The sequence below is a fragment of the Pyxidicoccus fallax genome (assembly GCF_012933655.1).
GTDB lineage: Bacteria > Myxococcota > Myxococcia > Myxococcales > Myxococcaceae > Myxococcus > Myxococcus fallax.
In genome coordinates this window covers 1-55,690 of record NZ_JABBJJ010000034.1, presented here as the reverse complement: position 1 = coordinate 55,690, position 55,690 = coordinate 1, and the positions used below count along the sequence as shown (strand labels likewise).

The 55,690-nt window shown below is 69.2% G+C and carries 52 protein-coding genes (1 of these 52 cut by a window edge); 30 read left to right on the top strand and 22 right to left on the bottom strand.

Going from position 1 to position 55,690, the window contains the following annotated elements:
- Positions 1 to 69, top strand: partial view of a KamA family radical SAM protein gene (locus HG543_RS10255; protein ID WP_169344528.1) — the end only. The gene continues 1,179 nt to the left of window position 1, outside the view; the window shows 69 of its 1,248 coding nt (coding positions 1,180-1,248); the start codon falls outside the window, past its left edge; the stop codon is at positions 67 to 69.
- Between the two features lie 25 nt (positions 70 to 94).
- On the opposite strand, the gene HG543_RS10250 is transcribed toward HG543_RS10255, so the two are convergent.
- The 3 genes from HG543_RS10250 to HG543_RS10240 all read right to left on the bottom strand — a co-directional run bounded on the left by HG543_RS10250 (position 95) and on the right by HG543_RS10240 (position 1,774).
- Complete coding sequence (locus HG543_RS10250; protein WP_246356893.1) at positions 95 to 760, bottom strand: hypothetical protein; 666 nt, start codon at positions 758 to 760, stop codon at positions 95 to 97.
- A gap of 75 nt (positions 761 to 835) precedes the next feature.
- On the bottom strand, positions 836 to 1,168 hold the full coding sequence (locus HG543_RS10245; RefSeq protein WP_246356892.1) for a hypothetical protein: 333 nt from the start codon (positions 1,166 to 1,168) through the stop codon (positions 836 to 838).
- Between the two features lie 54 nt (positions 1,169 to 1,222).
- Positions 1,223 to 1,774, bottom strand: a complete 552-nt coding sequence (locus tag HG543_RS10240) for a hypothetical protein (protein WP_343073313.1) — start codon at positions 1,772 to 1,774, stop codon at positions 1,223 to 1,225.
- A gap of 72 nt (positions 1,775 to 1,846) precedes the next feature.
- Here HG543_RS10240 and HG543_RS10235 point away from each other — a divergent pair, with 72 nt between their 5' ends.
- The 6 genes from HG543_RS10235 to secF all read left to right on the top strand — a co-directional run bounded on the left by HG543_RS10235 (position 1,847) and on the right by secF (position 8,768).
- Positions 1,847 to 2,956, top strand: a complete 1,110-nt coding sequence (locus HG543_RS10235; protein ID WP_169344526.1) for a SpoIID/LytB domain-containing protein — start codon at positions 1,847 to 1,849, stop codon at positions 2,954 to 2,956.
- Positions 2,957 to 3,016: 60 nt separating this feature from the next.
- Entirely contained in the window at positions 3,017 to 4,102 is a 1,086-nt protein-coding gene (gene queA, locus HG543_RS10230) for a tRNA preQ1(34) S-adenosylmethionine ribosyltransferase-isomerase QueA (RefSeq protein WP_169344525.1), read from the top strand.
- A gap of 5 nt (positions 4,103 to 4,107) precedes the next feature.
- Positions 4,108 to 5,304, top strand: coding sequence for a tRNA guanosine(34) transglycosylase Tgt (gene tgt / locus HG543_RS10225; RefSeq protein WP_169344524.1), 1,197 nt, complete (start codon positions 4,108 to 4,110; stop codon positions 5,302 to 5,304).
- A gap of 141 nt (positions 5,305 to 5,445) precedes the next feature.
- Entirely contained in the window at positions 5,446 to 5,802 is a 357-nt protein-coding gene (yajC, locus tag HG543_RS10220) for a preprotein translocase subunit YajC (RefSeq protein WP_169344523.1), read from the top strand.
- Positions 5,803 to 7,575, top strand: coding sequence for a protein translocase subunit SecD (secD, locus tag HG543_RS10215; RefSeq protein WP_169344522.1), 1,773 nt, complete (start codon positions 5,803 to 5,805; stop codon positions 7,573 to 7,575).
- A gap of 26 nt (positions 7,576 to 7,601) precedes the next feature.
- Positions 7,602 to 8,768, top strand: coding sequence for a protein translocase subunit SecF (gene secF, locus HG543_RS10210; protein ID WP_169344521.1), 1,167 nt, complete (start codon positions 7,602 to 7,604; stop codon positions 8,766 to 8,768).
- Between the two features lie 92 nt (positions 8,769 to 8,860).
- On the opposite strand, the gene HG543_RS10205 is transcribed toward secF, so the two are convergent.
- Positions 8,861 to 9,457: an outer membrane beta-barrel protein gene (locus tag HG543_RS10205; RefSeq protein ID WP_169344520.1), complete on the bottom strand. Its 597-nt coding sequence runs from the start codon at positions 9,455 to 9,457 to the stop codon at positions 8,861 to 8,863.
- 227 nt (positions 9,458 to 9,684) lie between these two features.
- On the opposite strand from HG543_RS10205, the gene recJ reads away from it, so the two are divergent.
- Positions 9,685 to 11,397 (top strand): single-stranded-DNA-specific exonuclease RecJ, encoded by a 1,713-nt coding sequence (gene recJ, locus HG543_RS10200; RefSeq protein ID WP_169344519.1) that lies wholly within the window; start codon positions 9,685 to 9,687, stop codon positions 11,395 to 11,397.
- A gap of 24 nt (positions 11,398 to 11,421) precedes the next feature.
- Here recJ and HG543_RS10195 read toward each other — a convergent pair whose 3' ends face one another.
- The 3 genes from HG543_RS10195 to HG543_RS10185 form a co-directional block, all read right to left on the bottom strand.
- Positions 11,422 to 11,652: a YHS domain-containing protein gene (locus tag HG543_RS10195; RefSeq protein WP_169344531.1), complete on the bottom strand. Its 231-nt coding sequence runs from the start codon at positions 11,650 to 11,652 to the stop codon at positions 11,422 to 11,424.
- Between the two features lie 182 nt (positions 11,653 to 11,834).
- Entirely contained in the window at positions 11,835 to 12,596 is a 762-nt protein-coding gene (locus tag HG543_RS10190; protein WP_171817742.1) for a hypothetical protein, read from the bottom strand.
- A gap of 11 nt (positions 12,597 to 12,607) precedes the next feature.
- Positions 12,608 to 13,900, bottom strand: a complete 1,293-nt coding sequence (locus tag HG543_RS10185) for a hypothetical protein (RefSeq protein ID WP_169344517.1) — start codon at positions 13,898 to 13,900, stop codon at positions 12,608 to 12,610.
- A 313-nt stretch (positions 13,901 to 14,213) separates the two neighbouring features.
- On the opposite strand from HG543_RS10185, the gene aspS reads away from it, so the two are divergent.
- Complete coding sequence (gene aspS, locus HG543_RS10180) at positions 14,214 to 16,031, top strand: aspartate--tRNA ligase (protein ID WP_169344516.1); 1,818 nt, start codon at positions 14,214 to 14,216, stop codon at positions 16,029 to 16,031.
- A gap of 6 nt (positions 16,032 to 16,037) precedes the next feature.
- Here the strand turns inward: aspS and HG543_RS10175 are convergent, their stop codons facing one another.
- Positions 16,038 to 17,441 carry an aminotransferase-like domain-containing protein gene (locus tag HG543_RS10175; RefSeq protein ID WP_169344515.1) on the bottom strand — a complete coding sequence of 468 codons (1,404 nt, stop codon included), beginning with the start codon at positions 17,439 to 17,441 and terminating at the stop codon, positions 16,038 to 16,040.
- Positions 17,442 to 17,544: 103 nt separating this feature from the next.
- Between HG543_RS10175 and HG543_RS10170 the strand changes: the two genes are divergently transcribed.
- The 4 genes from HG543_RS10170 to HG543_RS10155 all read left to right on the top strand — a co-directional run bounded on the left by HG543_RS10170 (position 17,545) and on the right by HG543_RS10155 (position 21,647).
- The gene (locus tag HG543_RS10170) at positions 17,545 to 18,429 is read left to right on the top strand and encodes a PhzF family phenazine biosynthesis protein (RefSeq protein ID WP_169344514.1); all 885 of its coding nucleotides are present in this window, start codon (positions 17,545 to 17,547) and stop codon (positions 18,427 to 18,429) included.
- 261 nt (positions 18,430 to 18,690) lie between these two features.
- Positions 18,691 to 19,536 (top strand): hypothetical protein, encoded by an 846-nt coding sequence (locus tag HG543_RS10165; protein ID WP_169344513.1) that lies wholly within the window; start codon positions 18,691 to 18,693, stop codon positions 19,534 to 19,536.
- 15 nt (positions 19,537 to 19,551) lie between these two features.
- Entirely contained in the window at positions 19,552 to 20,088 is a 537-nt protein-coding gene (locus tag HG543_RS10160; protein ID WP_169344512.1) for a hypothetical protein, read from the top strand.
- Between the two features lie 77 nt (positions 20,089 to 20,165).
- Positions 20,166 to 21,647: a zinc metalloprotease gene (locus HG543_RS10155; protein ID WP_343073312.1), complete on the top strand. Its 1,482-nt coding sequence runs from the start codon at positions 20,166 to 20,168 to the stop codon at positions 21,645 to 21,647.
- Between the two features lie 87 nt (positions 21,648 to 21,734).
- Here HG543_RS10155 and HG543_RS10150 read toward each other — a convergent pair whose 3' ends face one another.
- Both HG543_RS10150 and HG543_RS10145 read right to left on the bottom strand, forming a co-directional pair.
- Positions 21,735 to 23,111 (bottom strand): di-heme oxidoreductase family protein, encoded by a 1,377-nt coding sequence (locus tag HG543_RS10150; protein ID WP_169344510.1) that lies wholly within the window; start codon positions 23,109 to 23,111, stop codon positions 21,735 to 21,737.
- Between the two features lie 108 nt (positions 23,112 to 23,219).
- Positions 23,220 to 24,038 (bottom strand): hypothetical protein, encoded by an 819-nt coding sequence (locus HG543_RS10145; RefSeq protein ID WP_169344509.1) that lies wholly within the window; start codon positions 24,036 to 24,038, stop codon positions 23,220 to 23,222.
- Positions 24,039 to 24,581: 543 nt separating this feature from the next.
- Between HG543_RS10145 and HG543_RS10140 the strand changes: the two genes are divergently transcribed.
- The 3 genes from HG543_RS10140 (at position 24,582) to HG543_RS10130 (ending at position 28,140) form a co-directional block, all read left to right on the top strand.
- Positions 24,582 to 25,838 (top strand): peptidase associated/transthyretin-like domain-containing protein, encoded by a 1,257-nt coding sequence (locus tag HG543_RS10140; RefSeq protein ID WP_169344508.1) that lies wholly within the window; start codon positions 24,582 to 24,584, stop codon positions 25,836 to 25,838.
- 258 nt (positions 25,839 to 26,096) lie between these two features.
- Entirely contained in the window at positions 26,097 to 26,882 is a 786-nt protein-coding gene (locus HG543_RS10135) for a hypothetical protein (RefSeq protein ID WP_169344507.1), read from the top strand.
- A gap of 670 nt (positions 26,883 to 27,552) precedes the next feature.
- A complete protein-coding gene (locus HG543_RS10130) occupies positions 27,553 to 28,140 on the top strand; it encodes a LysE family translocator (protein ID WP_169344506.1) in 588 nt (195 codons plus the stop codon).
- Here HG543_RS10130 and HG543_RS10125 read toward each other — a convergent pair.
- On the bottom strand, positions 28,122 to 28,943 hold the full coding sequence (locus tag HG543_RS10125) for an AraC family transcriptional regulator (RefSeq protein ID WP_169344505.1): 822 nt from the start codon (positions 28,941 to 28,943) through the stop codon (positions 28,122 to 28,124). The two genes, HG543_RS10130 and HG543_RS10125, sit on opposite strands and share 19 nt — an antisense overlap.
- A gap of 191 nt (positions 28,944 to 29,134) precedes the next feature.
- Here HG543_RS10125 and HG543_RS10120 point away from each other — a divergent pair, with 191 nt between their 5' ends.
- Positions 29,135 to 30,433: a hypothetical protein gene (locus tag HG543_RS10120; RefSeq protein WP_169344504.1), complete on the top strand. Its 1,299-nt coding sequence runs from the start codon at positions 29,135 to 29,137 to the stop codon at positions 30,431 to 30,433.
- Positions 30,434 to 30,480: 47 nt separating this feature from the next.
- Here HG543_RS10120 and HG543_RS10115 read toward each other — a convergent pair whose 3' ends face one another.
- On the bottom strand, positions 30,481 to 31,257 hold the full coding sequence (locus HG543_RS10115) for a zinc-dependent metalloprotease (protein WP_169344503.1): 777 nt from the start codon (positions 31,255 to 31,257) through the stop codon (positions 30,481 to 30,483).
- Between the two features lie 198 nt (positions 31,258 to 31,455).
- On the opposite strand from HG543_RS10115, the gene HG543_RS10110 reads away from it, so the two are divergent.
- The 3 genes from HG543_RS10110 (at position 31,456) to HG543_RS10100 (ending at position 35,704) form a co-directional block, all read left to right on the top strand.
- Positions 31,456 to 32,790: a M23 family metallopeptidase gene (locus HG543_RS10110; RefSeq protein WP_169344502.1), complete on the top strand. Its 1,335-nt coding sequence runs from the start codon at positions 31,456 to 31,458 to the stop codon at positions 32,788 to 32,790.
- Between the two features lie 148 nt (positions 32,791 to 32,938).
- A complete protein-coding gene (locus HG543_RS10105) occupies positions 32,939 to 34,510 on the top strand; it encodes a CocE/NonD family hydrolase (protein WP_169344501.1) in 1,572 nt (523 codons plus the stop codon).
- A gap of 111 nt (positions 34,511 to 34,621) precedes the next feature.
- Positions 34,622 to 35,704: a hypothetical protein gene (locus HG543_RS10100; RefSeq protein ID WP_169344500.1), complete on the top strand. Its 1,083-nt coding sequence runs from the start codon at positions 34,622 to 34,624 to the stop codon at positions 35,702 to 35,704.
- A gap of 8 nt (positions 35,705 to 35,712) precedes the next feature.
- Here the strand turns inward: HG543_RS10100 and HG543_RS10095 are convergent, their stop codons facing one another.
- Positions 35,713 to 36,624, bottom strand: a complete 912-nt coding sequence (locus HG543_RS10095; protein ID WP_169344499.1) for a LysR substrate-binding domain-containing protein — start codon at positions 36,622 to 36,624, stop codon at positions 35,713 to 35,715.
- Positions 36,625 to 36,778: 154 nt separating this feature from the next.
- Between HG543_RS10095 and HG543_RS10090 the strand changes: the two genes are divergently transcribed.
- Positions 36,779 to 37,639 (top strand): haloalkane dehalogenase, encoded by an 861-nt coding sequence (locus HG543_RS10090; protein ID WP_169344498.1) that lies wholly within the window; start codon positions 36,779 to 36,781, stop codon positions 37,637 to 37,639.
- 10 nt (positions 37,640 to 37,649) lie between these two features.
- Here HG543_RS10090 and HG543_RS10085 read toward each other — a convergent pair whose 3' ends face one another.
- Positions 37,650 to 38,531, bottom strand: coding sequence for an NAD(P)-dependent oxidoreductase (locus tag HG543_RS10085; RefSeq protein WP_169344497.1), 882 nt, complete (start codon positions 38,529 to 38,531; stop codon positions 37,650 to 37,652).
- Between the two features lie 95 nt (positions 38,532 to 38,626).
- On the opposite strand from HG543_RS10085, the gene HG543_RS10080 reads away from it, so the two are divergent.
- The 3 genes from HG543_RS10080 (at position 38,627) to HG543_RS10070 (ending at position 41,940) form a co-directional block, all read left to right on the top strand.
- Positions 38,627 to 39,406 (top strand): TolB-like translocation protein, encoded by a 780-nt coding sequence (locus HG543_RS10080; RefSeq protein WP_169344496.1) that lies wholly within the window; start codon positions 38,627 to 38,629, stop codon positions 39,404 to 39,406.
- A gap of 239 nt (positions 39,407 to 39,645) precedes the next feature.
- The gene (locus HG543_RS10075; protein ID WP_169344495.1) at positions 39,646 to 41,298 is read left to right on the top strand and encodes a trypsin-like serine peptidase; all 1,653 of its coding nucleotides are present in this window, start codon (positions 39,646 to 39,648) and stop codon (positions 41,296 to 41,298) included.
- Positions 41,299 to 41,517: 219 nt separating this feature from the next.
- Complete coding sequence (locus HG543_RS10070) at positions 41,518 to 41,940, top strand: EF-hand domain-containing protein (protein ID WP_169344494.1); 423 nt, start codon at positions 41,518 to 41,520, stop codon at positions 41,938 to 41,940.
- A 71-nt stretch (positions 41,941 to 42,011) separates the two neighbouring features.
- Here HG543_RS10070 and HG543_RS56245 read toward each other — a convergent pair whose 3' ends face one another.
- Positions 42,012 to 43,199 (bottom strand): zinc-dependent metalloprotease, encoded by a 1,188-nt coding sequence (locus tag HG543_RS56245; RefSeq protein ID WP_281404381.1) that lies wholly within the window; start codon positions 43,197 to 43,199, stop codon positions 42,012 to 42,014.
- A 404-nt stretch (positions 43,200 to 43,603) separates the two neighbouring features.
- Here HG543_RS56245 and HG543_RS10060 point away from each other — a divergent pair, with 404 nt between their 5' ends.
- Both HG543_RS10060 and HG543_RS10055 read left to right on the top strand, forming a co-directional pair.
- Positions 43,604 to 44,089: a hypothetical protein gene (locus tag HG543_RS10060; RefSeq protein ID WP_169344493.1), complete on the top strand. Its 486-nt coding sequence runs from the start codon at positions 43,604 to 43,606 to the stop codon at positions 44,087 to 44,089.
- Positions 44,090 to 44,332: 243 nt separating this feature from the next.
- Positions 44,333 to 45,241, top strand: a complete 909-nt coding sequence (locus tag HG543_RS10055; protein WP_169344492.1) for an alpha/beta hydrolase family protein — start codon at positions 44,333 to 44,335, stop codon at positions 45,239 to 45,241.
- An 84-nt stretch (positions 45,242 to 45,325) separates the two neighbouring features.
- Here the strand turns inward: HG543_RS10055 and HG543_RS10050 are convergent, their stop codons facing one another.
- Positions 45,326 to 45,715, bottom strand: coding sequence for a hypothetical protein (locus HG543_RS10050; RefSeq protein WP_169344491.1), 390 nt, complete (start codon positions 45,713 to 45,715; stop codon positions 45,326 to 45,328).
- Positions 45,716 to 46,009: 294 nt separating this feature from the next.
- Between HG543_RS10050 and HG543_RS10045 the strand changes: the two genes are divergently transcribed.
- From HG543_RS10045 to HG543_RS10035, 3 genes are all read left to right on the top strand, one after another.
- A complete protein-coding gene (locus tag HG543_RS10045; protein WP_169344490.1) occupies positions 46,010 to 47,434 on the top strand; it encodes a WS/DGAT/MGAT family O-acyltransferase in 1,425 nt (474 codons plus the stop codon).
- 111 nt (positions 47,435 to 47,545) lie between these two features.
- Positions 47,546 to 48,796: a hypothetical protein gene (locus HG543_RS10040; RefSeq protein ID WP_169344489.1), complete on the top strand. Its 1,251-nt coding sequence runs from the start codon at positions 47,546 to 47,548 to the stop codon at positions 48,794 to 48,796.
- A gap of 184 nt (positions 48,797 to 48,980) precedes the next feature.
- A complete protein-coding gene (locus HG543_RS10035) occupies positions 48,981 to 50,141 on the top strand; it encodes an RICIN domain-containing protein (protein ID WP_169344488.1) in 1,161 nt (386 codons plus the stop codon).
- A 78-nt stretch (positions 50,142 to 50,219) separates the two neighbouring features.
- On the opposite strand, the gene HG543_RS10030 is transcribed toward HG543_RS10035, so the two are convergent.
- From HG543_RS10030 to HG543_RS10015, 4 genes are all read right to left on the bottom strand, one after another.
- Positions 50,220 to 51,359: a hypothetical protein gene (locus HG543_RS10030; RefSeq protein ID WP_169344487.1), complete on the bottom strand. Its 1,140-nt coding sequence runs from the start codon at positions 51,357 to 51,359 to the stop codon at positions 50,220 to 50,222.
- Between the two features lie 66 nt (positions 51,360 to 51,425).
- Positions 51,426 to 51,728, bottom strand: a complete 303-nt coding sequence (locus HG543_RS10025) for a TlpA family protein disulfide reductase (RefSeq protein ID WP_169344486.1) — start codon at positions 51,726 to 51,728, stop codon at positions 51,426 to 51,428.
- An 18-nt stretch (positions 51,729 to 51,746) separates the two neighbouring features.
- Positions 51,747 to 51,920 carry a hypothetical protein gene (locus HG543_RS10020; protein ID WP_169344485.1) on the bottom strand — a complete coding sequence of 58 codons (174 nt, stop codon included), beginning with the start codon at positions 51,918 to 51,920 and terminating at the stop codon, positions 51,747 to 51,749.
- A gap of 103 nt (positions 51,921 to 52,023) precedes the next feature.
- Complete coding sequence (locus tag HG543_RS10015; protein ID WP_169344484.1) at positions 52,024 to 52,728, bottom strand: thiaminase II/PqqC family protein; 705 nt, start codon at positions 52,726 to 52,728, stop codon at positions 52,024 to 52,026.
- A gap of 124 nt (positions 52,729 to 52,852) precedes the next feature.
- Between HG543_RS10015 and HG543_RS10010 the strand changes: the two genes are divergently transcribed.
- Positions 52,853 to 53,305, top strand: a complete 453-nt coding sequence (locus tag HG543_RS10010) for a nuclear transport factor 2 family protein (protein ID WP_169344483.1) — start codon at positions 52,853 to 52,855, stop codon at positions 53,303 to 53,305.
- A gap of 16 nt (positions 53,306 to 53,321) precedes the next feature.
- On the opposite strand, the gene HG543_RS10005 is transcribed toward HG543_RS10010, so the two are convergent.
- Positions 53,322 to 54,557 (bottom strand): hypothetical protein, encoded by a 1,236-nt coding sequence (locus HG543_RS10005; RefSeq protein ID WP_169344482.1) that lies wholly within the window; start codon positions 54,555 to 54,557, stop codon positions 53,322 to 53,324.
- Between the two features lie 164 nt (positions 54,558 to 54,721).
- A complete protein-coding gene (locus tag HG543_RS10000; RefSeq protein WP_169344481.1) occupies positions 54,722 to 55,297 on the bottom strand; it encodes an outer membrane beta-barrel protein in 576 nt (191 codons plus the stop codon).
- Positions 55,298 to 55,690 lie beyond the last annotated feature (393 nt).

Genomic DNA, 55,690 nt, shown 5'->3' with positions numbered 1-55,690 from the left:
GACTGCGCGTGCCCGTACGAGGACGTGTGGCAGGCCCGGGCCCGCGAGTACGGCTACCGCAAGGGCTGAAGGGCAGGGCGGCGACTCCGGCGTCTCAGGAGTCGTCGCCCGAGCTGCGCCGCCGCTTCACCACGCGCTTCTTCTTCACGGCGCCCTCGCCGGAGCTGGCGCGCGCCGTCGGCCGCTTCGCGGGCTTCGGCTGCCCCATCAGCGCATTGTACTCCTGCATCACGGCGTCGACCTCGGCCTCTTCGCTGGCGGGCGCCGCCGCACCCGGGACGCCCACGTCGACGACGGGCTCGGCGCCCTCGGCGACCTCCAGCTCCACGGGCTCTTCGTCGCTGATGCCCAGCTGGACGGGGACGTCCTCGGGGGCCTTCTCACCCGCCGGCGCGGGCGCCTTCGCGGCGGCCTGGGCCCGCTCCTCCAGCCGCTTCTCCTCGGCCTTGGCGCGGACGTTGTCCTCGGGACGCATCCGCGCCTCGTAGCGCGCGTACTCCTTGGCCGACACGCCGTGCTTCTCCAGCACCGCCGCCGTCGCGGACTGCTGCTTGTCGATGGCCTGCGCGCGCTCCTCGCTGCTCATCTCCGAGGGCTTGCGGTTGCCGAACTCCTCGTTCACCTTCGCCACCGCCTGCGTCTCGTCGTGGCGGATCTGCGCCACCTTCTCCGGCGTCAGCTCGGCGCCTTCTTGCGCGCGGGCCATGCTCGGCAGGACGAGCCACGAAGCGGCCAGCAGCAACGGGATACGGGTGGACATGGGGGAACCTCGGTCGGTACGGTGACTATCTAAGCACGGTGGCCCTGGGGGCGCACGATTGGGGGACAGGGCGACTCAGCCGCCGCACCGCGTGCAGCCGTCCTTCGAGCTGGAGCACTGCTCACGGCCCTGGGCGCAGCGCGGCGGCAGGTCGTCCCGGTCCGGGTGGCGCTCCACCAGCGAGCACAGCTCCTCCGCCACCGCGCAGGTCCGCGTGGCCACGTCGCACTCGTCCGCGCAGGACAGGCCTTCCTGCTGGGCGCGGGCGTTCAGCTCCTCCAGCCTCGCCGAGGCCGAGTCGATGGCCGCGTCGTCATCCCCGGCGACGCGGGTGTCCACGTTCTTCGCGCAGCCAGCCAGGGCGAGGCCGGCCAGGAGCAGCAGCAGGGCAGGGGAGGGAGCACGCATGGCCCCACCCATATGCGCCCCCGAGCCGTTCCGTCCAGCGCCAGCGCCCGGGCCTCAGCGCTCCGCGGGCGTGGTGTGCACCGGAGGGTTCGGACGCCGGGGAGGCTCGTCCGCCCGAGACAGATACAGGTACGCGGTGAGCGCCAGCAGCGCGGCCACCGCGAGCCGCCGCAGCAGGTCCTCCCGGCGCCGGCCCGGTGACGCCGCGTCCTCCCGCGCCGCCGCCTCCATGCCCGCGGCCACCTCGGCCCCGTCATCTCGCAGTCGCTGGCACAGCTCCACCACGGGCACCAGCGCCGTGGGGAACCGGGCGTCCTCCCGCCCCAGCGCCTTCGACAGCATCCGCGCCCAGGCCGCCTCTTCCTCCTCCCCGGCCGGCTCGCGCGCGGGCAGCCCCACCTCCCGTGCCAGCGAGAGGGCCGCGCGCAGCAGCAGCACCGAGAACGCCTCCTCCGAAACGCCGTAGAACGCCGCGCACTCCTTCAGGGGGCGGTCCTGCACCAGCCGGCGCACGAGCAGCGCGGACGGGCGGGGCTCCAGCGCTCGCAGGGCCGCGATGAGGGCACGAGGGGACAGGCGGGAGGCGTCGGGCACGGAGGACGTCACGGGTGCGGCATTCTCCTCCATCCGCCGGCCGTTTTCTTGAGGCGCGTACCCACGCACCTACACTTCCCGTCCATGTTGCGACCTGTTGCGCTCGTCCTGCTGCTGCTCGCCCCGCTGCGCGCGCTCGCCGTGGAGACCCTTCGCATCGCCATCGAGGACACCGGCGGTGAGGTGAAGGTGAGCGGCCGCGGGCTCGCCTTCGGCCCCGACAGCGAGGACGCCTCCTTCGTCCCCATTCCCTCCGGACAGGCCGTCATCCGGCGCCGGGGCGCGAAGCTGGAGGTCAATGGCGCGCCCGTCGTGGACGGCTCGGTACGCTTCCGCGCCGGTGCCGCCGCCTCCAGCGACGCCGGGGTCCCCGGCGATGAGCCCATCAAGGCCGGCGGCGCCCAGGTGCGCGGCGACGTCGTCGTCCGCCCCTACCGCGACGGACTCCAGCTCATCAACGTCATCCCCCTGGAGGACTACCTCGCCGCGGTGCTCGGCAGCGAGATGCCCGTGTCCTTCCCGCCCGAGGCCCTCAAGGCCCAGGCCGTGGCCGCCCGCACCTACGCCCTGCACAAGAAGCTGGAGGCCTACAGCAACGCCTTCCACCTCGGCAGCAGCGTGCTCCACCAGGTGTACGGCGGCGTCAACCGCGAGGACCCGCGCACCCTGGCCGCCGTGGAGGCCACCCGCGGCCAGGTGCTCACCTACGAGCTGGCCCCCATCGAGGCCTACTTCCACGCCTCCTGCGGTGGCCGCACCGAGTCCGGCCACGACGCACTCCAGCGCGACCTCCCGTACCTCCAGCCCGTCGACTGCCCCTGCGGCAAGCTGCCCGCCAGCCGGTGGAAGGCCTCCATGTCCGACGCCGAGGTGAAGTCCGCCCTCAAGCACCCCGCCCAGGGCCTGCGCGTGTCGGGCCGTACGCCCACCCGAAGGGTGCTGAGCGTCACCCTCGGCGATGGCGCCTCGATGGGCGGGGTGGAGCTGCGGCGGCGGCTCGGCTACACGCGCCTCAAGAGTCTGGACTTCGAGGTGGAGCGCACCGACCGGGGTTATGTGTTCTCCGGACGCGGTTATGGCCACGGGGCCGGTTTCTGCCAGTGGGGCGCGAAGGCGCTCGCCGACGATGGCTGGGACTACCAGGAGATTCTTTCCCACTACTACCCCGGAGCCGAGCTGCAGCAGCTCTACTGAGGTCCCCGTCACCGACGCGCTTTCCGCGGCGGCGCGGGGGCTGCTACAAGCGCCAACCCCGTGTCGTCCCGCCTCTCTGACTACGATTTCGAGCTGCCCGAGTCCCAGATCGCCCAGGCCCCCCTGGCCGAGCGGGACGCCTCGCGCCTGATGACCGTGAGCCGGTCCACGGGCGCCTGGTCCCACCGCCGCTTCACCGACCTGACGGAGCTGCTACGGCCGGGCGACCTGCTCGTCCTCAACGACGCCCGCGTCATCCCCGCGCGCCTGCTCGGCCAGAAGGCCGGCACCGGCGGCCGCGTGGAGCTGCTGGTGGTGCGCCCCGCCGCCTCCACGCTCACCTCGGCCGCGCTCTCCAGCGCCCCCGAGTCGCTCGAGTGGATCTGCCTGGGTCAGGCCTCCAAGGGGCTCAAGCCCTCGCAGCGCCTCTCCTTCGCGGGCGGCCTGGAGGCGGAGGTGCTGGAGTCGCTCGGCGGTGGCGAGTACCGCGTGCGCTTCCACGCGGCCCCGGGTGCCTCGCTGGCCTCGCTGCTGGAGGAGGCCGGGCGCCTGCCGCTGCCCCCGTACATCACCCGCGAGCCCGACGCCGCGGACGCCGAGCGCTACCAGACCGTGTACGCGCGCGCCGCTGGCGCCGTGGCCGCGCCCACCGCCGGCCTGCACTTCACGCCGGCCCTCTTCGACGCGCTGGAGGCCAAGGGGGTGGTGCGCGAGCTGGTGACGTTGGACGTCGGGCCGGGCACCTTCCTGCCGGTGCGCGAGGAAGAGCTGGACCGGCACCACATGCACCCGGAGCGCTACACCGTGCCCGAGGCCACCGCGAAGGCCGTCAACGCGGCCCGCGCCGAGGGCCGGCGCGTGGTGGCGGTGGGCACCACGGTGGTGCGCACGCTGGAGTCCGCCACGGACCCCCAGACGGGCCGGCTGCGCGAGGGCCCCGGCGAGACGCGGCTCTTCATCCGCCCCGGCTTCACCTTCCGCCAGGTGGACGTGCTCCTCACCAACTTCCACCTCCCGCGCTCCACGCTGGTGGTGCTGGTGAGCGCGCTGCTGGGCCGCGAGCGCACGCTGGCGGCCTACGCGGAGGCGGTGCGCGCGGGCTACCGGTTCTTCAGTTACGGCGACGCCATGCTGGTGTCGGAGTGAGCACCATGGACGCAGAGCGGCAGGCAGGGCAGCGGGGCGAGAAGGGTGACTCTCGGGTGGCACCGGGGCTGGTGCGCTTCGAGTTGCTCCACGAGGACAAGGGCACGAAGGCACGCCGCGGCCGGCTGCACACGCCGCACGGGCCCGTGGAGACGCCCATCTTCATGCCCGTGGGCACCGTGGGCAGCGTCAAGGGCGTGGGGCCGGATGACCTGCTCACGCTCGACGCGCAGATCATCCTCGGCAACACCTACCACCTGATGCTCCGCCCCGGCGAGGCGCTGGTGGGCGAGCTGGGCGGCCTGCACCAGTTCGTCTCCTGGAACCGGCCCATGCTCACCGACAGCGGCGGCTTCCAGGTCTTCAGCCTCTCCGAGAAGCGCAAAATCACGGAGGAGGGCGCCGCCTTCCAGTCGCACCTGGACGGCGCGCGGCACTTCCTGTCGCCCGAGCGCTCCATCGAAATCCAGGAGACGCTGGGCGCCGACATCATCATGGCCTTCGACGAGTGCCCGCCCTCCACGTCGGACCGGGCCTACCTGGAGCAGTCGCTGGCGCGCACCACCCGCTGGCTGCACCGCTGCGAGAAGGCCTGGAGCCGCGGGCGCTCGTCCCTCTTCGGCATCGTCCAGGGGGCCCTCCACGAGGACCTCCGCAAGCGCCACGCGGAGGAGGTGTGCGCGGTGGACCTGCCGGGCTACGCGCTGGGGGGCTACTCGGTGGGCGAGGCCCCCGAGGCCATGCACGCCAGCGTGGCGTACTCGGCGCCGCTGCTGCCGCGCGACAAGCCGCGCTACCTCATGGGGGTGGGCACGCCCATCGACCTGGTCACCTGCGTGGAGGCCGGCGTGGACATGTTCGATTGCGTGCTGCCCACCCGTTGCGCACGCAACGGCCTGCTCTTCACCTCGGAGGGCAAGCTCGTCATTCGCAACGCGTCATTCGCGAAGGACCCCCGGCCGGTGGACCCTGCGTGCAACTGCTACACCTGCCGCAATTTCAGCAGGGCCTACCTCCGGCACCTCTTCGCCGCGGGGGAAATCCTAGCCATGCGGCTCAACACGATTCACAACCTCCACTACTTCCTGGGGCTGATGGCGGAGGTCCGCCGTGCTGTGTCGGAAGACCGCTTCGCCGCCTTTGCCCGGGAATTCCGTGAGCGCTCCCGCGCTCAGGAGACCGAGCGGACCCGTGGCCGCTGAGCGGCCGGATGGATTGCCGGGCTTCCCGCGTTCACTTGCTCACATGGGGCCCCCTTGCTAAGAGGGCCCCCTTTCGGATGGGTTCCTCGGGCAGTGTGGGGGGCCCCCCATCCCAAGCCATCCTCAACCGACGAGGCAGTTGTGGCTGAGAGCTTTCTGATTCTGGCGCAGGCCGGGGCCGGCGGTAACCCGCTCGGCACCCTGGGCTTCCTGGTCGTGCTCGTGGCGATCATGTACTTCGTGATGATCCGCCCGCAGCAGAAGCAGTTGAAGGCGCACCGAGAGCTGTTGGGTGCGCTGAAGAAGGGCGATGAGGTCATCACCTCGGGCGGAATGCTCGGGCGGATCCACCTCGTCGACGAGCGGACCGTGACGCTGGAAGTCGCCAGCGGCGTGCGCATCCGCGTCCTCAAGACGGCCATCAGCGCGAAGGGCACTGTGGCGGAAGGCCCGCAGGCTGTGACGGCGGGCGACGAGAAGAAGAAGGAGGAGAAGTAAATGAACCGCGGCTGGTGGTGGAAGTTTGGACTGATTGTCGCGGTGACGCTGGGGACCATCTGGTTCCTCATTCCGACGTATTACTCGCTCGTGGTCATGGACCGCGACCAGCGCAACAACCTGGCACTGCTCGAGGAGCGGATGCCGTCGTGGGCGCCTCCCGCGAAGTACCGCCTCAATCTGGGGCTGGACCTTCAGGGCGGCATCCACATGGTGATGCGGGTCGACACCAAGACCGCGCTCCAGAAGCGCACCGAGCGCCGGGGTCAGCAGATCGCCAGCTATGTCAATGACAAGAAGCTGGGCGAGGTGACCTCGGATACGGACCCGGAGAAGCTCCAGCTCACCCTGACGGCCAAGGACCCTGCGACGATGGACGCCATCGAGAAGGAAGTCCTGGCCACCTTCACGGATTTCACCCGCGTGAGCCGCAGTGGCGGCACGCTGGTGCTCGCTCCGGACGAGGGCCAGACGAACTTCTTCCGCGAGGACGCGGTCAACCAGGCGATGCTCGTCATCCGCCGCCGCATCGACAAGTGGGGCGTGGCGGAAGTGGACGTGCGCAAGCTGGGCACCGACTCCATCCAGATTTCGCTGCCGGGCCGCAGCAACCCCGAGCAGGCCAAGGAGCTGGTGGGCACCACCGCGCAGCTCGAGTTCCGGATGGTGGACGACACCAACCCGCAGTTCTTCGCCCAGATGTTCCAGCAGAACCCGCCGCCGCAGGGCAGCAACATCACCCTGACGGAGGAGGGTGGTTTCCCGCAGCTGTCCTCGCCGTCGCGCGAGGCCCTGCTGGAGTACGTCAAGGGCAAGGTGCCGGACAACCGCGTGGTGCTCACCGAGTGCATCGCGGACCCGGTGCGCAAGAACGACTGCGCCGCGTACCGCAGCTACCTCGTGGAGGAGAACGTGCCGCTGACGGGCGAGAGCCTGGCGGGCGCGGACGCCTCGCTCAGCCAGCTCAACGAGCCGGAGGTGAACCTCGCCTTCGACCCGGCGGGCGCGCGCGAGTTCGAGAAGCTCACCGAGGCGGGCGTGGGCAGGCGCATGGCCATCGTGCTGGACGACAACGTCCACACCGCGCCGAACATCAACGAGAAGATTGGCGGCGGCCGGGCCCGCATCACCATGGGCCGCATGGGCGCGCGCACCTTCGAGGAGTGGCTGGGCGAGGCGCAGACGCTGGCGCTGGTGCTCAAGGCCGGCGCGCTGCCGGCGCCCGTGACGGTTGGCGAAATCCGTCAGGTGGGCGCCAGCCTGGGTGACGAGCTCATCAAGAAGGGCGGCATGGCCGCGCTGCTGGGCATGGGCCTCGTCCTCCTGTTCATGGCCGCCTACTACAAGAAGTCCGGTATCATCGCGAACCTGGCGCTCGTGCTGAACGGCCTGCTCATCCTGGCGGGGCTGGCGCTCTTCAACGCCACGTTGACGCTGCCCGGCATCGCCGGCTTCGTGCTGACGCTGGGCGTGGCGGTGGACGCCAACGTGCTCATCAACGAGCGCATCCGCGAGGAGCTGGGGCACGGCAAGACGGCCCGGGCGGCGGTGGACCAGGGCTATGACCGCGCGTTCTGGACCATCTTCGACTCGCACGTCACGGCGCTCATCGCCGCGTTCATCCTGTTCTTCACCGGCACCGGTCCCATCCGGGGCTTCGCCACGACGCTCATCATCGGCCTGCTGGCGTCGCTGTTCACGTCCATCGTGGTGACGCGTACCTTCATGACCTACTTCGTCCACGGCCGTAACGCGCAGACGGTGTCGGTCTGACCGGCTCCAGTACGGGAACCCCTGCCATGCAGATTCTCAAGAACAAGACGAACATCGACTTCATCGGCAAGCGCAAGCCGGCCGTGTTCCTCTCCACCATCATCAACCTGGCCATCATCGTGGGGATTGCCGCGTTCGGGTTCAACCTGGGCGTGGACTTCGCGGGCGGCACGGTGGTGGAGCTGAAGTTCAATCATTCCATCACCGCCGAGGAGGTTCGTCAGCGCGCGCAGAAGGGCGGGCTGGAGGACGTGAGCGTCCAGAACATCGGCGGGGCGGACGAGAACTCGTTCCTCCTGCGCATGGGCGGCGTCACGCAGCTCAACGAGGAGAGCGCCACCAAGGCCCGCGCGGCCATCGAGGGCCTGGGCAACGTCCGCAACGTGTACCCGGACCTGGCCAACGGCATCGTCAACTTCCGCTCGGCCACCGCGCTGACGCCCGACGCCATCAAGAAGGCGGTGGAGGGCACCGGCACCGGCGTGCAGGAGGTGCGCGAGCTGGGCGAGGCGCAGGGCGGCGGCTTCGACTACCAGGTGGTGGCCAGCGGAATGGCGGACAAGGTGTACTCCGCGCTGGGCCAGGGCCTGGAGAAGCCGGACTTCGAGCAGCGCCGCGTGGACTACGTGGGCCCGCAGGTGGGCAAGCAGCTGCGCAACCGCGGCATCATGGCGCTGCTGTACTCCATGGTGGCCATCCTCATCTACGTGGCGTTCCGGTTCGACTTCAAGTTCGGCCCGGGCGCGCTGCTGGCCATGGTGCACGACGTCATCATGGTGGCGGGCTACTACCTGGTGACCCGTCGCGAGTTCAACCTCACGTCCATCGCCGTGCTGCTGACCGTCGTCGGCTACTCGGTGAACGACACCATCGTCATCTACGACCGCATCCGCGAGGACATGGCCAAGTTCAAGGGCAAGCCCTTCGCCGAGGTCATCAACATCGCCATCAACGACACGGTGGGCCGCACCATCCTCACCTCGCTCACCACGGCGCTGTCGCTCATCGGTCTGCTCATCTTCGGCGTGGGCGAGATCTTCGACTTCGCCGCGGCCATGCTGGTGGGCATCGTCGTGGGCGTGTACTCGACCATCTACATCGCCAGCCCGCTGACCATCTGGCTGGACGAGCGCGCCGCGGCGAAGGAAGCCCGTCAGGCCGGCCCCATCGACCAGCAGCCGAAGGCGGCGTGAGCCACCCGCGCCCGTAGCTCCGGCGCGGTGACACGACGAGGGCCCTCCTCCCGGAGCATGGGAGGCAGGGCCCTCGGTGTTTTTCAGGGCCTCTAGAAGCGCGCGCCCAGCGTCAGCGAGGCGTCCAGCAGGCCGCCGTCGGTGTCGACGTCGGGGGTGTCCTGGGCCCAGTCCTCGCTCAGGAGCACGCGGTACGTGGTCCGGAAGCCCGCGGTGAGGGCGCCGCTGTTGAACTCGATGCCGGCCGCCAGGGGGACCTCCTGCATCGTGTCCGAGCCGTAGAAGTCCGCGCCCTGTCCCCGCACGTCCACGTAGGAAATGCCCAGGCCGGCGCCCACGAAGGGCCGCACGGCGGTGAGGAAGGGCGGAGACACCTTGAGCAGCGCGCTGCCGCCCTGGCGCACGAGCGAGGGGCCCTCCAGCAGGCGGGTATCCTCGATGCCGTTCTGCGAGCCCTCGTACCCGAGTTCGAAGCCGAGGAAGGTGGTGGGCTGCACGTTGAGCGTCACGCCCCACGCGGGGCCGGTATCGGTGAGGTCGCCCAGGCCGCCCGTGTAGTCGCCCACGCCGCCGCGCAGGAACACGTTGACGTCTCCGCGATTGCCCTCCCTGCGCTCCTGGGCGGACGCGGTGCCAGCGGCCGTCAGGGCCAGCGCCACCACACCCGCCGTGATTCCTCTTGGAAGCATTGCCGTTCTCCTGTCAGGTGGTGTGCGGCTCAAGCTGTGCACCGGCGGTTGCCCGTGTGCTCTCAAGCAGGCAGGACGGCAAGCGCACGCCTGTACGTCCGTTCAGGAAGGGAAAGGTCGTGCCCAAGGTTGACCTTCCCTCGTCAGACGTCTGAGGTACTGTCTGCATGTCAAGAATTCGTCCCGGTTACCTCCCCAGTGGGGCGGTCCGAGGAGGAGCACTTCGCGTGCGGTGGTTGCTTCCAGACGTGGTCGAGGAAGAGGTGGCGTCCCTGTCCGGGGAGCTGTCGCTGCATCCGCTCGCGGCGAAGGTGCTGCTGCATCGCGGGTACCGGACCCCGGAGTCCGCCGCCGCGTTCCTGTCCGACAAGCTGGCCGACCTGCCGGACCCGTTCCGGATGAAGGGGATGCCGGCGGCGGTGGAGCGCCTGACGCGCGCGCTGCGCAACCGCGAGAAGGTCACCCTCTACGGCGACTACGACGTGGACGGGGTGTGCTCCACGTCGCTGCTCTACCTGTTCCTCAAGGAGCTGGGCGCCCCACCGGCCACGTACATCCCCCACCGCCTGGACGAGGGCTACGGCCTCAACCTCGGCGCGGTGGAGCGCATCGCCGCGGACGGTACGCGGGTGCTGGTGACGCTGGACTGCGGCATCGCCTCGGTGGCGGAGATCACCCGCGCGAAGGAGCTGGGCCTGGACGTGGTGGTGGTGGACCACCACACGGTGCCGCCCACGCTGCCTCCGGCGGTGGCGGTGCTCAACCCGCACCAGCCCGGCTGTGAGTACCCCACCAAGGCGCTGTGCGCGGCGGGCGTGGCCTTCAACTTCTGCATGGGCATCCGCAAGCGGCTGCGCGAGGACGGCTTCTTCGCCACCCGCAAGGAGCCCAACCTCCGCACGATGATGGACCTGGTGGCGCTGGCCACCGTGGCGGACGTGGTGCCCCTCACCGGCGCCAACCGCATCCTCGTGTCCCACGGCCTCCAGGAGCTGAGCGCCGGCCGCCGTCCGGGCGTGCGCGCCCTCAAGGAGGTGGCGGGCATGGACCCCGATGCCTCCGTCACCGCGGGCCAGGTGGGCTTCCGCCTGGGGCCCCGCATCAACGCCGCGGGCCGGCTGCATGACGCGTCGCTGGGACTGCAGCTGCTCTGCTCGGAGTCGCTGGAGTCCGCGCGCTCGCTGGCGGCGGTGTTGGACAGGGCCAACGCGGAGCGCCAGGGCATCGAGAGCCACATCCTCACGCAGGCGCTGGCGCAGGCCGAGTCCCGCAAGGACGCGCGCGGCTTCGTGCTCTACGACGAGGGCTGGCACCCGGGCGTCATCGGCATCGTCGCCTCGCGCGTGGTGGAGCGCTACCACCGGCCCACCGTCATGGTGGGCGTGAAGGACGGGGTGGGGAAGGGCTCGGCGCGCAGCATCGAGGCCTTCCACCTGTACGACGCACTCAGCGGGTGCTCGGAATTGCTGACGCGCTTCGGCGGGCACAAGCACGCCGCCGGCCTCACCGTGGACGCGGAGCGGCTGCCCGCCTTCCGCGACGCCTTCGAGAAGATTGCCCTTCAGCGCCTCACGCCGGAGGACCTCATCCCCCGGTGCCGGGTGGACGCGGTGGTGAATCCGCGCGAGCTGGACGCCCATGCCGTGGAGTCGCTCCAGCGCCTCGGGCCCTTCGGCCAGGGCAACCCGGAGCCGGTGCTGGTGCTACGCCGTCAGCTCGCCCGCCCGCGCGTGCTGCAGCCCAAGTCCGGTACGGGCAGCGGCCACCTCAAGCTGGCCCTGGCGGAGGCGCCGGAACTGGACGCCATCGGCTTCAACATGGCGGACCGCGTGCAGCTCGTGGAGGGGCCGGTGGACCTGGCCTTCCAGGCCGGCTTCGACACCTTCCGCGGCCAGCGCAAGCTGTCGCTGCGGCTCAAGGACGTGCGCAAGGCGGCGTGAGCGCCGCTTCACCGCGCGGGGCCTCTAGGCCAGGCCCCAGCGCACCCGGCCCGGCGTCATCAGCGCGCCCACGCGGGCCAACTCGTTGAGGCGGAAGCGCTCCGCCTGGCGCTCGAAGGTGTGGCGGCACCGCTCCGAGCAGAAGAAGTACCGGCGCTTCTTGTACTCCGCCGTGGGGCGGCCCTCCGGTGTGTCCAGCTGCTTCCCACACACGGGATCCCAGTGCTGTCCCTGTCCCTGCTGCACGCTCTTCATCATCCGCCTCCCCGCCGCCCAGGGAGCCCACGGCCCCCGCCCGGTGGAAGGTAAGCACGGCACATGCCAGTGCCATCTCCTTGGCACGCCAAGGAGTTGAGGTGCGGGAGGGGCCGGAAGGGTGAAGATTTTTCCGCCGCCGCTCCCAACCTGCCAGAAGGGAGCGGCGACCGGAGTGTTCTTCAGAAGGCGGTGCCGAGACTGCCGCCAAGGAAGAAGTCGTTCATGTAGCCGCGGCGGAAGGCGAGCGCCTCCAGGCGGAAGGCGAGCCGGAGGTTGCCGGAGGACGTCAGGCGGGGACGACCGCGGAAGCCGACGCCGTACTGGAGCAGGGGCTTGATGCCGTTCACCTTCGTCACGTCCTCGCCCACGGTGAGCGAGGTGGCCTGGTAGGCGATGCCGCCGCCGGCCTGGGCGAAGAAGCCGAAGTCCGACTTGCCCAGCTTCAGCTCATACGCGGGGGCGATGGTGAAGTAGTGCAGCCGGGTATCGCCGGTGATGAAGCGGGTGCCCTCGCTGAGGCTGCCGTAGGTCCACCGCAGGTCCGCCCAGAGCGCCTCGCGCAGGGGCTCGCTGTCGAGGATGCGGCCGTACTCCCAGGTGGCGCGCACGCCGAGCCCCATGCGCGTGTCGGCGAAGTTGCCGCGGGTGCCGTCCACCAGCAGGGCGCCGGTGATGAACTCCACGGCCACGCCGAGGTTCGGGTCATCCAGGCCGGAGAGGGCCTTGAAGTCGCCGTCCTCGCCCTCCTGCTCGGAGACGCGGCGGAAGTCGTCCGTCTCGTCCACGTTCTTCCGGCGGCGTTCGTAGGAGTCCTCTTCCTCCTCGGAGGAGCGCGCGGGCTCCTCGTCCGGGTAGGCGTAGGGGTCATCATCATCCTGCGCGAGGGCAGGGGTGGACAGAACGAGGCCACCCAGGAGGCAGCGTACGAGCCAGGTCTTCACGGGGGAGGTCCTCATCCTCGGGTGTTCAGCACGGGGCAGGTGGTGCCCGGCGTGGCGCTGGCCGGGCAGAGGTGGGGGTTGCCGGTTCCGACGAGCGAATCCCTCGGAATCTGCAGGTGGTCCATCAGCTCGTTGCAGACGGCTTCCTTCAGCCGCAGGTCCGTGACGTGGGAGATGATGGCGCCGGCGGCCACGGCCAGGGTGAACTGGGACTGGTTGTTGAGGTACTGCTGGCTGAGCTGGAAGAGGCCCGGCTTCTGCGGGTCCGGGTCGTTGTACGCGGCGACGACCGCGCGCATGAGCACCTCGCGCTGCCCGGTGTTCTCTCCCGCCTGGTAGAGCGCGCTCGCGATGAGCGTGCCCACCTGGTACTCCTTGCCGCCCTGGCCGAACTCATCCAGCCCCTGGCCGTAGAGCTGGTTGTACAGGGTGGCCGTCATGCAGCGGTTCGTCACCGAGAGGTCCCGGGCGGCGGCGAGCTGCTCGTACGCGCCGTCGAAGGACGTGCCGAGGAAGCGCGTGTCACATCCCTTGGTGGAGCGGCAGGTGGTGCCGTAGGCGTGGTAGTCCGCGAGGCCCTCGTCGAAGGACTTGAGGATGTTGGCGCCCGGGCTGGGGTTGGTGGCGGACCAGAGCGACAGCGCCTGCGGGAAGGCCGCGCCGTTGTAGACCTTCAGGTTGAAGACGCGGTGCGAGTACTCGTGCGCGATGATGCCGGCGTTGATGGCCAGGGGCGCGCGCTGGAGCTGGTCGAACGGCAGCACCATGAACGCCTCCATCACCGAGAAGTACAGCGCGTTGTCGCGCATCGGGTTCTTGTCCACCTGCTTGAGGACGAACTCGGGGAAGTAGTACGTGGTGACGGGCTTCTTGAAGTCGGCCGCGGGGATGTTGCCGACGTTCTGGAAGTAGTCGAAGGCGCGCTCGAGGCTGTAGTACGTCGTCACCATGTTCCAGGTGTGGAAGTCCGCCGGCCACAGGACGCCGCCCTGGTCGATGTAGCTGGCCTTCACGTCATGGCCCTCCCCCTTGAGGAGGGCGGCGGCGAAGGACTCGGGCGTCTCCGCGGTGGCCAGGTCCTGGTCTTCCGGGTCGAGCACGATGCGGGCGCCGCCATGCAGGTCGGCCACCGTGCCCTTGAGGCCGACGATGTCGGTGATGGTCCGGAGCTCGACCTCCTGGGGCGCGTACTCGCCGTTGCTATTGAGCACCAGGGCGCTGACCTTGACGGGGGCGCTCGTATCGGGCGCGCAGCCTGCGGCCAGGCCCAGCGCGGCGGTGGCGGTGATGACTGTTCGGAGCATGACGCCGTTTTACTCCGGACAGGTCAGAACGTGTATTCCCCCCTCCGTGACGAGCCCGGAACGGACCCGGGAATGCCCCCCGGCCCCGGGACGGGCCGGAAGCCCCCGGCGCGGGCATCCATGGCGGGCAGGTTCAGCCCTGGCCGCTCGGGGGGCAGCGGGCTGGCGGGCAAGGCGTCAGGAATCGCCCCAGAATCCGACCGTTTGAGAGGAGTCAGGCTTGCGCGGATTCCTTGACGCATCGTTTCCGCGATCCGTATGGTGCCGCGCTTTCGCTCCTTTCAAAACTCGAACCCAGCAGGCGGTCTTGTCCATGGCGGTCCCGTTCATCTCCGAGGTCAAGCGTACCCACAACTGCGGTCAGCTCACTGGCGCCAATGTCGGCGAGCAGGTCGTCCTCTTCGGCTGGGTGCACAATCGCCGAGACCACGGCGGCGCGGTCTTCATCGACCTGCGGGACCGGGAGGGGCTGACCCAGGTGGTGTTCGAGCCGGACAGCGCGGAGGCCCACGCGCTCGCCGGCAGCTTGCGCCTGGAGTTCTGCATCGGCGTGCGCGGCAAGGTGGTGTCGCGCGGCAAGAACGTGAACCCGAAGATGAAGACGGGTGAAATCGAGGTCAAGGCGACGGACCTCACCATCTTCAACCGCTCGGAGCCGACGCCGTTCCCCATCGAGGACAACATCGACACCTCGGAGGAGAAGCGGCTGGCGCACCGGTTCCTGGACCTGCGCCGCGCGCCGCTGCAGAAGTCGCTGATGACGCGCTCGAAGATGAACGCGCTCACGCGGCAGTACATGGTGGAGAACGGCTTCCTGGAGCTGGAGACGCCGTTCATGGGCAAGTACACGCCCGGCGGCGCGCGCAACTTCCTCGTCCCCAGCCGGATGAATCCGGGCAAGTTCTACGCGCTCGCGGAGAGCCCGCAGCTGTACAAGCAGCTGTTCATGGTGGCCGGCTTCGACCGGTACTTCCAGATCGTCAAGTGCTTCCGTGACGAGGACCTGCGCGTGGACCGGCAGCCCGAGTTCACGCAGATCGACGTGGAGATGAGCTTCGTCCAGCAGGACGACATCTTCACCATCATCGAGGGGCTCTTGAAGAAGCTGTGGGGCGACGTGCTGGGCATCGACATCCCCACGCCCTTCATGTGCATGGACTTCTACGAGTCCATGGCGAAGTACGGCAACGACAAGCCGGACCTGCGCTTCGGGCTGGAGCACACGGTGCTCACGGACCTGGTGCGCGAGCACGGCGAGGCCGGCGGCGTGCCGATGATGTTCGAGGCGGTGCAGAACAAGGGCATCGTCAAGGCGATGGTCATCCCCGCGGAGAAGGCGATGAGCCGCGCGGAGAGCGACAAGCTGGAGGAGTTCGCGAAGCAGGCGGGCGCCAAGGGCCTTGCGCGCGCGAAGGTGGCCGAAGGGGGCGAGTGGACCCAGTCGCCGCTGTCGAAGACCATCAGCCCCGCGCTGCGGCAGGCCATCAACACGGCGGTGGGCGCGAAGACGGGCGACCTCCTCCTGTTCCAGTTCGGCAAGGAAGCGCTGGTGCACACGGTGATGGCGAACCTGCGCGTGCACGTGGCGAAGAAGCTGGGGCTGATTCCGGAGTACGGCAGCGGCGGCCAGTGGAAGTTCCTGTGGGTGGTGAACCCGCCGCTGTTCGAGCACGACGAGGAGACGAACACCTGGGTGGCGGCGCACCACGCCTTCACGCGGCCGCACGACGGGGACGTGGAGTACCTGCTGACGGACCCGGGCCGGGTGAAGTGCCACCGCTACGACGTGGTGCTCAACGGCTTCGAGATTGGCGGCGGCTCCATCCGCCTGCATGACCCGAAGGTGCAGGCGCAGGTGTTCAAGGCGCTGGGCATCAGCGACGAGGAGGCCCAGGTGAAGTTCGGCTTCCTGCTGGACGCGCTGAAGTACGGCGCGCCCCCGCACGGCGGCATCGCGCTGGGCATGGACCGGCTCGCCTTCCTGCTCACCAACGCCGAGTCCCTGCGCGACGTGATTCCGTTCCCGAAGACGAAGACGGGCACGGACCTGATGACCGGCGCTCCCGGCGACGTGGACGAGAAGCAGTTGCGCGAAATCCACGTGCGTGCGGTGCCGGTGCCGCAGAAGTGACGTGACTCAGACGATGGAGGCGAGTGGCTCCGGCCCTCCCTCCAGCGTCTCGCGCAGGCGCCGCAGCCCCTTCTCCAGCGAGGCGCGGGTGCGCGGCGCGCCCAGGCACACGCGCACCGCGGCGGGCGCGGTGGCCGGGCCCACGGTGAAGACCTCGGCGGGCGTGACGGAGACGCCCCGGCGCCGGGCCCGCGCGGTGAAGGGCTCCGCGCGCCAGCCTCCAGGCAGGGGCAGCCACAGGTGGTACGTGGGGCCGCGAGGCGCCTTCGGCAGGGCGTCTCCGAGCACCTCGCGCGCCAGCTCCAGCCGCTCCTGGGCCTCGCGGCGGCGGCGGGCCACCAGCTCGTCCGCGGTGCCATCCTCCACCCAGCGCGCCGCCACCTCCGCCATCAGCGGCGGCGTCATGCGCACGGCCAGGCCCGCCTCCTCCGCGAGCCGCGCCACGCCCGCGCCCGCCGGTGCCGCCAGGTAGCCGATGCGCAGCCCCGGCGCGAGCAGCTTGGACACGCCGCCGATGAACCAGCAGGACTCCGGCACCAGCGCCCACAGCGGAGGCGGACGCCTGTCGAGCAGCAGCCCGTAGGCATCGTCCTCCACCACGGTGAGGCCATGCTTGCGCACCACCGTGGCGATGCGGCGGCGGCGCTCCTCGGGCATCACCGCGCCAGTGGGGTTCTGGAGGTTGGGAAGGCAGAAGAGGACCTTCGCGCCGGTGCGGCACGCGGCCTCCAGCGCGTCCGGCTTGAGGCCCTGCTCGTCCATGGCCACGCCGTGGAGCCTCAGGTGCAGCCGGTTCGCGAGCACCTTGAGGCCCGGGTAGGTGAGGGCCTCGGCCAGCACCGTGTCACCGGGACGGGTGAGGGTGGTGAGCGCCACCTCCATGGCGTGCTGCCCTCCCGAGCACACCACGACCTGCTCCGGCGAGGCCTCCACGCCGAAGCGGGACAGCCAGGCGGCGCCGGCCTCGCGGTGCGCGAGCAGTCCCGCGTGGGGCTGGTAGTCGAGCAGCTCGGACAGGCGCGGCGAGCGCTGGAGCGCGTCCAGCGTCTTGCGCAGCGCCGTGCCCGCCGGGTCTCCGGGAGGCGTGGCCGGCCAGTTGAGCCCCAGCTCCACCAGCGCGTCGTCCCCCATGTCCGGCGCGGGCGTGGGCAGGTGGCGCGGCGTGTCCCGGTGGCGCACGAAGGTGCCTCGGCCCACCTCGCCGCCAATGAGGCCCCGTCGCTCGGCCTCCGCGTAGGCTCGCGTCACCGTGCCCACGGTGACGCCAACCTTCTCCGCCAGCTCGCGGTGCGTGGGCAGGCGCGTGCCCGGCGCGAGCCGTCCTTCTTCGATGTCCGCGGCCAGCTCATCCGCGATGACGCGGTAGAGCGGACCGTCCCGGCCCCGGAGTCGCGGTGCCCAGCTTGTCATGGTGACAATTCATACGGTTGACGCTGGGTCGCGCGCAATGCATCCATTGTCACCATTCGCGCCGGAAATTGTACCGATACAGCGCGGGGGAGAGGTGCACGCCATGAGGCTGACCCTTGTCGATGCCTTCACACAGACTCCGGGGGCCGGCAACCGCGCCGGCGTGGTGCTGGACGCGGCAGGGCTGGACGCCGAGGCCATGCAGCGCATCGCGCGGGTGATGGGCGCATCGGAGACGGCGTTCATGCTGTCCGCTCCGGCGGAGGGCACCGTGCGCCTGCGTTACTTCGCGCCCGCGGAGGAAATCCCCTTCTGCGGCCATGCCACCGTGGCCACGTTCCACCTGCTGGCCGAGCGCGGCGTGCTGAAGGCCCCGGGCACGTACCGGCTGGAGTGCAAGGCCGGCACGCTGGACGTGGAACTGGAGGCCACGACGCAGGGCGTCCGCGCGTGGATCGTCACGCCGAGGCTGCCGTGGGTGGAGAGCCCGGTGCCGCTGGAGGCGGTGATGTCGCTGGTGGGAGGGACGGTGGAGATGGTGGACCGCGCGCTGCCGGTGCTGCGCAACGGGCACCGGGTGATGGTGCCGCTGCGGCGCCGCGAGGACGTATGGGCCCTGGCGCCGCGCTCCGTGGCGCTGGCGGAGACACTGCGCCCGCATGGGCTGAGCGGCGTGTACGTGTTCAGCCGCGAGACGAAGGATGCGAGCAGCGTGGCGCACGCGCGCTACTTCGTGCCGGGCATCGGCGTGGCGGAGGACCCCGTCACCGGGTCGGCCGCCGGGCCGATCGGGATGTACCTGGCGACGCAGGGAGTGCTGGTGCTGCCCGGCGAGGGCGGCACGGTGCGGGCGCGCATCGAGCAGGGCGATGCCATCGGCAAGCCCGGGCGCATCGACGTGGAGGTCACGGGCCGGGCGGGCCAGCCGGAGCGGGCGCGCATCGGCGGCATCGCGGTGACCATGTTCGACGGCACGCTGCGCGCGTGAGCTCTGACCTGGGAGGGCCGGCCACTGACGGGGCCAGCCCGAGCGGGCGCGCATCGGCGGCCGTGTTCGACGGCACGCCGCGCGCGAGCCCTTTCAGAGGTTGAGGTGCGGAAAGGTCGTGCCATTGGCGGGCGAGCCGGAGCGGGCGCGCACCGGCATGAGCACAGGTCACGTTTCGGCGGAACGTCACCCGGATGCGTCGTGGCTCGGCCGGTCGCTTGGGAATCAGGAGCCAGCCCCACTGTTCCCGGGCGCATGAACGTGCACCGTTGGCTCCTGACCGCCGTGCTCCTGGGGACGGGGGCGTGCCGTACTCCCCAGGCGGACGTCCCCGCGTCTCGGGCGGAGGCCGTCGTGGCGTGCGAGCTGCCGGCCGCGCCCGAGGAGGTCATCTCGGGGCTGGCTGACCCGTACCCGGGCGAGCTGCACGAAGTCTTCGACCTGCCGGATGCGCCGGAGTGGTGGGCACCAGCGCTCATGGATGACGAGCGTCAGCGCTACCGCGCGGCCCTGGTGGCGAAGCTCGGCGGTGAGGCACGGTTGGCCCACCGGACCCTGCTGGAAGAGGTCCGGAACACCCATGCCGCCATGGTGGGCAAGCCCATGGCCCGCGAGGCGGAGAACACCCTCGCCATCCTCGAAGGTAGGGCCGGCACCGTGGACACAGCCTCGTGCCTGGAGTGGAGGCTCTTCCAGCGTCAGGCGCGGCGCTTCCCGATGATTGAACGCCCCACCGAGTTCGGCGCCTACGTGCTCCGCGGCAAGGGACGGATTCGCGTCTACCTCTCGGGAGCGGACCGCATCGGCGGCCGGCTGCGGCACGAGGTGCGGGACCGGGTGATGGCGGACGTGGCCCAGGGCTTCGCGCCCGTGGCGCACCTGCACAACCACCCGTTCATGTTCGACCGCGTGCCGGGCGACCGGATGTGGACCACGCCCGAGACGGTGAACGACGTGGGCGGTGGCATCGCCCCCAGCCTGACGGACGTGCAGGCCTACCGACAGATGCGCGAGTCCTTCGGGTTGCAAGGCGCGTGGGTGACCAACGGGCTCGAGACCGGCCGCTACACCGCGACGGACTTCGACCGCCTCTCCGCGTGGGAGTAGGGTGGCGCGAAGGCCATGGACCTCTTCGCGTACACCTACGTCGGCCCGGAGGAGATTCGCCGCGCCTCGGCCTCGCACCCGGCCGGCACGCCCATCGCATCCCGGCAGGATGCCGAGGCGTGGCTCCAGGCCCACCCGGACGCCCGCTCCGAGGGCGCGACGTACGTGGTCGACCTCCAGGGCCGACTGAGGCTCGCGCCGCGCAGGTCCGAGCACGTCGCCTGCGCCGGAGGTGAGGAGGTCCTCGCCGCCGGGGAAATCCACTTCCAGGGCACGGGCCTTCGCCTCACCGTGGCGGAGGTGTCGAACCAGTCCACGGGCTACTGCCCGGACACCCCGTGCTGGGACGCGGTGGTGCTGGCCCTCCAGGCGGCGGGGCTGACTCCGCCGCCGCGCTTCGCTCCCGAGATTGTCTTCCGGCGCTGCACCCGGTGTGGCGAGGTCAACCTGGTGAAGGAGGCGTGGTTCGTCTGCGTCTTCTGTGACGCTGACCTGCCAGCCGAGTGGAACATCTCACCCCGGCGCACGCTTCACCTCGGCGGGCGCGAGTAACACCCGGACCGTCCATTCACATTCCCGGGCGCGCGTACCTCTCAGGCACCTCGGTTCTTGAGGGGGTACTCATGTTCGTGTTGCGCAGAACCCTGGCGGCCGCATTGGCCGTCGTGGCTTTGAATGGTTGTGTCTACGGCTTCGTCAATGACGCCGCGACGGGCAATGCCATCCAGGACGTGACGGTGACCGTCGCCTCCGGCACCTGCTCCGGCACCGGCTGCTCGACGCCCATCACCCAGACGACGGATGCCGCGGGCCTCTTCGTCTTCGACGCCTACGGCAATCACCACGGCGAGAACAACGTGCAGCTCATCTCGCCGGCGGCCGGCGAGGAGGCGATGCGGCTCCTCTACAGCCGCACGGGCTACCGCTCCGTGAACGTCTACCACCGGCCCCGGTACGAGACGATGACCCAGAACGGAAACGAGTACCTCGTCTCGAACGTCCAGACGGTGTACCTCTGCGCGCTGTCCGCCCCGGACACGGATGGGGACGGCATCTGCAACGCCGCGGAGAGCCGCTACGGCACCAGCGCCACCAACTCCGACACGGACGGCGACAGCATCAGCGACTTCGCGGAGCTGTACGGCTACGGCGGCGTGGACCTGCGCTACTACGGCGCCAACCCGCTGAAGAAGGACATCTTCGTCGAGCTCGACTACTACCCGAACCTCCGCCCCATCCAGGCCGCGCTAGACCGCGTGACGGCGGCCTTCGCCGCGGCGCCGGTGAGCAACCCGAACGGCTCCACGGGCATCGCGCTGCATCTCGTGCTGGATCAGCAGATCGCCGCCGCAGACGCGGACATGAACCTGAGCCCGGCCTGGACGGACTTCGACGTCATCAAGGCGAAGTACTTCCTCGCGCGGCGCGCCCGGTTCTTCCACTACGGGCTCATCGCCAACCAGTACGACAGCGGCGGCTCCAGCGGCCTGTCGCGTGGCATTCCCGCCCATGACTTCATGGTGACCATGGGCAACTGGTCCACGCCGGGCGGCACCGAGCAGCAGCAGGCCGGCACCATCATGCATGAGCTGGGGCACAACATCGGCCTGATGCACGGTGGCAACGAGAACATGAACTACAAGGCCAACTACATCAGCATCATGAGCTACAACTACCAGCTCAATGGCCTGCGGGTGAACGGCGTCAACGGCGTGCTCGACTACTCGCGGCTGCGCGTGGCTTCCGCGAGCGAGGCGTCCGTCAGTGAGACCGCCGCCTTCGCTCCGCTCGCTCCGACGACCGAGGCCATCCTGGCCACCTACGGCGTGCGCATCGGCGGTGTCCTGCGCTCCGGCAACGCGAGTGCCAACCTGGACTTCAACGGCAATGGCGTCATCCAGGCCGGCTTCATCGCCCAGGACCTCAACAACGACGGCGACAGCTCGGACTTCATCAACTCGTCGCAGAACGACTGGCTGGCCCTCGTCTACGACGGCGCGGGGACCATCGGGGACCCCTTCCTCGGTGCCACCGAGAGCTTGATGAAGCGGGCGCGGCCCTTCCAAGTCGAGCCCGAGAACGCCGAGCCATGCATCACCGAGCCGCGGTAGTCGCCTGAACCTTCACGACAGGAAGGCCGTACGTGCCGCCGGGGCTCTCGAAAGAGGGGCCCGGCGGCCGTGCTTTCACGCCCTCCGTCAGAGCGACTTCAGGAACGCGAGCAGCGCCGCGCGGTCCTCGCGGGGCAGGCGCACGTAGCGCTCCTGCGCGGGCGCGGCCTCGCCGCCGTGCCACAGCACGGCCTCCTCGAGGTTCCGCGCCCGTCCATCGTGCAGGTAGCGCGTGTGGCCATTCACCACCTGCACCAGGCCAATGCCCCACAGGGGCGGCGTCCGCCACTCCCGCCCGCTGGCGAGACCGTCCGGACGGTCATCCGCGAGCGCCTCGCCCATGTCGTGCAGCAGCAGGTCCGTGTACGGGAAGATTCGCTGCCGCGACAGCTCCGGGAAGCCGGGCACCTCCCCCGTCTCGAACGGGCCGCTGACATGGCAGCCCGCGCAGCCGATGGCGCGGAACACCGCCTTGCCTCGCTGGACCTGGGGCGCGTCCCAGTCCCGCCGCTTCGGCGCGGCGAGCAGCCGCGTGTAGAACATCAGGACCTCCAGGTCCTTCGGCTGCACCTCCGGCTCCGCGGTGCCGTCGCGCAGCAGCTCCGTGGTGAGCCCCATGTCCGAGAAGAGCGCATGCGCCACCTGCTGCTGGAGCGTGGGCTGGTTCGCCTTCCATCCGAAGCGGCCCAGCTTCGGCCGGCGGTCCACGTCGTCCTCGACGTAGTTGGGCCGTCCCGAGATGCCATCCTGGTTCGCGTCCTCCGGGTCCGCCAGCGCGAGCAGCGCCTGCTCCGGAATCGCCTCCAGCAGCCCCAGCCCGAAGTTCGCCGGAGCCACGCGCGGCGAGAACCGGGCCGACCCGCCCAGGGGACCGCGGGACAGGTCCTTGAATTCGTAGCGCGGCTTCGCCAGCGAGTACGCCTCTCCGTCCGCGAACTCGCCACGGACCTCGTCGTACGCTACCGAGCCCCATCCCTCCGCCCGAGCGCCGTCGACGCTCCGCGAATCGAGCTGCGCGCCATACAGGGGATGCGCCCGCTGCCCCTCCGCGCCGCTCAGCTGGAAGACCAGCGAGACGGGCACCTCGTCCGGAGACGCGGGAGGCTGCCCGCGTCCATCCTTCACGTGGCACGTGACACACGAGGGAGCGCTGAACAGCGGGCCCACGGGCACGGGCGCGAGGTCGGCGTCACTCCAGTCGCGGTCGAACACGCGCTTGCCATGGTGGAAGTCCGGCCAGCGGGCCCGGTCCATGTTCATGGGCGAGCGGCCGAACGCATTCCGGCCCGTATCCGTCACCGTGGTGTCGCCCCCGGAGCGCTCCTCTCCTGGCTGCGGCTCCAGGGGAAGCTCGCCCAGCTCCAGCCGGTCGAGCCGCCGGGCACCGTGCCCCGTGCCGGCCCAGACCGCCGTGAGCAGGAGGGCCCCGACGGGAATGCCCACAAGGTATCGCCGCGCTCGCATCGAAGTGTCTCCCGGGACTCCAGACGCAGGGGAGGGCGCCATGGAACACGCCGGGCGGGGAACACTCCCGCCCGGCGTGGAACTGCTCGTGGAACGGCTGGCGGACGACTACTTCTTCGCCACGCCGATGGACTCGCTCAGGATGGTGAAGTCCTTCGCGGCCGCCTTCACGTCGATGGCGGAGAAGCTGGTGTACGGGTAGTGGCCATCACCCACCTCCTCGACGAGCTCCAGGGTGTCGCCGCTGATGAGCTTGCCATCCACCTCGACGGAGAAGGCCTGGTAACCGCCGCTCATGGTCCAGACGCAAGCGCCGGTGCTGATGGGGTCATGGGAGCCCATGGAGAGGTGGTTGCGGAAGCCGAAGCGGATCGGCCACCAGTACCAGTAGAAGTCCCACCACCACGGCCGGAAGAACCGGTCCATGTCGGCGAGCGTCGAGACCTGCAGCTGGCCGTTGTTGTACACGTTCATGCGGTACGCCGAGCCGCCCGCGGTGCCCGTGAACTCGGGCGCGAGGACCATCTGGTCCTTCTCGGTGCCCAGCCCGATGCGCAGCGTGCTGATGACCTGGTCGCCGTCGCGCGCCGCCAGGTGGAGGCCCTGCCGCTTGTCACCGATTCCGCCGATGGCGGCCTCGATCTCCCAGCTGGTGACGGGCTGCTTGAACTGACTGGAGACGCCGTCCTCCTTGACGTTGTCCAGCCCCGAGACAGCGAAGCCCTTCTCGGTGCGCTTCAGCACCGCGTTGCCAGTCGCGCAGTTGATGACGCCCGCGACACCTTCGATGCACTGCTGCTCCGCCCGGGCCTCCTGGGTGGAAAGGGTGCCGCCCGTGGGCGCCTGTGGCTCCTCGCCCTGGCAACCCGCCGCTGTCAGACACAGCAGCGCGGCCGCCAGCAGGCGACCCGTCAGATGGATGTTCATGGATGGATGGACCTCGGTGATGGGGGGACTGCACTCCAGGTCTGCCCAGGTCTCTCCCCCGTGGGGGCGGGTTGAAGACCTGGGGACCCGGACGCGACGCAGTGCACGAGGTGCGCCACGGAGCCAGTGTGAGGGGCCCACTCTGGGCGCGTCGGTGCGGTACCCGCCCCGAGTAGCGCCCCATGTCACAGCGCTCCGCGCGCCGTAGCGCCCCGCGCCACACCGGCCTTGCCGCGCTGGCTGGAGCCTCGAAGCGCCAGCATGTGGCCGGGGACGCTACGACTGTCATGAATTCGTAACTCGGGGTGCCACACAGGCGCGCTGCGTCGAAGTGCCGCGTGAGAGCGAAAGCCTCGCCATGAGCCGTCGTGGCTCGACAGGTGCAACGCGCCTCTCCGGGGTCCCGGGTGCATTCCCCGCCCTGGGAACTCCCAGCAGCGTCCGCAGTGCCCTGGCGAAGGCGGAAGAGGGGGGTTCGCAGCCAGTGCCTTCGCTCGCCTCATTTACCTGAAGTCATACGTTCCCTCGACATGGAGGTATGTGATGTCGCTGTCCAAGCTCGCAGCAAGGAAGTGGCTGTTGATGTGCGGAGTGCTGGGTGGAGCCGCGGTGTTGGGCGCGGCCTGTGGCGCGCCCGAGGCCGAGGTCGAGCCGCAAGCGCAGCAGTCGCAGCCGGTCGCCGCCGTGTGTAGCCGCGTCCAGGGCGCCACCACCATCTGTGGCGTGGTGACGAACGCGTCGGGCACGCCGCTCGCCGGGGCCGAGGTGAACCTCCAGGGCGTCCGGGTCCTCACGGGCACGGACGGCTCGTTCTCCGTCTCCTCCACGACGCTGAGCCCGGGCGGGCCGCTGACCATCTCCGCGAGGGGCTACATGCCTCACGTCGGCGCCGTCACGCGCGACGTCCTCGGTGCCCGCTTCGTGCTGCACACGCTGCATCAGCAGACCTTCACCGGCGGCATCGTCCAGGTCACCGACCCTCGCAGCGGCGCGGGCATCCGGGTGGACCTGGAGCGGCTGGTCAGCACCACTGGGAAGGAGATCGTCCGGCCGCTCACCGTGGGCGTGCGCTTCATCGACACGGGCCTGCTGGCGATGCCCGGCGCCGACGGTGCCATCAACCTGGCCGGCCAGTCCGTCTTCCTGGAGACGCGGGGCGCCATCTACACCGAGGTCCGTGACGCGAATGGCAGCCAGCTCAAGCTCGCCGCCGGCTCGAACGCCCAGGTGTTCATCCCCATCTCCGCGAGCATGAGCACGAACGCTCCGCCGACCATCGCCCTGTGGTCCATGGGCCCGGGCACCAACGTGTGGCGCCAGCAGCCGTCCACCGCCGGGCAGACGAGCAACCCGGTCCGGTGCGATAGCCGCCAGCCCGTCGCGTGCGGCGCGGACCACTGCGACGGTGGTGCCTCCTCGACCCGCTACACCGGCAACACCAACGAGATTGGCTTCATCAACGCGGACATCGAGAAGAACAACCCCGCCTGTCTGCGCATCGACCTGAACGCCGCCGCGCTGCCGCCCGGCACGACGCTGCCCGTCTGCCTGGAGCTGGAGATCGCCATCCCCGGTGGCGGCAACCAGACGCGCAACATCTGCGTGGGTGACGGTACGGACATCATGTACAACCTCCCGCCCAACGCGAACATCACCGTGCGCCAGATGGCGGGCATGGGCTGCCCGCCCCCGCCGGGCACCAGCGTCATCGTCAACACGGGCGCTCCGTGGGGCGGCACCGGCATGCCCACCAGCCCGAGCCAGTGCAACGGCGTGCTGACGCTGCCGCCGCTGCCGTGAGCCGCGAAGGCACCTGAACCCTCCGGCGGCCTGGCATGACAGCCAGGCCGCCCGGCCAGGGCCGTAGCGAATCGCGTCACAAAACACGCCAGCTCGTGACGGAAATGGCTACACCTGCACGGCCGGAATCAATTCACTACTGACATACAGTTGCAGTGGCATGTCAGGTGCAGTGCCCCGTGTGCCTTTCAATGAAGGAAGGCACTCGTCATCTCAAACACGGGGTACTGAATGCAGAACAGGTGGACAAGCGGACTCGTGGCGACCGCGTTCCTCACCCTCGCGGGTTGCCAGGGAGAACCCTCCGCTGACGGCAGTGAGGCCTCCCTGGGCACCCAGGCCTCGAAGGCGGAGTCCGAGTGCATCGAGCAGTTCAAGGGCATCAAGAGCTGCGCGCTGGGCGCGGCGAAGCTCGACAGGACGGAGGAGGGGCTCCAGGTCACCGAGCTCAAGGACTCGAAGACGGACGGCCTCTCCAGCCAGTTCGAGGGCGCCGTGCAGTGGTCCCAGGACGCCTTCGTCGAGGACTTCGGCTCCTTCACGCTGGCGGCACGTGACGGCGACCAGGTCATCAGCACCCTCCAGGTCACCAACATGTCCATGGCGGGTCGCAGCGCGAGCGCGGCGGGCGCCCAGTTCGGCCTCACGGTGAACTTCGACTCGCCGATGGCCGGCTACTGGATCAACGCGTACTCGGAGATGGGCCTCGAGTTCTCGATTCAGAGCTCGACCTACGTGCCCCTCTACATCCGGTGGAACTGGCCCGGTCACGGGCTGTACTGGCACCCCACGTTCCGCCAGGTCCGCACCGCCGCGCGGGCGGCCGGTCCGGAGAACGTCGGCGCCTGCGTGTGGGGCCTCTCCGCCGGGAAGAATGGCCCCTTCACGCTGGTGGTGGACGGCAAGGAAGTGGTCGCCACCTCCATCGAGATCATCGAGAACCTCGACAAGGGTGCCTACCCGTACAACACCTTCTCGGGCATCGACGTGACGGGCAGCGCCACGCGCTACACCGTCGCTCGCGAGTCCGTCATCCGCGAGTAGTCGTCGCCCGCCCGTCTCCATGACGGGCCGCGGGACCGAGGGCCGTACCCGGCGAGGCACTGCCGGGTACGGCCTTCGCCGTTACCCGCCGACGATCAAGCAGTCCGGGTCCCTGAGGCAGAGCTGGTTGCAGCAGCGGTCCGCCTGGCAGGTGCAAGGGGGCGGCTCGATGATGAGCCCGCAGGAGTAGACGGTCCCGTCGCACGTCACCCTGCCTCCACTGGTCGAGCTGGCCGAGCACGAGAACCCCGTGCCGTTGCACGACCGCGACGTCCCATTCGAACACTGGACGCTCACCGAGCAGTCTCCCGTGAGAGCGGCCTCCTGGCTCTCGAAGTGCTCCTCGGAGGTCACGGCTTCAGCTCCCCGCTCGTTGGCCTCACCAGGGACGGAACCACAGGCACCCAGAACGAATGCGGCCACGATGAGCATTCCCGCCATCATCTTCATGAACGACTCCCGACTCTTGAGGTGGATGAACGCTCCCGGAGGGGGCCCGGAAGCAGGCCGCCGCCGTGAAAGCGGATGGCCATGGCAACCGGGTATGCAAAACGAAGTCCGCCCGCGTGGTGCGCCAGGGAGGGCAGGGGGGCGCGCGCATTTTGTTCAATACCCCGGCGGGCCCGGCTTCCTACCGTGACCTTCGAACCCACTGGTTTCGAAGGTCGATATGAGCCTGTCCCTGTCCATGGCCGCGTTCGCGCTGGCCGCGTCCATCTCCCCCGGTCCCGTCAACGTCGTCGCCCTGAGCGCGGGTGCGCGCCACGGCCTGCGCGCCAGCATGCGCCACGTGTCCGGCGCGACGGTGGGCTTCACCCTCCTGCTGCTGGCCATCGGCCTGGGGCTGCACGGAGCATTTCTCGCGTGGCCGTGGCTCGCCAGCGTCCTGCGACTGACGGGAGTCGTGTACCTGCTGTACCTGGCCTGGAAGCTCTGGAGTGACGACGGCCGGCTGGGGGGCGCCAGCGAGGACACCCGGCCCGGCTACTGGAGCGGGGCGCTGATGCAGTGGCTCAACCCGAAGGCGTGGCTGGCCTGCGTGGCCGGCATGGGCGCCTTCGTCGCGGGCGGCGAGCTCGCGGTCATCGGGCGCTTCGCCGCCATCTACTTCGCGGTGTGCTACGTGTCGATTGCCTGCTGGGCCGCGGCGGGCAGCTCCATCCGGCACTGGGTGGACAACCCCACGCGGCTGCGCCGCTTCAACCGTGCCATGGCCGTGCTGCTCGCCGGCTGCGCGCTCTATCTGCTGGCCTGGTAGTGCCCGGGCGTCGCGGCGAGGTAGCGCTTGAAGGTGCGCTGCAGGTGGGCCTGGTCCGCGAAGCCGGCGTCCTGGGCCACCTCGGCGATGGGCCGGCCCTGGCGCAGCTGGCGGCGGGCGTACTGGATGCGGCCGTTGACCACGAACTCGTGCGGCGTCAGCCCGTAGCGGCGCTTGAAGGTGCGAATCAGGTGCGAGGCCGACAGCCCGGACGCGGTGCAGATGTCGTCGAGGGAGATGGGCTCCAGGCAGTGCGCGCGGATGTACTGCTCGGCCCGCCGCAGTCGCGGGTCGCAGCTGGGCTCCTCGCGCCCCACCAGGGAGAGGGCCGTGTGCAGCTGGCTGGCGAAGGTGACCAGCGCCTGCTCGCAGGCCAGCGGGTCCTGGTCTCCGTCGGCCAGGGTCCGGTAGAGGCCCAGCACCTGCCGGTGCAGCGCGGGCGCCTCGCTCTGCTTCGTCGCGATGGGGTGGAAGTCCGTGCTCGCCCCCAGCCCCAGCTCCGCCTGACGCGCGCCGAGCCAGGCCGCGTCGATGTAGAGCATCACATACGCCCAGGACCCATCGCCGACGGGATTGCAGGCGTGCACGTCGCCCGGGTTCATGATGACGGTGCTCCCCGCTCCGACGACCTCCTGCCAGTGCCCGTTGCGGTAGGTGCTGCGCCCGCCCACGATGGCGCCAATCGAGAAGCTCTCGTGCGAATGGGCGGCATGGCAGAAGGAGCGGCCATCCGCCACGACGCGCGCCTCGACCCAGGGCAGCCGGGGATTGCGCCAGAATCGCGAGGGGTGGGTGTCCGCCATGACGAGCTCCTTTCCCGGTGGCACGCGCCAGCCTACAGCGCCCGAGGAGAGAAGAGGAGGGGAGGGGCATGATGGAACCGTGATGGAGGAATGAGCCCCTCGTGCGGCTCGAAGACAGGCGTTGCCTCAAGGTGGTGCATCGAAGGCACCCACTCCTGGAGGGCACCGCTCCCATGACCCCGTCACGGCGTATGGCTTTCTCCGCCGTCCTCTTGCTGGCCAGCCTGCTCGCGTGCGGAAGCCCACCGGCGCCGCAGCCGCCGCACACGGACTCCGTCAACCTCGTGCTCGGTGACGCGAGCTTCCAGGCGCGCTTCGGCCGGTCTCCCACGGCGCGGGATTCGGAGGACCTCCGCATCCGCGTCCACCTGGAGCACGTGCTCGAGCTGCTGCGGCAGCGTCCCACGGCGCATCGCTCGCCCGCCGCGCGCGAGGCCCGGGCGCGCAACCTGGAGCGGCTCGCGGCCTACATCCGCGCGGGCGTGTTCCCTCGGAACGACGGCCATCCCGATGCGCGGCGCCCCACTTTCATCGACTCGCGGGGGCGCATCTGCGCGGTGGGATACCTCCTGGAGCAGGACCTCGGCCGGGGAGCCGCCGAGGCCATCTCCGCCGTCCACAAGTACGCCTTCATCCGTGAAATCGACTCACCGCGGCTCACGCGGTGGGCGGCCACCTCGGGGCTCGACCGGGAGGAGCTGGAGATGATTCAGCCCAGCTACCCCAGGGAGGACTACGAGAAGCAATACGGACCGGTCTTCTCCCTGCTGGAGCCGCTCGATGGGCGTGGGCACGTGTCGGTCGCGCCGGGGATGCTGTTCGACGGAAGGGGAGATGGGGTCCCCGTCCGGCTCGACCTCTCCATGGCGTTCATCTGTGGCTGCGGCCTGGGGCCCTATGCGTCCGTGTCCCTGACGAAGCTCACGGGAGCCGCCCGGGCGGCCTCGGCGCTGAGCAACCTCGACGTGGGCGTGGTCTGGGCCGAGGACTTCTTCTCCAGCACGTGGCTCATGCTCCGTGGAGGACTGCTGCTGGCCACGGGGGACGAGGATGAGGTGGGCATGTCCCTCAACTCCGCCGTGGCGGCGATGCGCCCGACGCAGGCCGTGTTGTTCCAGCCAGGCGCCATGGGCGTGAGGACGGGCGCGTCGGTGCTCATGATGGAGTTCTTCTGCGAGGACTGTTCCCTCCGGCTGGACGCAGGGCTGGATGGGTACACGCCCTTCTCCAGCTCCTTCCAGCTCTCTCCCCGGTGGGGCGCGGGATTCGCCTACCGCGTCTCCCCCTACGTCGCCACGCTCGAGGTGGGTGGCGCCCGGTACGCGGAGACCCTCGCGTCGAAGAGTGAGTTCCACCACTCCGTCGGCGGTTCGTTCCGGCTCGCCCCGGACGAGCGAATGTCGGCGCAGCCCGGGGTCTCCGTGTCAGTGCCGCTGGAGGACCGCCTCCAGCGGTGGTTCCTCGGCTTCGATGTGACGCTGCGGCACTGAAGCAGGGGAGGGGCCCGGCTCGTGAGCGGGCCCCTGGACCTCCGGGCTCAGCAGCCGCCGTAGAGGGTCTTCAACGCGATGATGTCGGAGCTGGTGAACTCGCCCGTCTCGGACGACCTGAAACAGGTATTGAAGAGCGACGTGCCCGCCGGGGACGTGGTCGGCGTCCCGGGGATGTGGATGGCCCCGATGCCCGCGCTTCCTTCGCTGGTGGTGCCACAGCTGTGGGCCACGTTGAAGAAGTCCGAGTGGCGCAACCCGAGGGTGTGTCCGAGCTCGTGGGTGATGACGTGCTCGACCAGGTCTACGGTGTAGCTCTGCAGCCCGGTGCCGATGTTGATGGTGCCGTAGGGACGGCCACCCGACGGATAGCCCGCGGAGCCGCCGGTGCCGGTCATGGTCTGCGCGGTGATGTTGGCGTTGCAGCCGGTGGTCGGCCCCCGCGCCATGGTGAAACAGAGCCCCAGGGCGTTGTAGTTCTGGATGGCCATATCCAGTCCCTGGCTGAACTTGCTGATGCTGTTGAACGTGGACGTCGGGTTGATGCAGATCTTCTTCACGACGGAGACGTCGACCAGATTCGTCGTGCGGTAGTGCTCCTGGGTGCCCTCGCCAGGCTGGAGCATCTCCCGGGACGCGGCGAGGTTCACGTGACCGTCACGTCCCACGTACACGGCATCATCGACGACCATGATGTCATCGGCTGGGAAGCCGGCCTCGACGAGGTTGGAGATGATCTCTCCGGTCTCGTTCTCCGGCTCGGAATCGCAGCCGGCCAGCAACGCGCCACAGCTCACCACGAGGACCGCCGCTCGCTTGAACATTCGCGTTCTCCTCTTGTCCCCCACCCACGCTCCCGTCACGGGAGCATCGGACGGACAGCTGGGTTTCTAGAACACTCTACTTGCAGTGAAAATAGCGAGACGGGAGGGCGCTGCGCCTTCTTGCTGGAGGCGCTCTGGACATGAACACGAAACACGCCAAGACTCGCTCTCGCAGTGAAAATCACTCGTGGGGGTACAATGAAACTGTTTCTCGTGTCTCGTGCCATGTGCCGGGGCGTGTTGACCGCGCTGTCGCTGCTGATGCTCACCCTGCATGCCCCCGCTGCTCATGCGCAGGCCTGCACCGTGGACTGCTCCACCCCTGGTTGCATCAACCAGGCGGAGGGCTTTCCCATGCGCACTCCGTGGACCTTCACCAGCTCCGTCTCCATTGGCCGGGCGTACGGCTCGGGCTGGCACTGCGCCAAGGACTACTACTCGCTCGACTTCTACCTGCCCCTGGGCACTCCGGTGTACCCCGTCGCTCCCGGTCGCATCTTCCAGAAGGGCACCGGAACGGCCGGCTACGGGAACTACGTCATGGTCGACCATCAGAACGGCTATCAATCGCTGTACGCCCACCTGAGGGATCCGGTGACGCTGGAGAACGGGCGCCTCGTGGGGACCCACGAGGTCATTGGCTACGTGGGCTCGACCGGCACCAACGAGGTCCACCTGCACCTCACTCTGTATCAGGGCGCTCAATGGCCCGGAGACGCGAACGCCGTGGGAGTCGTTCCCGAGACGATGCGTGACTGTCTCCTGAACGGCTCGTCCACCTGCTCCGGCCTGGTGACCGGGAACACGGTGACGAGGACGTCGGCCTGTGACACGCAATCACAGTGCGCCCAATGCATCCTCTCGGTGCGCAATGACATCCTCCGTAACTACCGGACCTGGGGATGGGATCCGAAGTGCCAGAACTGGGACGCCATCGTCACCAACTGGTGCGGCCCGACCATGGACGCCTCGTCGTGCACGGCGATCCGCAACAACCAGTGCCAGTCACTCTGCACGACCTGGGCTCCCCCTGTCTTGCAGAACGGCAACATCGAGGCGACGTCCGCCAGCCAGCACGGGTTCATCAACTCCTGGGGGCCTCGAGGCGCCTGGGCGTTCCACACGTCCTACCCCAAACCCAACAACGGCGACCTGGGAAGCAAGTTCGGGTACTACTCGGCGGGGACCACCGAGACGGTCGGGCAGCTGCTCAGCGCCCGCTTCGTGGCCAATACACGGTACGTCTTCTCCAGCCGGGCCTCTGGGGGATTGGACAACCTGGGGAGGATTCCCTACCAGATTGGCTACGCGAGCGTGGACAACAACCTGGGAAGCTTCGTGCTCCTGAACAGCCAGACCGTCAATATCGACAATGTCACAGGCTGGGTGCAGACCCAGGGCGTCAGCTACACGACCCCTTTCTCCGGAGGGCCCATTGGCAAGCAGATCATCGTCCGGCTGGGCGATGGGAGCGCGGGAGGGGCCAGCGATATCTGGTTCGACAACTTCACCCTGACGACGAGCGCTCCCTGACACGTCACTGCCGGATGGCGGGGGCGTGGTCGCTCCACGCTCCCCCAGGCTTCGCCCTTCCACGGCCCCTCCTTTGGGAGGGGGCAAGGTGCGACACCCGTCGATAGCCTGCCGCGTCATCTCTCCATCCCCCCTACAGGAGGAGTGCATGTCCTGGCTGCGTGCCGTCGCCGTAACCCTGGCTCTGTCGCTGTGCTTCATCACCACCCCCGCATCCGCGGCCTCGTCGCTGCGAGCCCTCAAGTTCGCCATGCGTGACGCGGTGGCGCTCGACGGCCTCGTCTTCACGCCGGATGCGCCGGGCCGGTACCCGGCCATCATCTTCATCACCAGCTGGGGGCTGCCCAACATCGAGTACATCGTGCAGGCGCAGAAGTTCGCCGATGCCGGGTACGTGGTGGTCTCGTACACCCCGCGAGGCTTCTACACGTCGGGTGGCGGCATCGACACGGCGGGGCCCAAGGACATCGGTGACCTGTCCGAGGTCATCAACTGGACGCTCGCCAACACCCCGACGGAGCCGACCCGCATCGGCGCCGCGGGCATCTCCTACGGCGCGGGCATCTCGTTGATTGGCGCGGCCTTCGATTCGCGCATCCGCGCCGTGGCCGCGATGAGCGGCTGGACGGACCTCACGTACTCGCTGTACTCGAACCAGACGCGCCATCTTCAGAGCGCCGGACTGCTGGCGCTGGCGGCGGAGCTGACCGGGACGCCCTCGCCGGAGCTGCGGCAGGCCCTCTCCAACTTCTTCGCCAACCAGAACGTGCCCGACGTCATCGCCTACTCCCAGGCGCGCGGCGCGGCGACGTACCTGGACCGCATCAACGCGAGCCGTCCCGCCATCCTCATGGCCAACGCGTACGGCGACAGCTTCTTCGCGCCGAACCAGCTCACGGACTTCTTCACCCGGCTGTCGGGACCGAAGCGGCTGGAGCTGCGCCCGGGTGACCACGCCATCCCCGAGCTGACCGGCATCCTCGGCCTGCCCAATGACGCCTGGACGAGCACGCGCCGCTGGTTCGACCAGTACCTGCGGGGCATCAACACGGGCATCGCCACGGAGAACCCCGTCCAGCTCCAGCTGCGGGGCCAGAGCACCTATGAGTCGTACCCGTCGTGGAGCGCCGTCTCGACGAGCACCGCGCGCTTCAACCTGAGCGACGTGCACTGGTGGAGCAACGAGGGCGACCTCGCGCCGGGTGCGCAGCCGGCCTGGAGCGCGACCATCCTCGCGGGCGATGACACCGTCGCCAACGGTGGCGTGGTGCTGTTGACGAACGGCGCGGAGGCCATCACCGGCGAGCCGGCCCAGGCGTGGCTTCCGGCGGTGGACCGGGACAACGCGGGCGTCTGGCACTCGGACTGGCTGACGAGCCCGCAGCGCGTGCGCGGAGCCGCGCGCCTGCGCCTGACCGTCACCCCCGGCAGCTCCGGGGCGACGACGGTCATCGCCTACCTCTACGACACGGACTGGGGCGGGACGGGGAGCCTCGTCACGCACGTCGCCGTCACGCTCCGGGACGCGGTCGCCGGCCGGCCCTACCTCGTGGACGTGGACTTCCCGGCGACGGCCTATGACGTTCCCAGCGGCCATCGCCTCTCGCTCGTCATCGATACCGTCGACCCGCTCTACGCGGACAAGGCTCCGGCCTTCTCCACGCTGCAGTTCTCCTCGTCGACGAGCAGCCCGTCGTACGTGTCCCTGCCGTTGAAGTGAGACGCGGCGCGCCATGAAGGAGAACGCCACGCCGGGGGAGGGTTCCGGCGTGGCGGATGGCTCCGAAAACCGGACATGTAACCGCCCGCTGCGCCCGTGCGTAGCGGAGACATGGCCGACCTCCTCAAGCTCCGGACGCTGTTCCGCCCCACGCCGCCCCGCACCTCCGGGCCGGCGCCGTTCGCGCCGACGTCCACCCAGCCGCGCGCCCCGGCGAAGCCGCCGGCTTCGATTGTCGCGAGGTCGCTGGACCTCTTCGAGGCGTCGCCGTCGAAGCCGAAGGGCGTGAACCTCGGCGGCGGCAACAATGTCCGCCCGTCGTTTCCAAAGTACCCGCCGACGCTGGACATCCTTCGCTACCAGCGGGTCCAACAGCAGGCGCCGCGGCCAGAGGACTTCACGGATCCGCGGGAGTACAACCTCGCGAAGGAAGCGCACGAGCGCAGGCTGGCGCCACTCGTGCCGGCCGCCGCTGAGGACTTCCTTCGCTATATCCAGCAGGAGGCGCAGGAGACCCCGACGGGGAACAAGATCATCGACGCCGCGCGCGAGGCCGGCGTGGAGGTCGTGGTCCTCCCCGACGCGGAGTACAGTCAGCGCTACCCGGGCTCCATCGGAGTTCACGATGACGGCAAGGTCTACGTCCCCGTGAGCTCCATCGACGACCCGTCGGACACGAACGACGTGGACATCCTCGTCCACGAGTATGTGCACGCCCTCATCGGGGATGGGCTCGGCCCGGACGTCCCCCAGTCCACCCGGGAGGCGGAGGCGAGGGAAGCCTTCGAGGCGCTGGGGCTTCCGCCCGAGGCAGGCGCGGAGATCGCCCGGCAGACGGACGGCTGGGAGAACCCCGTGGCCATCGAGCACGTGGTGACCGCCTACGTCACTCGCAGGATGGCGCGCGAGCGGGAGGGACTTCCTCCGGAGTCGCCCCAGGAGGAAGCCGCCGCCATCGAGCGCATCTCCGACCGGGAGCTGGCGATTGGACTCAGGGCCAACCGCGAGGGCGACAATCCCATCTCGGACGCGGAGCTCGTGGAGCAGTGGGAGAACACGCCCACCGGCCAGCGGTACCCACCCGAGGGAGATACCGTCGAGGAGAAGGCCGCGTGGATCGAGGAGCAGATGGACACGCTGGCCCTGGAGACGTACGTCGACCCGCCCCCGCCCGGTAACAAGACCCAGGATTGACGCGAGCGCTACAACGCAAGGACCGCGCGCCGGACGAGCGCTCGAAAGCCCCGAGCCGCGGGGTCCGCATGGGTGCGCTCGTGCCAGCACAGCGACATCTTGACGGTGTGCGCGGGGACGGGCGCATCGACGGCTTTCACGCCCAGGCGCGTGCCCTGCGCCGCGACGAGTGACTCCGGCAGCGTCGCGACGAAGTCCGTCTCGGCCACGACAGCCGCCGCGGTCATGAACGAGGGGACCCTCATCGCGACCTCGCGGCGCACGCCCGCCCGGGCGTAGGCCGCACCGACGAGGTCCCTGAACCCCTTGCCCGGCACCATCTCCACGCCGACGTGCCGGAGCGCTCCGAGCGCCCGCACCGACAGCCGCTTGTCGAGCGCCGGGTGACCGTCGCGCGCCACGAGCACGGTCCGCTCGTTCATCAGCGGCTCGATGTGGAGCCCCGCGCCTCGGCCAGCGAGGCCGATGTGCAAGTCGACCTGGGACGAGGTCAGGTCGCCGAGCGCGACGAGCGAGGCAATCCCCACCACCGAGAGGCCCGCGTTCGGCATCTCCGTGGCCATCGCGGCGGCGATCCTCGGCACCCAGGTGACCTGTCCCGCATCGGCGACGGCGAGGGTGAAGGTCCGCGTGCAGGATGCCGGCTCGAAGGGGGCCGCATGGAGCGCGGACTCGAACTCGCGCAGGCCGCGTGCGATGGCGGGGGCGAGCGCATGCGCCCGCGGCGTGGGAACGATGCCGCGCCCCTTGCGTGTCACGAGTGGGTCCCCGAGCGCGGAGCGCAGGCGCGCCAGGCCATTGCTGATGGCGGACGGCGTGACGTGGAGCCGCTCGGCCGCGCGCGCCACGCTGCCCTCGGAGAGGACGGTGTGGAGCATCAGCAGGAGATTGAGGTCGAGGGACGCGATGGGAGTGCTCACGGAACGTGAGGTCATACCTCACGAACCATCACTACCGGGGAGGATTTGGCCTCCGCATGATGCGGACATGCACAACAGATGGCTCCGCTGGCTCGTCGCGAGCGCGCTCGTCGCATGTCATGCCCCCACGCAACCGCTTCCCCGGAGCACCCCCATGTCCACGTCACGTCAGGTCCCTGTCCTCGACTCGTTCATGTCCTACCGGGAGGCCGGAACGGGCGCTCCCATCGTCTTCCTGCACGGCAACCCCACGTCCTCGCACGTCTGGCGCGAGGTGATTCCGCGGCTCTCCGGGCGGAACCGGTGCCTCGCGCCCGACCTCATCGGGATGGGGAGCTCGGGCAAGCCCGACATCGCCTATCGATTCGCGGACCACGCGCGGTACCTGGACGCGTGGTTCTCCGCGCTCGACCTCCGCGAGGTCGTGGTCGTCGGCTACGACTGGGGTGGAGTCCTCGCCCTGGATTGGGCACGGCGGCACCCGGACCGCGTGCGCGGCGTGGTCGTGTTCGAGACCTTCCTTCGACCGATGCAGTGGAGCGACTGGCCGCCCCAGGGCGAACAGTTCTTCCGCGCCCTGCGCACGCCGGGGGTGGGGGAGAAGCTGGTGCTGGAACAGAACGAGTTCCTTGCGCGGTCGCTCGCGAACGGCGTCCAGCGAGGCCTCTCGGAGAGCGACCGCGGCGTGTACTACGCCCCGTATCCCGATGCGGCGTCACGACGTCCGCTGCTGCAATGGCCTCGTGAGATTCCGATTGGTGGCGAGCCCGCGGAGGTCGCCGCGGTCATCGAGGACTACGACGCGTGGCTCGCCAGTCCTCAGGCGAAGCCGGCGCTCCTGCTGACGTTCGGGGACACGGGCCTCAGCGCGCCGGGGATTGTCGAGTGGGCGCGGAGCACACTGCGCGCGCTCGAAATCGTCCCGCTCGGCCGTGCGGGACACCATGCGCCCGAGGACGCGCCCGAGGAAATCGCGCGCGCCATCGAGCGCTGGCTGGACCGGCAGGCGCGGTGAGCGGTGGCCGCTACTCCCGCGTCAGGGTCTGGAAGACGGCCGGCAGCTCCTTGTCACCCAGTCCCGCGCTGACCGCCCGCTTGTAGTTCTCGAGCAGCTCCTGGGGGAAGCGCGCGCTGATGCGGGCGTCCTTGCTCAGCCGGACGATGTGCTCGATTGCCGCGACGTGGATATTGAGGCTGCACTGGTCGCCAGAGAAGTCGTTGTTCTCGATCATTCCCTGCGCGGCATCGGCGGTGACGGAGATCAACCCGAGGAAGGAGTTCTTCTGGGCGAAGAAGGTCTTCGGGTCCAGCCCCTCGGCCTTGCACATGGCCGCGGCATGGAGGAAGGCCAGGGAGCCTCCGTAGAAGGCCTCGAGAATCGCGCAGTCGAGCGTCGCGGCGGCGCCGATCTTCTCGTCGACGTAGACGGAGTTCTTCGCGATGGCCTGGAGGGTTTCGAGGTGCCGGTCGAAGACGGCGCGCGAGCCGGCGTAGTAGACCGTCGCGTAATCGGTGGCGACGAAGCCGGGAAAGGCGAGGATGGCGGCGTCGAGGTAGTCCACGCCGTTCGCCCGCGCCCACTCCAGTCCCGAGCGGGCATCCGCGGGTGTGCCGCTGGTGAGCTGCACGAGCGTCTTTCCAGCCAGCGCCGAGGCGACGCCCTTCGCGGCGAGCACCTCGAAGGAGGCGGCGTAGTTGGTCAGGGAGACGACGACCAGCTCCCGTCCCGACACGGCTTCGACCAGGTTCTCCATCGCGACGGTGCCACCGCCCACGGCCCGGGCTCGGGCGGGAGTCCTGTTCCAGACCGCGACGTCATGACCCGCCGCCGCGAAGGCTCGCGCCAGTGCGCTGCCCATGAGGCCACATCCAATCACCGCGAGTTTCACAGACCTGCTGGGGGGCATCTTCCGTCTCCTGTCGTTTCGAGCCAGCCGGGTCACGGCCTGGCGGATGGGGCACGCTGGCATCTGCTCAACGGTGCCTCGTAGGATTCTTCCCCATGCGCTCGTCGATTTCCCGCCTGGGCCTTCCGGTCTTCCTCCTGCTGCTCTCGCCGGTGAGGTGTGCGACCCCTTCCGCGCGGGACAGTGCCGCGAAACCGCTGCCGGCCGAGCTCCAGCAGCAGGTGGAGAAAGCGCTGAAGGGCAGTGACTCAACCCTGTCGGCAGAGGACTGCGCGGCGCTGGTGGGGTGGACCGGGCCGATGGAGAACTGCACGTTCACGCCGGTGGCGGGAGGCAAGGCCGCCCTCGTCCAGCTCAAGACAGGGTGCGGAGGGGACTCCTGCGCCGTGCAGGTGTTCGTCTACCGCCCCGGCCGGCCCGTCACCCAGCTCCCCGACTCGGTCGGGGACGGCTCGCTCACGGGCGGCACCCTGGTGCTGACGCCCTCGCTCGACCACGTCATCACCGACTGGGTAGGGTGGGGAAGCGGCACGGGGGACCGGCGCGTCGAGCTCTACCGGGTCGACCTCCGGACCGGAGAGGCCGCGTCCTGGGTGAAGGACTGCTTTTCGCCAGCGCTGTCCCCAGGGGGCCGGTGGATTCTCTGCCGCAACCGGCGCGGGGACGTGTTGAAGGTGCCCCTCACGGGCGGCACGCCCGCGCTCGTGCACCGCAGCGGGCTGTCCGAGGAAGACGTGTACTGGGTGCCCTACGGCTACGTCTACCCGGACGCCGTCACCTTCCCCTCGCCGGAGCGCATCGAGGTCTCCACCGACGTCCTGGGTGGCCCGGACGGCGAGGAGAAGCGCACCCTCGAGCTTCCCTGGCGGGAGTAGCCGTCCCACGGCGCAACCCGGTTGAACGGGCGCGGCGGCGCGGTCACCCCCGTACGCGCGCAAGTCATTGGACAGGACCGAGGGCCAAACAATGGTCTCTACAGACCAGGCGGAAACTTCAATCACCCAAGCCTCGGTTGGATTAATTATTGTTGTGCATAATTACGTGGCATTAGCCACTCAATTGCCGAAATCATGCGGGCGTCTTTCCCCCTCAAGAAGCAGGAAGGAATCCCCCCATGAAGCATCTCAAGCTCGGGCTCCAGGTGCGTCCCCTCGCGGGTGCATTGATGTGTATGGGTATCCTCACGCTCGCGGTGGGCTGCGGCCCGTCGACGGAGCCGGACACGAAGCCAGACGCGCTCGCAGACCAGGAGAGCGAGGCCGTCTACGGCACGGACGACCGCATGGACGTCCATGCCCACCCGAACGCCACGCTGCGTGCTCGGGCGCGACAATCCACCGTGGCGCTGATGCACCAGCGGCTCTTCGACACGACGGACCCGAACAACGTCGTCTTCACCGGCCAGACGCTGGGCGAAGGACGCAACCTCTGCACCACCGAGCGCTTCCGGAATGACCCGCGAGCGGCCTTCTGCTCCGGCACGCTCATCGACGACGACCTGGTGCTCACCGCGGCCCACTGTGTCCTGGGCGCCGAGGAGTGCGCCAACACGTACTTCGTCTTCAACTTCTACCGGACCGCGGAGGGAGCGCTCCAGCAGGTCACCACGCAGGACATCTTCCGCTGCACCGCCATCGTGGCGCATGAGCTGGGTAACACGAACGGGCGGACCCTGGACTACTCCATCCTGCGTCTGGACCGGCCGGCCACGCCGCGCTTCACCCCGGCGCCGGTGCGCACGGGCAACACCGCGCTGGCGGTCGGGCAGAACGTGGCCGTCATTGGCAGCGGCAGCGGTATCCCGTTCAAGATCGACTCCGGCGGCACGGTGCGTGATTCGCGCGCGGACACCCTGGACTTCCTGGTGTCCACCACGGATACCTTCGCCGGCAACTCGGGCTCGGCCGTGTACGAGACGAACAACTACACGGTGGCGAGCATCGTCGTGCGCGGTGAGGCGGACTATGTCGCCAACGGCACCTGCAACGTGGTGAACCGGTGTCCCGAGACGGGCTGCATCGGCGAGCAGAGCACCTACGTCTACCCCGCCATCCGCGCCCTGTGCGCCGCGACGAACAACGCGAGCCCACGGCTGTGCGCCGGCATGCCGCCGCCTCCGCCCCGTCCGGCGACCTCGTTCATCTACTTCACGGGCAATACGAACGATGCCCAGCAGCACACGACGGACAGGGTCCTCTCGCTCTCCGCGGGTGACGTGGTGGAAGTGGGCACCTGCAACCTGGCGGGCGCCAGTGCCACCGGTGACACCTTGCTACGCCTCATCGACGCGCAGGGAACCCAGGTCGCCAGCAACGACTGTTACTTCAAGCACAGGGTGGGAGCCGCCGGCGACTACACCCTCCGCGCCGGTTGCCACCACGACACCCTCTGCGGTGGCGCGGTGGTTTGGAAGGTGACCCGGAACTCCGACCTCGTCCGGGGCACGTTCTCCTTCAACCTCACCAACACCAGCAGCGGCACGCGCAACACCGTCAACCGCGACGTGCGGCTGTCGTATGGCCAGGTCATCGAAATGGGCACCTGTGGCCTGGAGGGTGCCTCCGGCAGCGGCGACACCATCCTGCGGCTGCACCGCTCGACGGGCATCGTGGAGGCCGAGAACGACGACACCTTCGGCACCTGCGGTTCCCTCTCGCACCTCACCCACCATGTGAACGCGCTGGGCGAGAACGTGCCCTATCAGATTCGGGTCGGCTGCTTCCGCGACACGAGCTGCAGCGGCACGGTCGCCTACGTCATCTACTAGGACGCGAGAGCTCGCCCCTGTTCGAAGGGTGGGCTGCCCTGCCCGTGTGCTCGCAGGGCGAGCGGGCCGGCCACGGACTGCGGGTTCCGCACACGACTGCGGAACCTGCCTTGTGCGGGTTTCGCACGCCGCAGTGATTCCGCGGGGTTGCGGGTGGCATCCGCGTTGCTTTGTCGTCCCTGCGTGGCAACCACTCGCAGCACGCAGGAGCAGACGACCATGAGCAACCGACTCTCGAAGAAGTTCCTCGCCGGCGTGACTCTCCTGGGCCTGGTGGCCGGCGGCACCGCGCTGGCCCAGTCCCCGCGCCATGGCGGCCCGGACGGCATGCGCGCCAGCAAGTTGGAGAAGTTCGACACCAACAAGGACGGCACGCTGGACGAGTCCGAGCGCGCCGCGATGCGCGCCGAGCGCGAGAAGAAGCGCCAGGAGATGGTGCAGAAGTTCGACGCGAACAAGGACGGCAAGCTCGACGAGGCCGAGCGACAGGCCGCGCACGAGGCGCGCGCCGCCGAGCACTTCAAGGCGCTCGACAAGGACGGCAACGGCGCGCTGTCGCTCGAGGAGTTCAAGGCCGGCGGGATGGGCCGCCGTGGCAAGCATGGCCCGCGCCACGCGGCGGGCTTCGGCGGTGAGCAGTAGGTCTCACCGCGGCATCGAATGGCCCCGGCCGCGAGGAGCGGCCGGGGCTGTTGTCATTCAGGACGGCCGGGTCAGCGGTGGATCAGGCTGTAGTCGCCGCTGCCGACGTTGGCGTGAGCGCCGCCCGCGGGGCAGACGGAGCCAGGGTTGCCGCCGAAGAACATCCCCTGGCACTTGTTGCACCAGCGCCAGTTCGACTGCAGGTCGGGGGCGGCTGCCGCGCCGTGGTGCACGTGGTAGTCGCCGCTACCGGTCGAATCGTGGGCGCCACCCGTCGGGCAGACGGAGCCCGGGTTGCCTCCGAAGAAGAGCCCCTGACACTTGTTGCACCAGCGCCAGTTGCCCTGCAGTCCCGTCGTGGACGCGATGCTGTGCACGAGATGGTAGTCCCCGCTGCCGACGTTCGCGTGCGCGCCTCCGGCCGGGCACGCGGAGGTGGGGTTGCCGGCGAAGAACAGCCCCTGACACTTGTTGCACCAGCGCCAGTTGTTCTGCACGGGCGTGTACAACGCCCTCAGCGCGGAGAGGTCGCCAGGGGCGAACTCGCCCGTCTCGACCGAGCGGAAGCAGGAGTTCATGAGCGAGCCGCCGACGACGGCCGTGGTCGGCGTGCCCGGAATGTGGATGGCTCCGACGCCCGCGTCGCCCTCGTTGCCGCCGCTGCCGCAGCTGATGCTGCGGTTGTAGTAGTCCGTGTGGCGGAAGCCGATGGTGTGGCCAATCTCGTGCGTGATGACGTGCTCGATGACGTCGACGCTGTAGGAGGAGAGCCCGCCGCCGATGTTGATGGTGTGGTACGGCAGTCCGCCCGAGGGGAACCCGGCGGAGCCTCCGACGACGCCCGGCTGGATGACGGCGTTGATGGTGTAGCTGCAGCCGGTGCTCGGCGTGCGCGCCATGGCGAAGGAGAGCGGCAGCTCGTCGTAGTTCTGGATGGCCAGGTCGAGCGCCGTGCTGAACGCGCCGGTGAACGTCGAGCCGTTGATGCAGATCTTCGTCACCGACGGACCCACGAGGTTGGTGGTGCGGTATTGCTCCTCGGTGGAGGTGCCCTGCGCGATCAGCTCGCGCGACGCTTCCAGGGACACCTCGGCATCCCGCCCGACGTAGACCTTCCCGTCGACGACCATGATGTCGTTGGCGGGGAACCCGGCCTTGCTCAGGTTGTCGACGATCTCCTGCGTCTCATCGGGCTGCCCGGCGCAGCCGAACATCAACGCGATACATCCCGCCGCAAGCACGACACTTCTCGCAAACATGGAACCCCCTTCGGTTGAACAGGCATCCCCGAGCCGTCTTGTGACGAGCCCCCGGAAGACGCGCAAACAAAGTATTCCATGAATTGACGCGCTCTCAAGCGAGATCGCCCTCGGTCATTCGGCTCCGCATTCGTTGCATCAACGTGTCACGAATTCCGGTGGATCGCGCAGCGCGTCGTGCAGAGTCTCAAAGTCTGACAAGAATGAAGATGCTCGTGTGATTGTATCGCTACAGCCTTCACGGCAAGGACAGGTGCCGGGATACGCGGCGGCGACATGGGCCTCCATGGGTGTGCTGACGGTCGTCATGGGCAGGCCCGGGTTCCCTCCGCTCGGGGTGGGTATGCTCCGGCCATGAGCGCCTTGTCCGTTGCCTCCGAGCCCACGCTGGAGCCCGCGTCCCCATGAGACACGAGCGGGCCCGACATGGAAGCAGGGCGGCGGCGTGCCTGGCGCTCGCGGCGGTGGTGCTGGCCTGCCCGGCCTGCATGAAGGAGGCGCCCGGGGCAGACGACGCCCGTCCGGTCCCCGCACAGGAGGCACGTCGCGTCCGGGAGGAGCCCGCGCGGACCCGGTTCCTACGGGCCTGCTCGCCCCGTGGTGAGTGGGTCGACGGCGGGTACTGCCCGAAGGTGTGTGGCTGGGTCGACTCACCAGAGCCCCGCTGTGATGCCGACGAGCGCTGCGTCGACCCGGAGTCCGCCCGGCGGCTTGCACGGGCGGGGCAACTGCCGGTGGCTTCGGGCTGCTACGACACCTGCGACAGCGGCTCCTGTCGGGAGCGATACCGCTGCGTCCAGGGGGAGGTCTCCGTTCCCGCGGGTTCGGAGACCTTCCAGGTCGCGAAGCTCTGCCTTCCGGAGAAGCCCCCGAGCGACGCGGAGCGCTGAGCCTCTCCGTGCGTGCTCACCGCGCCCACCTGTTTCGATATGCGAAATAGAACTGTTGTTGCCACGCGTTTGCGTCCGCAACCGCTTCACCTCTCATGGATATTTCCGGCCCTTTCGTGACACTCCTCCGCCATGCCGGGATTACTTGAATTTCGGCTCTATCCGCCTTACCTATGCCCAGGCAGAAGGGCGCTCAAAGGCTGTCTTCCCGTCGGCCCGCTGCCACACCCAGAGGTGTCTGCCATGAAGAAATTTCTTGCTGCCGCGTTCGTCGTGACGCTGTCCGCATGTGGTGGTGAAGAAGTGGGCCCGTTGACCGGCGCGGAGGACGGCGCCATCGAGGCGCTGGCGGAAACCAGCGCCAGCCTGGCTCAGCCCTCGCCCGCCTTCATTCCGAAGCCCACCGGCACCTGCCCCGAGTTCCAGGAGGGGACGCTCACCTTCCGGCCGGCGGGAATCCCGGCCCGCTCGGTTCGCATCTGGATGTCGGACGCGGCGAGGACCCTGGATGGCCCGCTCATCTTCTACTGGCACGGCACGGGCAGCTCGCCGACGGAGGCCACCACGGGCCTGGGCACGGCGCAGATCGAGGCCATCAAGGCGCAGGGTGGCATCGTCGTGGCGCCGTCGCGCGACCCGGCCGCGGGCACCTTCCCCTGGTTCTATGTCTCGTCCACGTCGCGTGACGATGACTTCCGCGTCGCCGACGAGGTCCTGGCCTGCGCCATCCAGAAGGTGGGCGTCAACGTGAGCCGCATCCACAGCATGGGCATGAGCGCGGGCGGCCTGAACACCACGCAGATGAGCTACCGCCGCTCGGGCTACATCGCGAGCGTGGCGACCTATTCGGGCGGACGGTCCTCCACCATCCCCACGCAGGACCCGACGAACAAGTTCGCCGCCATGATCTTCCACGGAGGCCCGTCCGACCAGGTCATCATCAACTTCCAGACGGTGAGCACGAACTACTACAACGACCTGAAGTCCAAGTCGCAGTTCGCCATGATCTGCAACCACGGGCGGGGGCACTCCATCCCCACGGACGCGCGCGCGGCCGTCTGGCAGTTCTTCCAGGCCCACCCGTTCGGCACCGTCCCGTCCCCCTACGCGGGCGGACTGCCGAGCACCATGCCAAGCTACTGCCAGCGCTGAGCCGCTGACGGCACACGGCCTCCGGGCAGAGCGCGGGGAGCGTGCCCCCTCCTTCACGCTCGCGCCCTGCCCGGAGGACTGTTGTCAGCTCGTCCGCAGGTCCAGCTTCGCGTTGACGGCGACGGACTGCGAATTGAACGCGCACAGCCGGAAGGTACCCGGCACCAGGTCGGGCCGGGTGACCGTGTCCGCCGCGAACGAGAAGTCCGCCGTCACCTCCTCGGCCGCGGTGGAGAACGTCCCTGGCTGCCCGAGGAGGCTGCGCCGCAGCCGGAACCGCACGGGCGGCCGCGAGCCGTCGGGCCTCGGCTGGACGGTGCCAGCGGCGAACACCGCGTTGATGGCCGACTCGTCCTGGAGCAGGCACACGTTGGCGCCCGGCGCGATGCGCAGCGTGGCCACCTGGTTGCCCGCCCACGCCAGGTTCGAGAACACCAGGGCGAGCGCGCCCGCGGCGAAGGTTCCCCTCTTCATCAGCTTCATCATCATCGACTCCCAAGGGGGGATACCGTGGAGCCAGCCGGGCTCCCCCCTTCGCACCGGCTGGCTCAAAGGGGATACGCGGCGCTTTCGAGAGTGGATTCAGCGGGGAACTCCGCCGGGTGCCGACTCCTCCGGCCCGTCCTCCCGCCCGCTCTGCCGTCACGCGGGCGGGAGCCGCCTCCGCCGCGAAGCGTCCAGTGCCCTCCCACCCGGCGCCCGGTATGCTCAAATCGAACGCCTCATCGTAGGTCGGGCTCCACCGGGCCCGGATAGGGGAGGGCAGCGATGAAGGTTCTCAGTCCGATGGACGCGGTCTGGATGTATGTCGATGGCCCGCAGACGCCCATGCACGTGGCGAGTCTTTGCATCTACTCGCTCCCCGAGGGTGCGCCGGAAGGATGGCTGCAGGGGCTCATCGAGAAGCTGCGGAGCCACCGCGAGTTCACGGCCCCGTACAACCTCAAGCTGGCCTCGCCACGGCTGAAGTCCGTCCTTCCCACCTGGGTGGAGGCGGAGGACATCGACCTCGACTACCACTTCCGCCATTCGGCGCTCGCGAAGCCCGGTGGCGAGCGTGAGCTCGGCGTCTTGATTTCACGCCTGCACTCGCACCCCATGGACCTCTCGCAGCCGCTCTGGGAGGTGCATGTCATCGAAGGGCTGGAGGGCAATCGGTTCGCCATCTACACCAAGATCCACCACTCCCTGGTCGACGGAGTCGGTGGCATCCGCCTGCTCATCAAGGCGCTGTCCGCGGACCCGGACGCGCGAGAGGTCGTGGCACCCTGGTCCGTGGGGACGCGCCGCTCCGGCCCGCTCCCGGCACGCCAGCACGCGGCGTCGCTGTCCAAGCTCTGGTCCGGCGTGAAGGACCGGACCACGGCGATGCCAGGGGTGGCGAAGTCCTTCGCCAGCATGGCGCGCGACGCGGTCCTCCGGGCTCCGGACGTCGCGCTGCCGTTCGCGACGCCGAGGTCCCTCCTCAACGGCCCGGTCTCCGCGCAGCGGCGGTTCGCGACGCAGCACTACACGCTGCCCCGCGTGAAGGCCGTGGCCCGGGCGGCGGGCGTCACGGTGAACGACGTCTTCCTGGGGCTCAGCGCCGCCGCGCTTCGCCGCTACCTGGGCGAGCTGGGCGCGCTCCCGGAGCGGCCGCTCACCGCCGGAGTGCCCGTCTCGGTGCGTCCCAAGGGAGATGAAGCGACGGCCAACGCCATCAGCTTCATCTTCGCCAACCTCAACACCCACATCGAGGACCCGGTGGCGCGGCTCAGGGCCATCGGCGAGTCGACCCGGCTCGCCAAGGAGCGGCTCCAGGATCTGCCCAGGAGCGGCATCGCGGACTACACGTCGATGTTGATGACGCCGTACATCCTGCAGGTGTTCTCCGGGCTGGGAGGGCACATGCGGCCGGTGTTCAACCTCACCATCTCCAACGTGCCGGGGCCGGACCGGCCGCTGTACCTCTGCGGCGCCCGCCTGGAGCATCTCTACCCGGTGTCGGTGCTGCTCCACGGACAGGCGCTGAACATCACCAGCGCGAGCTACGCGGGACAGTTCAACATCGGGTTCACCGGCTGCCGCAAGACGCTGCCCCACATGCAGCGGCTGGCGGTCTTCACCGGCGAGGCGCTCGAAGAGCTGGAGCGCTCGCTGCGCCTGGGGGCCAAGGCCCCGCTGGAAGCACGGGCCGTGGCGGAGCAGCGCTGAAGACACGCCGCGAGGCGTACCCGCGGTACGTGCGCGCACCGCGGGGCGCCCGCGGGTTATGCTCGCGCGGGACGGCTCCTGGCGTTCGTGCCGGTCCCGCGCCCCCTACACATGTCGCATCTGCTTCCCACCGAGGACGAGCGCACGAAGCTCCTGGAAGCGCTCGGAGAGCTGGTCGACCAGCGCGGCCACGCGACGCTGGTCCGCGCTCCCATCGTCCGTCCCAACCCTGCATTCTTCCCGGATGCCTGGACACCGGATGGCGAGGGTGTGCGCGCCATGGCGCTCCGCCTGATGTCCCATGCCGGGCTGGGGGCCTTCGACGTCCACGTCACGCTCTTCGCGAACGAGGCCCAGCCCCAGTACACGGCGTCCGTGGGCGGAGTGGGCACCTCGCACCACAAGGAAGGGGCGGCGGCCTGGTTCGCGGGCTTCGAGGGCGACACGTGCCTCTTCGGCGTGGACGAGGCCCAGCTGGAGGATGCCGAGCAGCTCGTCGGGTGCCTCGCCCACGAGGTGGCCCATGCGTACCGCTACCTGCACGGGCTCATGGTGATGGAGGACCGGCAGCATGAGGAGCAGCTGACGGACCTCACCACCATCTTCCTGGGCTTCGGCCTCCTCACCACGAACAACACGTTCCGTTCCCGCTCCAGCGGAGCGGTGGTCGGGGCCCTGGCGGAGCATCGCTGGAGCGTGGGGGGCGGGGGCTATCTCTCACCTCAGGCGATGAGCTTCCTGCTGGCCGCCCAGGTAGTGGCGAGAGGGAGCGCGCGCGACGAGGTCCAGATGCTCAAGCGGGAGCTGCTGCCCACCCAGGCCGCCGCCTTCAACGCCGCCCTGCGGCTCCTCGAGCGGGAGCGTGAGGCGCTGCGAGACAGGCTCGGCGTGCCTCCGCCCTCCCGGTGGGAGGAGCTCCCTCCGCCCGCGCGCCTTCCGGACGCGGAGGACGCGTGGCCCTCCGAGTCGGAGGAGGAGGAGGGCGCGGAGTACACGGAGGAAGAAGAGCAGGACGAAGAGGAAGCGGATGAGCCGGAGGGCATCGCGTTCCGGGTCCCCGAGTCGCGCGCCGTGCTCTTCGGCGTGCTCGGGCTGCTGGCGATGTTCCTCATCCTCATCATCCACACGACTCCCTGGCTGTTGGTGCTGCCCGTCTTCGGGTGGTGGTACGGGGCGCGCTACCCCCACTTCTACTGCTCCGACGGTGACTGCAACCGCCTCGTCGAGCTCACCGATGCGCGCTGCCCGGGGTGTGGACAGCGGCTGGTGGCGACGCTGCGGAAGTCGAGGGACCGCTGGGACGCGGAGGAGAAGTACTGGCGCCAGCAGGGCGGCGGACCGGGGGCTCGGCAGGACCCGTAGCCGAAGCTCGCACGTGCTCGGACCCGAGCACCTCCTGTGCGATGACTGTTGTTGATAGGGCACTGGACCCAAACACAGCCATTCCGGTTAATACCGCTATTGCGCGGCAAGCGGCTCCTGCCTTATCGATTGCGCCGGCGAACAGGGGACCTTCCCTCTTCAGGCCAGGCACAAGGAGAGACGCATGACGCGTGGGATGTACCGCTGTCTGTCATGGGTGGTTCTGGGTGGACTGGTTGGATGCGGTGTCATCGAACCGGAGCCCCCCGAGAAGATCGATCGGCTCCAGAGCGAGGCCATCGTGTCGAGCATCACGGAGGGTGACTACGTCATCCGCTCCGCCATGACCCACAAGTGCATCGACATTGCCTCGGGCAGCACCGCGGACGGCGCCAAGGTGCAGCAGTGGGACTGCAACGGCACCAACGCGCAGAAGTTCCGCATCTCGCCGACGTCGGATGGGTACTGGAAGATCATCAACGTCAACAGCAACAAGGCGCTCGACATCTCGAACAACAGCACCGCGCAGAACGCCAAGGTGCATCAGTGGACGTATGTCGGCGGGAACAACCAGCAGTTCAAGTTCGTGGCCCGGGGTGACAACCGGTTCAGCATCCACGCGCGCCACACGGACATGGTCATCGACCTGTACTGGGGCTCGGCGGACAACGGCACGGAGTACGTCCAGTACCCGTACACCGGCACCGCCAACCAGCTCTACACGCTCGACAAGGTGAGCGGCTCGGACAACTCGGGCCGCGGGTGCGCCGCCGCCGATGGGCAGACGACCCTGCGCTTCATCAACCGGTGCGCCTTCGAGGTCGAGTTCGCCGGCAACAACATCACGGGCGGCATCCTGGGGACGGGCCAGGAAGCGTGCCGGACCATTGGCTCCGTCACCACGTACATGCCGACGAAGCGCTACTGGGGATTCGCCAGGGGAGAGGACCCGGGCTTCGAGCGCCACTCCCTGGCGGAGTTCGGCTTCAACGAGGTGTTCTACTCCTACGCCAGCTGGGACTGGTTCAATCTCAGCCATGTGGATGCCCACAACCTCCCCCTGAAGATCGTCCCCTATGAGCTGGGTGGGGGAACGACCTGCGCGGGGCAGGTTCGCAGCTGCCCGATGAACCTGCTGCCGGGCTGCCCCCCGGAGGGCCAGTTCCGCAACGCCGCCGGCAAGCTCATCTCGTGCGTGAGCCGCGACCGCGACAACCCCAACAGCGTCGTGGCGAGGTACTTCGACGCGGCCTGCTCGCAGTCCTACTCGTGGTCGGGAGATGACTCGGTGATGGCGGCGTGCAACGCCGAGGACTTCGACATCGTCTTCTGCCCGCCGAACTGAGGAGCGGCCAGACGGGTAGGGGGCCCACGCGCTTCATTCGAATGCACGTCGGGCCCCCGGCCTCCCGGCGCTGTCGGGTCAAACCCGGCGCACGCGCTCCGCGGCCTCGCGCCGCCTGGGCGCGGGAGGCAGCTGCGCGTTCGGCACACCGACACGCGCGAAGAAGAAGCCCCGGCCCGGAGGCAACCCCAGCTCCGAGACGAGCATCCGGCGGAGGTCGGGGTGCTGCACCATGACACTCACCGGGTGCATCGCCAGCCCCCGGGCCGTCAAGGCGAGCCACAGGGCCAGCAGCCTCCCTCCGGCCGCCACCTGCGCGGCCTCCGAGGGTTCCTCTTCGTGGAAGTGGAGGTACAGCGCCATTCCCGAAGCCGCCACGGCCTTGCCGGACTCGCGCGCCAGGGACCGCGTCAGCCCCAGCGGCCGGAGCACCCGCATGGACGTGGGTGACAGCACCCTCCGCATCAACGCCTGCTGCCACCCGGGCAAGGGCTTCGCCAGGAGGTGGGTGATGGGCAGGCCCGTCTCCGCCTCGCGGATGACCTCGGGGCCGAAGCGCATGTGGGCGTAGGTCTCGCGCCACGCCGCCTCGTGGGTGAATTCCCGGTCGCTGTACCGTCCCACCAGCGCTCCCGACTTCTCCAGGGCGCCCCGGTCCGTGAGGCACACGACTCCACACGCCTCGCGTGCGTCCGGGAAGGCGCGTGACGCCGCCCCGCGCACCTCCTCCACGACCTCGGGAGCAAGTGGCTCTGAGCGATAGGGAGAGCGGTTCGTCCTCCGCGCCGCCAGCAGCGGCAGTTGCGCCACGGCCTGGGCGTCATTCGTTTCCGAGCGCGTCAGGTGCAGCACGGCCACCGGCTCCCACGGGGCCAGCAGCCGTGCCACTCCGGAAGGCACGCCGCCGATTCGCCAGCGGAGCTCGGCCCGGACGCCACGCGCCGCGAGCGCGATGGTGAGGGCCTCGGTGTAGATGCCGCCGCTCACCAGCATCTCGGCGCGGTGGGCCGGCAGCGCGGAGAGACACCGGGCCGGGTCCAGCGCCACCACCGCGTGGACGCCTTCGCCAGCCGGAGCCCCGGCTTCCGCCAGGGCGCGGCGCGCTTCGTCGCTCGTGAGGAGCGCCAGCTCACACGGCTGGGCGTTGTGGGAGGAAGGCGAGAGCGCCGCATCCGAGGCGGCCTCGCGCAGGATTCGCTCCAGGGAAGGGGACTCCATCGGGTGCAGTCTGTCCCCGGCGCGGCCATTCCCGCCAGCGAATCGCGAGGGAGCGGCCGGTGTGGTTCACTTCAGCTGCTTCTCCCTCGCGAGCAGTTCCTGGACCCGGCGCCGGAGGAAGGCCCCGCTCTTCTCTCCGCTCACGGCGGCGACGATGACTCCGTCACTGCCGATGAAGATCGTCGCGGGCACCTGATTCACCCCGAGCGGCCCGAGGGTTTCGGACTCCGCGATGGCGATGGGAAGGGAGGGCAGGTTCCATTTCTTCACCGTGGCGCGCACGAGCTCCACATCGGGCTCGAGCGAGAGCGCCAGGAACTTCACGCCCGAGCCTTCCATCTCCGCGGCGAGCTTCGCGAACTCGGGCAACTCCCGAGCACAGGAGCTTCAACCAGGCACCCAGACATTCACGGCCCACGGCGTTCCACGCAGGACCGCTTTGTCGATGACGGCTCCGTCCAGCGCTCGCGCCTGGAAGGCTTCACCCACGGGGCGCCGAGGCCGGTCGTAGACATCGCAACCGAGCAGCGCGGCCAGGATGACCAGGAGGACGAGGCGCACGCACGACTCCCTTCGAAGCACGCGGGGAGGATTCCCGATGCTCCAACGGACACCAGCATCTCACGCGAAAGTTCCCGGTCCAGGTCGAATTCGTGCCGGTGTGTCACGTCCACCCGGCTCCGGCCTGCTCGTGAGCCCCAGGTTGATTCGCCGCCAGCATCGCGTCCCAGAGCATCGTCACGGAGACGACGGCGTAGCGCGCGGCACGGAAGAGTCGATGGGGCTCGACTCCCTCGTCCAGCCCTTCCTGGATGATGGGAAGCGCGAACTTCTCCATCGAAAAGACCTCCGCGCCCAGCTCCCTCTCCAGGAACGCGGTCTCCTGCTCCGTGAAGCCGTACCTCGCGCGAAGGGCCCGGCCCATGCGGGCGCAGTTGGCTTCCCACGTCGGCCCGGAGGCCAGGAGCATCACGGCGAACTCGGCCGCCGAGCCAAAGGCCGCCAGCCAGGCCATCTGGAGCGAGAAGGCCATGCCCTCGAACGAGGGCTCGTAACGCGCCACCTCCTCGCGCGACAGGCCGAACTTCTGAAGCATGGGCCGCAATCCGTCCAGCGCCGCGAACTCGATCTGCAGGACACCATTGAGGAAGTCGCGCGCGGCTGTATGGCCGAAGCGCTGGACCATCATCGCGGCCGCGCGCAGGTCGCTGACGATGGCCTGCTCCCAGAGGGCGGCGATGGAGCGGAGCGCCTCCTCCCTCAGCTCCCCTCGCTCCAGTGCGGTCAGGAAGGGATGGTCCAGGAGTCTCGCGTCCAGGTCCCAGAGGGACTCACGGATGTCCCGCATCAGCTCGGCCGCGTCCGTCATGACAGCCTCCTGCACCACATGTGCGGCCTCGGGCGCGGGCTGTAAACCCGGGGGGACGTCCCCGTCAGGGCGTGGCCGGCCGCTCGCGTTCCCGCTCCGCATGGAAGGTGCTAGGGGTGTCCCCATGAGTCCGTCAGACACGGCAACGAAGGACCCCGCCTCGCTGGGGCAGCGCTGGAGCCGGGCGCTCGAGACGCTCTTCCGGGAGCGCGAGCCGGCGCTGCCTGCCTTCCTCTCCCTCTACGACGAGCACATCCAGTTCCAGGACCCCCTCCACCGCGTCTCCGGTGTGGCCGCCTATGCCGAGCTCAACCGGCGCTTCCTGGCCCGCGCGCGCCGGCTCGAAATCTCCGTGGAGGACGTGGCCGAGCAGGACGGACTCGTCTTCGCGTCGTGGCGGATGTGCTTCGCACCGCGCATCGGACCGGAGCTGACGCTGGAGGGTGTCAGCCACCTGCGGACCCGCGAGGGACGCATCGTCCATCAGCGGGACCACTTCGACATCGCGGGCGGCGTCGCGTCGGCGGTGCCCGGCCTGTCCTCGCTCTACCGGGCCGTGCTCTCCCGGGCGACGTGAGCGGCGCGTTTCCGTCTCAGAGCGGCTGGAGTTCCCGGGGACGTCCCCGCAGGAGCTGCTCGCTGGCGGGCCCGCAGAGGTAGCGGGTGAAGAGGTCCACGATGGTGCCCCGCCGGTTCGTGTCCACCACGTAGTGGCGCGCCTCGGAAGGAGGCGTTCCAGGGAAGATGACGCAATAGGTGTACGCGGGCCGGTTCGGCGCGTCCGTGACGTCCCGGACGCCCATCCGCGCCTCGAAGTCCGCCCAGTTGCCTCCGTCGGGCAGCATCGTGAATCGGTCGTAGCCCCTGCCGCCCGGCATGGGCGTGAGCGTCATCCGCAGCTGGCCCGGCCGCACCGCACCCAGCAGCGCATGGAGGACCGGCTGCGTGAAGACGCTCGGCCGTTGCAGCACCAGCGCCTGCTCCTGCACGGCGATGAGCAGGTTGCCCTCGTGGACGAGGTGCCGGCGGCAGGAGTCGAGCACCAGCTGGCGCCCCCGGGACACTCCCGGCGAGCGGGACAGCAGGCCCACCAGATGCGCCTCGCGATAGAGCGAGAAGCCCGCCTGGAGGTAGCCCTGCGGGTCCTCCAGCGCGCCCGTGGCGATGATCTCCTGGAGGGCCTCCACGCCGTTGCGTCCCTCGGACTCGGCTCGCAGGAACACGTCGAAGGCGAACCCCACCCGGTGGTACATCTCCGTGTTTCCCTCCACGAGGCCGTTGCGCGCCGCCTGGCCCATCTGCCGGAACTCGGGCAGCAGGCCCGCCAGTCGTTGGGCATCGGCCAGCAGTGCCGCTCCCGTCCGGTAGCCCCCGAACAGCCCCTGCACCACGCTGATGAGCGCGGACAGCAGGCCGTCCTGGCTCGCGAGCGCGAGCAGCGCGCGGCTCAGGCGCAGCCTCCGCGCGGAGGTGCCCCCTCCGGGCCCCAGGTGGCTGAGGCTCAGCATCGTCTCGAGGATGCGAATCCACGAGCCCGCCTCGCGGGCGGCGTACTTGCCGAAGGTGACCCAGGTCGACAGCTCCGGCGCGCCGAGGTAGCGCGCCATGTGGACGTCGAGGGCCTGATACGTGTCGATGGTGTGGATGTTGGCCTGGACCCCGGACATGCCGTCAGAGCCCGGCGTCCACTGGCGGGCCCGGCGCAGCTCCACGAGCGGGACGCCGGGGTAGAGGAAGCGTTCGTCGGAAGGGGTGTGCAGCACCTCACCCAGGCCGAGCCCAAGCAGCTCGGGCAGCAGCGAGGTGGGGCGATGCACCGCGTGAGACAAGGGGGCCCCGGGAACGCGGCCGAGCTCCACTTCCCAGGCGTGGGAAGCGTGCAGGGCGCCGGGGGTGATACCGGAGCGCGGATTCAATCGAGGTGTGCCTTATCTGGGATGTATCGCCGCCTATAACTGCAATGCCGCTCGGCTTGCCAGAGCCGCCCGGTGATTCACAGACCCGGGTACCACGTGATGACGAAGACGCCCCGCACCGGCCCGCCGTTGGCGGAGACCTTCCACTCGGTATCGCTGGAGTCGGGGTGCCGGGTGCCACTGGCGAGCGGCAGGGCTCCGTCGACCTCCAGCCCGAGCGACAGGCCCTGGATGAGGAAGACCTCGGCGCCCACGCCGCCCGTGCCGTAGAGCAGGAGTGTCACCGGGGTGAGCAGCCGCGCTCCGAGCCGGGCATACAGGCGCGTCGAGCCCAGCATCGAGGTGCGCAGCGTCACCCCCGCTCCATAGCCGGCGTAGGGCCCCGCGTCCTGAAGGCCCAGCGTCATCGAGCCGAAGAGGCCCACGTGCGGAGTGAAGTCGTAGCCAACCCGCAGGCCCATCCCCGCGCCACCGGAGAGCCGCGTCTGATACTCCACCGGATCGCCCTGAGTCGTCTGCGTGAGACTCCAGCCAGAGCTCAGGTACACCTGGGGCTGGAGATACAATCCAGAGGGCGCGGAATTCTTCTCCTCGGGGGCAGCCGCGGCGGGCAATGCCAGCAGCAGGAACAGCAGCGCGGTGCGAGGAAACATGTTTGGGGTGGACTCACGAGGGGGATGATCTCCAGGATACGGACCGGCTCTGGAATCCTGGCGGTTGACTCCGTCCCGTCGCGGGATTGCGGAGAAGTGAGCGCCAGGCAACAGGCGATATGCCCCGCGGGGCACCTCCTGGAGTCTCGGACGAGTGTCGCGAGAAAGACAGGATTTACAGGCATTGACTTGCGGTGTTTCCTTCCGCTACTCATAGTAAAAACCGGAAAGCCAACCGACTGGTTGGTAGGCCGGTCGTGGCGCGCATGGGAGGTGTCCAGGTGGCCCACGTGGAGCGGCGTCCCCGCGGGAGTGGCGGGAGCGGGCGGAGGGACGACACTGTCTCTTATACACCTCTGACGCTGCCGCCGAAGCTGAACGTGTGGGTATCGG

What these genes read in the sequence shown, in the direction of transcription:
- HG543_RS10250 (WP_246356893.1), bottom strand. Translation starts at nt 760, where the DNA reads ATGTCCACCCGTATCCCGTTGCTGCTGGCCGCTTCGTGGCTCGTCCTG.
- HG543_RS10245 (WP_246356892.1), bottom strand. Translation starts at nt 1,168, where the DNA reads ATGCGTGCTCCCTCCCCTGCCCTGCTGCTGCTCCTGGCCGGCCTCGCC.
- HG543_RS10235 (WP_169344526.1), top strand. Translation starts at nt 1,847, where the DNA reads ATGTTGCGACCTGTTGCGCTCGTCCTGCTGCTGCTCGCCCCGCTGCGC.
- tgt (WP_169344524.1), top strand. Translation starts at nt 4,108, where the DNA reads ATGGACGCAGAGCGGCAGGCAGGGCAGCGGGGCGAGAAGGGTGACTCT.
- secD (WP_169344522.1), top strand. Translation starts at nt 5,803, where the DNA reads ATGAACCGCGGCTGGTGGTGGAAGTTTGGACTGATTGTCGCGGTGACG.
- secF (WP_169344521.1), top strand. Translation starts at nt 7,602, where the DNA reads ATGCAGATTCTCAAGAACAAGACGAACATCGACTTCATCGGCAAGCGC.
- HG543_RS10205 (WP_169344520.1), bottom strand. Translation starts at nt 9,457, where the DNA reads ATGCTTCCAAGAGGAATCACGGCGGGTGTGGTGGCGCTGGCCCTGACG.
- HG543_RS10195 (WP_169344531.1), bottom strand. Translation starts at nt 11,652, where the DNA reads ATGAAGAGCGTGCAGCAGGGACAGGGACAGCACTGGGATCCCGTGTGT.
- HG543_RS10185 (WP_169344517.1), bottom strand. Translation starts at nt 13,900, where the DNA reads ATGCTCCGAACAGTCATCACCGCCACCGCCGCGCTGGGCCTGGCCGCA.
- aspS (WP_169344516.1), top strand. Translation starts at nt 14,214, where the DNA reads ATGGCGGTCCCGTTCATCTCCGAGGTCAAGCGTACCCACAACTGCGGT.
- HG543_RS10175 (WP_169344515.1), bottom strand. Translation starts at nt 17,441, where the DNA reads ATGACAAGCTGGGCACCGCGACTCCGGGGCCGGGACGGTCCGCTCTAC.
- HG543_RS10170 (WP_169344514.1), top strand. Translation starts at nt 17,545, where the DNA reads ATGAGGCTGACCCTTGTCGATGCCTTCACACAGACTCCGGGGGCCGGC.
- HG543_RS10160 (WP_169344512.1), top strand. Translation starts at nt 19,552, where the DNA reads ATGGACCTCTTCGCGTACACCTACGTCGGCCCGGAGGAGATTCGCCGC.
- HG543_RS10150 (WP_169344510.1), bottom strand. Translation starts at nt 23,111, where the DNA reads ATGCGAGCGCGGCGATACCTTGTGGGCATTCCCGTCGGGGCCCTCCTG.
- HG543_RS10145 (WP_169344509.1), bottom strand. Translation starts at nt 24,038, where the DNA reads ATGAACATCCATCTGACGGGTCGCCTGCTGGCGGCCGCGCTGCTGTGT.
- HG543_RS10140 (WP_169344508.1), top strand. Translation starts at nt 24,582, where the DNA reads ATGTCGCTGTCCAAGCTCGCAGCAAGGAAGTGGCTGTTGATGTGCGGA.
- HG543_RS10130 (WP_169344506.1), top strand. Translation starts at nt 27,553, where the DNA reads ATGAGCCTGTCCCTGTCCATGGCCGCGTTCGCGCTGGCCGCGTCCATC.
- HG543_RS10125 (WP_169344505.1), bottom strand. Translation starts at nt 28,943, where the DNA reads ATGGCGGACACCCACCCCTCGCGATTCTGGCGCAATCCCCGGCTGCCC.
- HG543_RS10120 (WP_169344504.1), top strand. Translation starts at nt 29,135, where the DNA reads ATGGCTTTCTCCGCCGTCCTCTTGCTGGCCAGCCTGCTCGCGTGCGGA.
- HG543_RS10115 (WP_169344503.1), bottom strand. Translation starts at nt 31,257, where the DNA reads ATGTTCAAGCGAGCGGCGGTCCTCGTGGTGAGCTGTGGCGCGTTGCTG.
- HG543_RS10110 (WP_169344502.1), top strand. Translation starts at nt 31,456, where the DNA reads ATGAAACTGTTTCTCGTGTCTCGTGCCATGTGCCGGGGCGTGTTGACC.
- HG543_RS10105 (WP_169344501.1), top strand. Translation starts at nt 32,939, where the DNA reads ATGTCCTGGCTGCGTGCCGTCGCCGTAACCCTGGCTCTGTCGCTGTGC.
- HG543_RS10100 (WP_169344500.1), top strand. Translation starts at nt 34,622, where the DNA reads ATGGCCGACCTCCTCAAGCTCCGGACGCTGTTCCGCCCCACGCCGCCC.
- HG543_RS10090 (WP_169344498.1), top strand. Translation starts at nt 36,779, where the DNA reads ATGTCCACGTCACGTCAGGTCCCTGTCCTCGACTCGTTCATGTCCTAC.
- HG543_RS10085 (WP_169344497.1), bottom strand. Translation starts at nt 38,531, where the DNA reads ATGCCCCCCAGCAGGTCTGTGAAACTCGCGGTGATTGGATGTGGCCTC.
- HG543_RS10080 (WP_169344496.1), top strand. Translation starts at nt 38,627, where the DNA reads ATGCGCTCGTCGATTTCCCGCCTGGGCCTTCCGGTCTTCCTCCTGCTG.
- HG543_RS10075 (WP_169344495.1), top strand. Translation starts at nt 39,646, where the DNA reads ATGAAGCATCTCAAGCTCGGGCTCCAGGTGCGTCCCCTCGCGGGTGCA.
- HG543_RS10070 (WP_169344494.1), top strand. Translation starts at nt 41,518, where the DNA reads ATGAGCAACCGACTCTCGAAGAAGTTCCTCGCCGGCGTGACTCTCCTG.
- HG543_RS56245 (WP_281404381.1), bottom strand. Translation starts at nt 43,199, where the DNA reads ATGTTTGCGAGAAGTGTCGTGCTTGCGGCGGGATGTATCGCGTTGATG.
- HG543_RS10060 (WP_169344493.1), top strand. Translation starts at nt 43,604, where the DNA reads ATGAGACACGAGCGGGCCCGACATGGAAGCAGGGCGGCGGCGTGCCTG.
- HG543_RS10055 (WP_169344492.1), top strand. Translation starts at nt 44,333, where the DNA reads ATGAAGAAATTTCTTGCTGCCGCGTTCGTCGTGACGCTGTCCGCATGT.
- HG543_RS10050 (WP_169344491.1), bottom strand. Translation starts at nt 45,715, where the DNA reads ATGAAGAGGGGAACCTTCGCCGCGGGCGCGCTCGCCCTGGTGTTCTCG.
- HG543_RS10045 (WP_169344490.1), top strand. Translation starts at nt 46,010, where the DNA reads ATGAAGGTTCTCAGTCCGATGGACGCGGTCTGGATGTATGTCGATGGC.
- HG543_RS10040 (WP_169344489.1), top strand. Translation starts at nt 47,546, where the DNA reads ATGTCGCATCTGCTTCCCACCGAGGACGAGCGCACGAAGCTCCTGGAA.
- HG543_RS10035 (WP_169344488.1), top strand. Translation starts at nt 48,981, where the DNA reads ATGACGCGTGGGATGTACCGCTGTCTGTCATGGGTGGTTCTGGGTGGA.
- HG543_RS10030 (WP_169344487.1), bottom strand. Translation starts at nt 51,359, where the DNA reads ATGGAGTCCCCTTCCCTGGAGCGAATCCTGCGCGAGGCCGCCTCGGAT.
- HG543_RS10015 (WP_169344484.1), bottom strand. Translation starts at nt 52,728, where the DNA reads ATGACGGACGCGGCCGAGCTGATGCGGGACATCCGTGAGTCCCTCTGG.
- HG543_RS10010 (WP_169344483.1), top strand. Translation starts at nt 52,853, where the DNA reads ATGAGTCCGTCAGACACGGCAACGAAGGACCCCGCCTCGCTGGGGCAG.
- HG543_RS10000 (WP_169344481.1), bottom strand. Translation starts at nt 55,297, where the DNA reads ATGTTTCCTCGCACCGCGCTGCTGTTCCTGCTGCTGGCATTGCCCGCC.